Annotated in this window: 50 protein-coding genes, 21 tRNA genes, 1 rRNA gene, 1 riboswitch and 1 other annotated feature; of the genes, 52 read left to right on the top strand and 20 right to left on the bottom strand. The window is 42.0% G+C overall.

Annotated elements, in window-relative coordinates; genetic code table 11:
* The 22 genes from rrf to ACFWE9_RS09225 all read left to right on the top strand — a co-directional run.
* Nucleotides 1-104: ribosomal RNA gene (gene rrf, locus ACFWE9_RS09330) — 5S ribosomal RNA — on the top strand; the annotation flags it as partial.
* Nucleotides 105-114: 10 nt separating this feature from the next.
* A tRNA-Val gene (locus ACFWE9_RS09325) sits at nt 115-190 on the top strand.
* Between the two features lie 10 nt (nt 191-200).
* Nucleotides 201-276 (top strand) — tRNA-Thr (locus ACFWE9_RS09320).
* 21 nt (nt 277-297) lie between these two features.
* Nucleotides 298-373 (top strand) — tRNA-Lys (locus ACFWE9_RS09315).
* Between the two features lie 8 nt (nt 374-381).
* Nucleotides 382-463 (top strand) — tRNA-Leu (locus tag ACFWE9_RS09310).
* Nucleotides 464-471: 8 nt separating this feature from the next.
* A tRNA-Gly gene (locus ACFWE9_RS09305) sits at nt 472-546 on the top strand.
* Between the two features lie 12 nt (nt 547-558).
* Nucleotides 559-647: transfer RNA gene (locus ACFWE9_RS09300), tRNA-Leu, on the top strand.
* Nucleotides 648-656: 9 nt separating this feature from the next.
* Nucleotides 657-733, top strand: a tRNA-Arg gene (locus ACFWE9_RS09295).
* A gap of 11 nt (nt 734-744) precedes the next feature.
* A tRNA-Pro gene (locus tag ACFWE9_RS09290) sits at nt 745-821 on the top strand.
* A gap of 17 nt (nt 822-838) precedes the next feature.
* Nucleotides 839-914: transfer RNA gene (locus ACFWE9_RS09285), tRNA-Ala, on the top strand.
* Between the two features lie 28 nt (nt 915-942).
* Nucleotides 943-1,019 (top strand) — tRNA-Met (locus ACFWE9_RS09280).
* Between the two features lie 10 nt (nt 1,020-1,029).
* A tRNA-Ile gene (locus ACFWE9_RS09275) sits at nt 1,030-1,106 on the top strand.
* A 22-nt stretch (nt 1,107-1,128) separates the two neighbouring features.
* A tRNA-Ser gene (locus ACFWE9_RS09270) sits at nt 1,129-1,221 on the top strand.
* 105 nt (nt 1,222-1,326) lie between these two features.
* A tRNA-Met gene (locus ACFWE9_RS09265) sits at nt 1,327-1,400 on the top strand.
* 6 nt (nt 1,401-1,406) lie between these two features.
* Nucleotides 1,407-1,482 (top strand) — tRNA-Asp (locus tag ACFWE9_RS09260).
* A gap of 21 nt (nt 1,483-1,503) precedes the next feature.
* Nucleotides 1,504-1,579, top strand: a tRNA-Phe gene (locus tag ACFWE9_RS09255).
* 16 nt (nt 1,580-1,595) lie between these two features.
* A tRNA-His gene (locus ACFWE9_RS09250) sits at nt 1,596-1,671 on the top strand.
* A 4-nt stretch (nt 1,672-1,675) separates the two neighbouring features.
* Nucleotides 1,676-1,749: transfer RNA gene (locus ACFWE9_RS09245), tRNA-Gly, on the top strand.
* 5 nt (nt 1,750-1,754) lie between these two features.
* Nucleotides 1,755-1,831, top strand: a tRNA-Ile gene (locus ACFWE9_RS09240).
* Between the two features lie 12 nt (nt 1,832-1,843).
* Nucleotides 1,844-1,918, top strand: a tRNA-Asn gene (locus ACFWE9_RS09235).
* 1 nt (nt 1,919) lies between these two features.
* Nucleotides 1,920-2,010 (top strand) — tRNA-Ser (locus ACFWE9_RS09230).
* Nucleotides 2,011-2,013: 3 nt separating this feature from the next.
* Nucleotides 2,014-2,085, top strand: a tRNA-Glu gene (locus ACFWE9_RS09225).
* Nucleotides 2,086-2,126: 41 nt separating this feature from the next.
* On the opposite strand, the gene ACFWE9_RS09220 is transcribed toward ACFWE9_RS09225, so the two are convergent.
* Both ACFWE9_RS09220 and ACFWE9_RS09215 read right to left on the bottom strand, forming a co-directional pair.
* Nucleotides 2,127-2,876, bottom strand: coding sequence for a TraR/DksA C4-type zinc finger protein (locus tag ACFWE9_RS09220; RefSeq protein WP_230158746.1), 750 nt, complete (start codon nt 2,874-2,876; stop codon nt 2,127-2,129).
* Between the two features lie 140 nt (nt 2,877-3,016).
* Nucleotides 3,017-3,937, bottom strand: coding sequence for a 1,4-dihydroxy-2-naphthoate polyprenyltransferase (locus ACFWE9_RS09215; RefSeq protein WP_230158747.1), 921 nt, complete (start codon nt 3,935-3,937; stop codon nt 3,017-3,019).
* A gap of 299 nt (nt 3,938-4,236) precedes the next feature.
* Here ACFWE9_RS09215 and ACFWE9_RS09210 point away from each other — a divergent pair, with 299 nt between their 5' ends.
* From ACFWE9_RS09210 to ACFWE9_RS09180, 7 genes are all read left to right on the top strand, one after another.
* Nucleotides 4,237-5,646: an isochorismate synthase gene (locus ACFWE9_RS09210; RefSeq protein WP_230158748.1), complete on the top strand. Its 1,410-nt coding sequence runs from the start codon at nt 4,237-4,239 to the stop codon at nt 5,644-5,646.
* Nucleotides 5,639-7,390, top strand: coding sequence for a 2-succinyl-5-enolpyruvyl-6-hydroxy-3-cyclohexene-1-carboxylic-acid synthase (gene menD, locus ACFWE9_RS09205; protein WP_230158749.1), 1,752 nt, complete (start codon nt 5,639-5,641; stop codon nt 7,388-7,390). The genes ACFWE9_RS09210 and menD overlap by 8 nt, the downstream gene beginning before the upstream one ends.
* A complete protein-coding gene (gene menH, locus ACFWE9_RS09200) occupies nt 7,387-8,208 on the top strand; it encodes a 2-succinyl-6-hydroxy-2,4-cyclohexadiene-1-carboxylate synthase (protein ID WP_230158750.1) in 822 nt (273 codons plus the stop codon). Before menD ends, menH begins: the two co-directional genes overlap by 4 nt.
* Nucleotides 8,209-9,027, top strand: a complete 819-nt coding sequence (gene menB / locus ACFWE9_RS09195) for a 1,4-dihydroxy-2-naphthoyl-CoA synthase (RefSeq protein ID WP_230158751.1) — start codon at nt 8,209-8,211, stop codon at nt 9,025-9,027. It abuts the gene before it with no gap.
* Between the two features lie 85 nt (nt 9,028-9,112).
* A complete protein-coding gene (locus tag ACFWE9_RS09190) occupies nt 9,113-10,594 on the top strand; it encodes an o-succinylbenzoate--CoA ligase (RefSeq protein ID WP_230158752.1) in 1,482 nt (493 codons plus the stop codon).
* Nucleotides 10,591-11,694 carry an o-succinylbenzoate synthase gene (menC, locus tag ACFWE9_RS09185; RefSeq protein ID WP_230158753.1) on the top strand — a complete coding sequence of 368 codons (1,104 nt, stop codon included), beginning with the start codon at nt 10,591-10,593 and terminating at the stop codon, nt 11,692-11,694. The genes ACFWE9_RS09190 and menC overlap by 4 nt, the downstream gene beginning before the upstream one ends.
* Nucleotides 11,695-12,035: 341 nt before the next feature.
* Nucleotides 12,036-12,182 (top strand): hypothetical protein, encoded by a 147-nt coding sequence (locus ACFWE9_RS09180; RefSeq protein ID WP_230158754.1) that lies wholly within the window; start codon nt 12,036-12,038, stop codon nt 12,180-12,182.
* Nucleotides 12,183-12,233: 51 nt separating this feature from the next.
* On the opposite strand, the gene ACFWE9_RS09175 is transcribed toward ACFWE9_RS09180, so the two are convergent.
* Nucleotides 12,234-12,929, bottom strand: a complete 696-nt coding sequence (locus tag ACFWE9_RS09175; RefSeq protein ID WP_230158755.1) for a response regulator — start codon at nt 12,927-12,929, stop codon at nt 12,234-12,236.
* Entirely contained in the window at nt 12,922-14,532 is a 1,611-nt protein-coding gene (locus ACFWE9_RS09170) for an ATP-binding protein (RefSeq protein ID WP_230158756.1), read from the bottom strand. Before ACFWE9_RS09170 ends, ACFWE9_RS09175 begins: the two co-directional genes overlap by 8 nt.
* A 141-nt stretch (nt 14,533-14,673) precedes the next feature.
* Here ACFWE9_RS09170 and ACFWE9_RS09165 point away from each other — a divergent pair, with 141 nt between their 5' ends.
* The gene (locus ACFWE9_RS09165) at nt 14,674-15,738 is read left to right on the top strand and encodes a DctP family TRAP transporter solute-binding subunit (RefSeq protein ID WP_230158757.1); all 1,065 of its coding nucleotides are present in this window, start codon (nt 14,674-14,676) and stop codon (nt 15,736-15,738) included.
* A 60-nt stretch (nt 15,739-15,798) separates the two neighbouring features.
* Here the strand turns inward: ACFWE9_RS09165 and ACFWE9_RS09160 are convergent, their stop codons facing one another.
* From ACFWE9_RS09160 to yidD, 3 genes are all read right to left on the bottom strand, one after another.
* Nucleotides 15,799-16,155 carry a hypothetical protein gene (locus tag ACFWE9_RS09160; RefSeq protein WP_230158758.1) on the bottom strand — a complete coding sequence of 119 codons (357 nt, stop codon included), beginning with the start codon at nt 16,153-16,155 and terminating at the stop codon, nt 15,799-15,801.
* Nucleotides 16,156-16,371: 216 nt separating this feature from the next.
* Nucleotides 16,372-17,307 (bottom strand): metal ABC transporter solute-binding protein, Zn/Mn family, encoded by a 936-nt coding sequence (locus ACFWE9_RS09155; protein WP_230158759.1) that lies wholly within the window; start codon nt 17,305-17,307, stop codon nt 16,372-16,374.
* Between the two features lie 124 nt (nt 17,308-17,431).
* Nucleotides 17,432-17,653, bottom strand: a complete 222-nt coding sequence (gene yidD / locus ACFWE9_RS09150; protein WP_377356544.1) for a membrane protein insertion efficiency factor YidD — start codon at nt 17,651-17,653, stop codon at nt 17,432-17,434.
* Nucleotides 17,654-17,847: 194 nt separating this feature from the next.
* Here yidD and ACFWE9_RS09145 point away from each other — a divergent pair, with 194 nt between their 5' ends.
* The gene (locus ACFWE9_RS09145; protein ID WP_116821104.1) at nt 17,848-18,321 is read left to right on the top strand and encodes an S-ribosylhomocysteine lyase; all 474 of its coding nucleotides are present in this window, start codon (nt 17,848-17,850) and stop codon (nt 18,319-18,321) included.
* A gap of 46 nt (nt 18,322-18,367) precedes the next feature.
* Here ACFWE9_RS09145 and ytzI read toward each other — a convergent pair whose 3' ends face one another.
* Entirely contained in the window at nt 18,368-18,523 is a 156-nt protein-coding gene (gene ytzI / locus ACFWE9_RS09140; protein ID WP_230158760.1) for a YtzI protein, read from the bottom strand.
* Nucleotides 18,524-18,647: 124 nt separating this feature from the next.
* Here ytzI and ACFWE9_RS09135 point away from each other — a divergent pair, with 124 nt between their 5' ends.
* Nucleotides 18,648-19,088, top strand: coding sequence for a Dps family protein (locus ACFWE9_RS09135; RefSeq protein ID WP_230158761.1), 441 nt, complete (start codon nt 18,648-18,650; stop codon nt 19,086-19,088).
* A gap of 108 nt (nt 19,089-19,196) precedes the next feature.
* Here the strand turns inward: ACFWE9_RS09135 and ACFWE9_RS09130 are convergent, their stop codons facing one another.
* Nucleotides 19,197-19,463, bottom strand: coding sequence for a DUF6154 family protein (locus ACFWE9_RS09130; protein WP_377356534.1), 267 nt, complete (start codon nt 19,461-19,463; stop codon nt 19,197-19,199).
* Nucleotides 19,464-19,689: 226 nt separating this feature from the next.
* Here ACFWE9_RS09130 and ACFWE9_RS09125 point away from each other — a divergent pair, with 226 nt between their 5' ends.
* The gene (locus ACFWE9_RS09125) at nt 19,690-20,040 is read left to right on the top strand and encodes a hydrolase (RefSeq protein WP_230158763.1); all 351 of its coding nucleotides are present in this window, start codon (nt 19,690-19,692) and stop codon (nt 20,038-20,040) included.
* Nucleotides 20,041-20,111: 71 nt separating this feature from the next.
* A complete protein-coding gene (gene ytkD, locus ACFWE9_RS09120) occupies nt 20,112-20,633 on the top strand; it encodes an RNA deprotection pyrophosphohydrolase (protein WP_377356532.1) in 522 nt (173 codons plus the stop codon).
* Between the two features lie 158 nt (nt 20,634-20,791).
* Here the strand turns inward: ytkD and ACFWE9_RS09115 are convergent, their stop codons facing one another.
* From ACFWE9_RS09115 to ACFWE9_RS09105, 3 genes are read right to left on the bottom strand one after another with little or no spacing between them, the layout of a single operon-like run.
* Entirely contained in the window at nt 20,792-21,583 is a 792-nt protein-coding gene (locus tag ACFWE9_RS09115) for an ABC transporter permease (RefSeq protein WP_230158764.1), read from the bottom strand.
* A complete protein-coding gene (locus tag ACFWE9_RS09110; RefSeq protein ID WP_230158765.1) occupies nt 21,573-22,343 on the bottom strand; it encodes an ABC transporter ATP-binding protein in 771 nt (256 codons plus the stop codon). The genes ACFWE9_RS09115 and ACFWE9_RS09110 overlap by 11 nt, the downstream gene beginning before the upstream one ends.
* 26 nt (nt 22,344-22,369) lie before the next feature.
* Nucleotides 22,370-23,326 carry an ABC transporter substrate-binding protein gene (locus ACFWE9_RS09105; protein WP_230158958.1) on the bottom strand — a complete coding sequence of 319 codons (957 nt, stop codon included), beginning with the start codon at nt 23,324-23,326 and terminating at the stop codon, nt 22,370-22,372.
* A 180-nt stretch (nt 23,327-23,506) separates the two neighbouring features.
* Between ACFWE9_RS09105 and ACFWE9_RS09100 the strand changes: the two genes are divergently transcribed.
* The 4 genes from ACFWE9_RS09100 to ACFWE9_RS09085 all read left to right on the top strand — a co-directional run bounded on the left by ACFWE9_RS09100 (nt 23,507) and on the right by ACFWE9_RS09085 (nt 26,025).
* Nucleotides 23,507-24,298 (top strand): alpha/beta hydrolase family protein, encoded by a 792-nt coding sequence (locus tag ACFWE9_RS09100; protein WP_377356529.1) that lies wholly within the window; start codon nt 23,507-23,509, stop codon nt 24,296-24,298.
* 47 nt (nt 24,299-24,345) lie between these two features.
* Nucleotides 24,346-24,588, top strand: coding sequence for a DUF2584 domain-containing protein (locus ACFWE9_RS09095; RefSeq protein WP_230158767.1), 243 nt, complete (start codon nt 24,346-24,348; stop codon nt 24,586-24,588).
* Nucleotides 24,589-24,749: 161 nt separating this feature from the next.
* Nucleotides 24,750-25,214, top strand: coding sequence for a 2-thiouracil desulfurase family protein (locus ACFWE9_RS09090; RefSeq protein ID WP_230158768.1), 465 nt, complete (start codon nt 24,750-24,752; stop codon nt 25,212-25,214).
* Nucleotides 25,215-25,254: 40 nt separating this feature from the next.
* Nucleotides 25,255-26,025 (top strand): sulfite exporter TauE/SafE family protein, encoded by a 771-nt coding sequence (locus ACFWE9_RS09085; RefSeq protein WP_230158769.1) that lies wholly within the window; start codon nt 25,255-25,257, stop codon nt 26,023-26,025.
* Nucleotides 26,026-26,136: 111 nt separating this feature from the next.
* On the opposite strand, the gene ACFWE9_RS09080 is transcribed toward ACFWE9_RS09085, so the two are convergent.
* Nucleotides 26,137-26,544 (bottom strand): VOC family protein, encoded by a 408-nt coding sequence (locus tag ACFWE9_RS09080; RefSeq protein ID WP_230158770.1) that lies wholly within the window; start codon nt 26,542-26,544, stop codon nt 26,137-26,139.
* A 239-nt stretch (nt 26,545-26,783) separates the two neighbouring features.
* Between ACFWE9_RS09080 and ACFWE9_RS09075 the strand changes: the two genes are divergently transcribed.
* The 3 genes from ACFWE9_RS09075 to ACFWE9_RS09065 are packed head-to-tail and all read left to right on the top strand — an operon-like array spanning nt 26,784 to nt 28,650.
* On the top strand, nt 26,784-27,002 hold the full coding sequence (locus ACFWE9_RS09075; protein ID WP_230158771.1) for a TetR/AcrR family transcriptional regulator: 219 nt from the start codon (nt 26,784-26,786) through the stop codon (nt 27,000-27,002).
* A 45-nt stretch (nt 27,003-27,047) separates the two neighbouring features.
* Complete coding sequence (locus ACFWE9_RS09070) at nt 27,048-27,284, top strand: hypothetical protein (protein ID WP_230158772.1); 237 nt, start codon at nt 27,048-27,050, stop codon at nt 27,282-27,284.
* A gap of 25 nt (nt 27,285-27,309) precedes the next feature.
* Nucleotides 27,310-28,650, top strand: a complete 1,341-nt coding sequence (locus tag ACFWE9_RS09065) for an MATE family efflux transporter (RefSeq protein ID WP_230158773.1) — start codon at nt 27,310-27,312, stop codon at nt 28,648-28,650.
* A 230-nt stretch (nt 28,651-28,880) separates the two neighbouring features.
* On the opposite strand, the gene wecB is transcribed toward ACFWE9_RS09065, so the two are convergent.
* Complete coding sequence (gene wecB / locus ACFWE9_RS09060; RefSeq protein ID WP_377356525.1) at nt 28,881-30,023, bottom strand: non-hydrolyzing UDP-N-acetylglucosamine 2-epimerase; 1,143 nt, start codon at nt 30,021-30,023, stop codon at nt 28,881-28,883.
* Between the two features lie 190 nt (nt 30,024-30,213).
* Between wecB and ACFWE9_RS09055 the strand changes: the two genes are divergently transcribed.
* From ACFWE9_RS09055 to ACFWE9_RS09045, 3 genes are read left to right on the top strand one after another with little or no spacing between them, the layout of a single operon-like run.
* Entirely contained in the window at nt 30,214-31,419 is a 1,206-nt protein-coding gene (locus ACFWE9_RS09055) for a glycosyltransferase family 4 protein (RefSeq protein ID WP_230158775.1), read from the top strand.
* An 18-nt stretch (nt 31,420-31,437) separates the two neighbouring features.
* Nucleotides 31,438-32,754 (top strand): glycosyltransferase, encoded by a 1,317-nt coding sequence (locus ACFWE9_RS09050; protein ID WP_230158776.1) that lies wholly within the window; start codon nt 31,438-31,440, stop codon nt 32,752-32,754.
* A 41-nt stretch (nt 32,755-32,795) separates the two neighbouring features.
* A complete protein-coding gene (locus tag ACFWE9_RS09045; protein WP_230158777.1) occupies nt 32,796-34,097 on the top strand; it encodes a nucleotide sugar dehydrogenase in 1,302 nt (433 codons plus the stop codon).
* Nucleotides 34,098-34,382: 285 nt separating this feature from the next.
* On the opposite strand, the gene pckA is transcribed toward ACFWE9_RS09045, so the two are convergent.
* Nucleotides 34,383-35,969, bottom strand: coding sequence for a phosphoenolpyruvate carboxykinase (ATP) (gene pckA, locus ACFWE9_RS09040; RefSeq protein WP_230158778.1), 1,587 nt, complete (start codon nt 35,967-35,969; stop codon nt 34,383-34,385).
* Between the two features lie 416 nt (nt 35,970-36,385).
* Nucleotides 36,386-36,549: riboswitch (SAM riboswitch) on the top strand.
* 163 nt (nt 36,550-36,712) lie between these two features.
* On the opposite strand from pckA, the gene metK reads away from it, so the two are divergent.
* Together metK and ACFWE9_RS09030 are read left to right on the top strand one after the other, a co-directional pair.
* On the top strand, nt 36,713-37,906 hold the full coding sequence (gene metK, locus ACFWE9_RS09035) for a methionine adenosyltransferase (protein WP_230158779.1): 1,194 nt from the start codon (nt 36,713-36,715) through the stop codon (nt 37,904-37,906).
* A 149-nt stretch (nt 37,907-38,055) separates the two neighbouring features.
* Nucleotides 38,056-38,286 carry a hypothetical protein gene (locus ACFWE9_RS09030; RefSeq protein ID WP_377356522.1) on the top strand — a complete coding sequence of 77 codons (231 nt, stop codon included), beginning with the start codon at nt 38,056-38,058 and terminating at the stop codon, nt 38,284-38,286.
* A 44-nt stretch (nt 38,287-38,330) separates the two neighbouring features.
* Here ACFWE9_RS09030 and ACFWE9_RS09025 read toward each other — a convergent pair whose 3' ends face one another.
* The gene (locus ACFWE9_RS09025) at nt 38,331-38,849 is read right to left on the bottom strand and encodes a gamma carbonic anhydrase (protein ID WP_230158959.1); all 519 of its coding nucleotides are present in this window, start codon (nt 38,847-38,849) and stop codon (nt 38,331-38,333) included.
* A gap of 211 nt (nt 38,850-39,060) precedes the next feature.
* Here ACFWE9_RS09025 and ACFWE9_RS09020 point away from each other — a divergent pair, with 211 nt between their 5' ends.
* Entirely contained in the window at nt 39,061-39,864 is an 804-nt protein-coding gene (locus tag ACFWE9_RS09020) for an alpha/beta hydrolase (RefSeq protein WP_230158781.1), read from the top strand.
* A gap of 72 nt (nt 39,865-39,936) precedes the next feature.
* On the opposite strand, the gene ACFWE9_RS09015 is transcribed toward ACFWE9_RS09020, so the two are convergent.
* The 3 genes from ACFWE9_RS09015 to mnmL form a co-directional block, all read right to left on the bottom strand.
* Nucleotides 39,937-40,332: a hypothetical protein gene (locus ACFWE9_RS09015; RefSeq protein ID WP_230158782.1), complete on the bottom strand. Its 396-nt coding sequence runs from the start codon at nt 40,330-40,332 to the stop codon at nt 39,937-39,939.
* Between the two features lie 138 nt (nt 40,333-40,470).
* Nucleotides 40,471-41,043: a tRNA 5-(aminomethyl)-2-thiouridylate-methyltransferase MnmM gene (gene mnmM / locus ACFWE9_RS09010; protein WP_230158783.1), complete on the bottom strand. Its 573-nt coding sequence runs from the start codon at nt 41,041-41,043 to the stop codon at nt 40,471-40,473.
* 1 nt (nt 41,044) lies between these two features.
* A complete protein-coding gene (mnmL, locus tag ACFWE9_RS09005; RefSeq protein WP_230158784.1) occupies nt 41,045-42,001 on the bottom strand; it encodes a tRNA modification radical SAM protein MnmL/YtqA in 957 nt (318 codons plus the stop codon).
* 169 nt (nt 42,002-42,170) lie between these two features.
* Here mnmL and ACFWE9_RS09000 point away from each other — a divergent pair, with 169 nt between their 5' ends.
* From ACFWE9_RS09000 to ACFWE9_RS08980, 5 genes are all read left to right on the top strand, one after another.
* Entirely contained in the window at nt 42,171-42,677 is a 507-nt protein-coding gene (locus tag ACFWE9_RS09000) for an SMI1/KNR4 family protein (RefSeq protein WP_230158785.1), read from the top strand.
* Nucleotides 42,678-42,773: 96 nt separating this feature from the next.
* Nucleotides 42,774-43,037: a DUF2524 family protein gene (locus ACFWE9_RS08995; RefSeq protein ID WP_230158786.1), complete on the top strand. Its 264-nt coding sequence runs from the start codon at nt 42,774-42,776 to the stop codon at nt 43,035-43,037.
* Between the two features lie 154 nt (nt 43,038-43,191).
* Nucleotides 43,192-43,423 (top strand) — a binding site (T-box leader).
* Nucleotides 43,424-43,476: 53 nt separating this feature from the next.
* Nucleotides 43,477-45,891 carry a leucine--tRNA ligase gene (leuS, locus tag ACFWE9_RS08990; protein ID WP_377356518.1) on the top strand — a complete coding sequence of 805 codons (2,415 nt, stop codon included), beginning with the start codon at nt 43,477-43,479 and terminating at the stop codon, nt 45,889-45,891.
* A 335-nt stretch (nt 45,892-46,226) separates the two neighbouring features.
* Nucleotides 46,227-49,148 (top strand): S8 family peptidase, encoded by a 2,922-nt coding sequence (locus tag ACFWE9_RS08985; RefSeq protein ID WP_230158788.1) that lies wholly within the window; start codon nt 46,227-46,229, stop codon nt 49,146-49,148.
* 147 nt (nt 49,149-49,295) lie between these two features.
* Nucleotides 49,296-49,814 carry a hypothetical protein gene (locus tag ACFWE9_RS08980; RefSeq protein ID WP_230158789.1) on the top strand — a complete coding sequence of 173 codons (519 nt, stop codon included), beginning with the start codon at nt 49,296-49,298 and terminating at the stop codon, nt 49,812-49,814.
* A gap of 504 nt (nt 49,815-50,318) precedes the next feature.
* Here the strand turns inward: ACFWE9_RS08980 and ACFWE9_RS08975 are convergent.
* On the bottom strand, nt 50,319-50,918 hold the full coding sequence (locus tag ACFWE9_RS08975) for a hypothetical protein (RefSeq protein ID WP_377356516.1): 600 nt from the start codon (nt 50,916-50,918) through the stop codon (nt 50,319-50,321).
* Nucleotides 50,919-50,977 lie beyond the last annotated feature (59 nt).

Raw genomic sequence — 50,977 nt, 5'->3', positions numbered from 1 at the left:
AGCGAAGAGGTCACACCCGTTCCCATTCCGAACACGGCAGTTAAGCTCTTCAGCGCCGATGGTAGTTGGGGGTTTCCCCCTGTGAGAGTAGGACGTCGCCAAGCAGTTATATATGGAGGATTAGCTCAGCTGGGAGAGCATCTGCCTTACAAGCAGAGGGTCGGCGGTTCGATCCCGTCATCCTCCACCATTTTACACCTGCCGGTGTAGCTCAACTGGTAGAGCAACTGACTTGTAATCAGTAGGTTGGGGGTTCAAGTCCTCTTGCCGGCACCATCTTTTAGGTAGTACAAGCACGAGCCATTAGCTCAGTTGGTAGAGCATCTGACTTTTAATCAGAGGGTCGAAGGTTCGAATCCTTCATGGCTCACCATTTTATATGCGGGTGTGGCGGAATTGGCAGACGCACCAGACTTAGGATCTGGCGCCGCAAGGCGTGGGGGTTCAAGTCCCTTCACCCGCATCTTACATGCGGAAGTAGTTCAGTGGTAGAATACAACCTTGCCAAGGTTGGGGTCGCGGGTTCGAATCCCGTCTTCCGCTCCACTTTTCGTATGTGCCGGGGTGGCGGAACTGGCAGACGCACAGGACTTAAAATCCTGCGGTAGGTGACTACCGTACCGGTTCGATTCCGGTCCTCGGCACCATTATAATGTGCGCCCGTAGCTCAATTGGATAGAGCATCTGACTACGAATCAGAAGGTTGTAGGTTCGACTCCCGCCGGGCGCACCATGTTTTTTTTGCGGGAAGTAGCTCAGCTTGGTAGAGCACTTGGTTTGGGACCAAGGGGTCGCAGGTTCGAATCCTGTCTTCCCGACCACGTGATTTTTAATGAATGGGGCCTTAGCTCAGCTGGGAGAGCGCCTGCCTTGCACGCAGGAGGTCAGCGGTTCGATCCCGCTAGGCTCCACCATTTTTCACTCAAACACTTATATTATTTTGGCGGTGTAGCTCAGCTGGCTAGAGCGTACGGTTCATACCCGTGAGGTCGGGGGTTCGATCCCCTCCGCCGCTACCAATAAATATAAGGACCTTTAGCTCAGCTGGTTAGAGCAGACGGCTCATAACCGTCCGGTCGTAGGTTCGAGTCCTACAAGGTCCACCATATGCATTTTTTTACAAGCCGTGGAGGTATACCCAAGTTCGGCTGAAGGGATCGGTCTTGAAAACCGACAGGGGAGTCAAATCCCGCGGGGGTTCGAATCCCTCTACCTCCTCCATTTTTTCAAAAAAGCAGCAAGTTGTTTTGAAACAACCTTACATAGAGGAAGCGGAATAAACAAGTATACACGAAAACTTGATGCAAATCGTTTCATTATTACCGTCGCGGGGTGGAGCAGTCCGGTAGCTCGTCGGGCTCATAACCCGAAGGTCGCAGGTTCAAATCCTGTCCCCGCAATTATTAGGTCCCGTGGTGTAGCGGTTAACATGCCTGCCTGTCACGCAGGAGATCGCGGGTTCGATTCCCGTCGGGACCGCCATTTTCAATTTAATACATACGTGGCTCAGTAGCTCAGTCGGTAGAGCAAAGGACTGAAAATCCTTGTGTCGGCGGTTCGATTCCGTCCTGAGCCACCATATTTTTCAAATTACGGCGGTTGTGGCGAAGTGGTTAACGCACCTGATTGTGGTTCAGGCATTCGTGGGTTCGATTCCCATCAGTCGCCCCATTTCGCGGGTGTAGTTTAGTGGTAAAACCTCAGCCTTCCAAGCTGATGATGAGGGTTCGATTCCCTTCACCCGCTCCAAATATGGGCCTATAGCTCAGCTGGTTAGAGCGCACGCCTGATAAGCGTGAGGTCGATGGTTCGAGTCCATTTAGGCCCACCATATTCATATTGTTCCGCAGTAGCTCAGTGGTAGAGCATTCGGCTGTTAACCGAACGGTCGTAGGTTCGAGTCCTACCTGCGGAGCCATGGGGAAGTACTCAAGAGGCTGAAGAGGCGCCCCTGCTAAGGGTGTAGGTCGCGCGAGCGGCGCGAGGGTTCAAATCCCTCCTTCTCCGCCATTTGGCCCGTTGGTCAAGCGGTTAAGACACCGCCCTTTCACGGCGGTAACACGGGTTCGAATCCCGTACGGGTCATAACAAAAAAGGAAGCATACATCAATGTATGCTTCTTTTTTTCATTTCTTTTCCTTGATATAACTATCTTTTTGTTTATAGGGGATGTCTCCTAGCTGGGAATCTACATTTTCTTCTGTCAGTGCATCTTCATATTCCCTTTGCTTTTTGTTCGGAATATCTACTCTATTTTTTCCTTCGATATCATTTGCGGCAAATCCTTCATATTCTTCAGGAAATCCATTCGTTTCATCTTCGGTTTTATAAAGATCATTATAATTGTCATGATCGCCTGTGTAATCAGAAGGCGTTTCGGATGTACCGAATTTGGCAACTTCACCAAAGCTATCTTCTTTATCGACCAAATCTTTTCCATGACGATTTTCAAAATGATCTCCCTTGGATGGGATCAGTATGTCCTCTTCAACTGGACGATCTTGTACAGTTCTTCGTTCTGGGGCATGCTCGACACAGTATAGAGTGCTTGGGATTGCTTCAAGTCTTTCAACAGGGATTTCTGTATGGCAGGTTTTACAATGTCCATATGACCCTTCTTCTATAGCATTCAATGCTTCTTCGATTTTATCCATTTCAATTTGTGCATGCTCATCCAGTGCTTGATTCCGTTCCATCTCGAATAGTTCAGTTCCAAGGTCAGCCGGATGATTATCATAAGATGATAATTCCCCTACGGATTCCGTCTGGCTTTTATTCAGAACCGATTGTTCATCATTTTGTATTCTATTTCTGAGTTCATCTTTTTCTTTAAGCAGTTCATGTTTTAACATTTGCGTTTGCTGTATTGTTGCCATATCCATTTCACTCCTTCTATAGTCGTTAACACATTTAATATGGGTAAGAGGGTCGTATTATCTATTACCCGAATCGGAGTAAGGGAAAACAAATGGAGGATTGAAAAAGGACTGAGCGGAATGAGCTCAGTCCTTGAAGATTATATAAGATAGCTGATGAATAATCCTATGACCATAAGTAAGCCAAAGAAGGTGTTTGTTTGGGCCGTGGCTTTCATTGCTGGTACCATCGTGATCGGCTGTGTTTTACCGACGAAGCCTTTGATTGCTGCCATGGCTTTTGGAATGCTTAGGAATGCCAGTAGAACCCACGCTGTTACACTTCCAGTAAGGACTAGCCCAACAAGCCATAGGTAAGAGAAGGCAAACATGATAGCCATGAATGTAAGGGCATTTTTCCTGCCCATCACCACCGGCATCGTTTTGCGGCCATGTGCCTTATCTCCATCATGGTCACGGAGGTTATTGGATAGGTTGATCAGCCCGACTAATATTCCACTTGGTATGGCAATTAAGATAGCAGTTGAAGAAACATAACCGGTTTGAATGAAAAAGGCGATCAAAATGATCAAAAAGCCCATGAACAATCCTGAAAAAAGTTCCCCGAAAGGTGTATATGAGATAGGCAGGGGGCCACCTGTATAAAGATAACCGACAAGCATGCAGACGAGTCCTACTGCAGCAAGCCACCAAGATGATGCAGCGCAGATATAGATTCCAAGTATCAGTGCGATGGCGTACATGCCAAGAGCTAGGGTCATGATGAGTTTAGGGGTCATCCCATGGCGGACGATTCCGCCGCCAATTCCGACGGATTCCTTCGTATCTAAGCCTCTTTTAAAATCATAGTATTCATTGAATAAGTTTGTTGCAGCTTGAATCAGGATACTTGCAACCATCATGGCTGCGAAGAGCAGCCAATTTACGCCATCTTCCAAAAGCGCAATCACAGTTCCAAGTAAGACTGGGACAAAAGCAGCGGTTAGTGTATGTGGACGAATTAACTCCCACCAAATCTTCCAGGTCCGTTTAAGGGGAATTTCGTCGTATTCTGTTTGCATTATTTCTCTCCTCAAAATCATTATTGGTTGTCTCAAAAGTATAACAAATATTGAAATGTTGCACAAAAGGTTATCCTAATAAGTGTAGGAAAAGTCGGGAATGGTGTCAATTGGATTTCCAGGTTAATTCACTTCCAAAAACAAGGATATTTCTCTTCATTCGCTAAGATTCATATAATAAGGAAAAAAGCAGGAATGAATCGTTCGGTAAAGGGGCGTTTTATTGACATTGGGTTGAAGGGAGGTGTATCTTTAAATAGGTAAAAAAGCTTTTAAAATGTACATTTGGGGGGATTTTTTTGGCTATCTCAGAAGAAACTGAACAGTTTCAGGGGCTGGCTTCAGCTATACAACAGGCGAAGGACTTGAATGATCAAGTTCTATTCAGTCATATTAAGAAAGTTAATTGCACGAACCCCCTTTCATTTTATCAAGCTGGAAGAGAACGGTATGCGGGTGAACGCTTTTTCTGGGAGGACCCTGCAAAGGAAATAACCATCACTGGTTTAGGCAATGTTAAGAAAATCAAAGCGGCATCAAATGCCGAACGTTATAGAGAAGTCGAAAAGAGCTGGATCAAACTGCAGAATACTGCTGTCAAAACAGGGGTGACCGATGTAGAAGCGACCGGTCCTTTACTGTTTGGGGGCTTTTCTTTTGATTATGAATCTAACAGTACGCTCCTTTGGAATCAATTTGGGGATAACCTGTTTTATATACCTGCCTTCATGCTTTCAATAGTGGGGAAACAAGCTTACTTAACGACAAACTTACTTTGTTCACCTGATGATTCAGAAAAACTCTTCATAGATATGATAAATGAACGGGAAGCTTTCCTTTTTGAAAGCTTGGATGGCACTGGATTGGGTTCCAATTCCCTGCTTAAGCAGAGGGAGGTCGACCCTGAGGGATGGAAGCATACGGTCGCAGAGGCCGTAGAGGAAATCAAGACGACAGATCTCGACAAGATTGTTTTGGCAAGGGAGCTACGACTTGAGTTCGAGCGTTCCATTGATTCTGGGAAAGTGCTTGAGCAATTGATTGCTGAACAGCCATTAAGCTATATTTTCAGTTTGGAGGCGGGCGGTGACTGTTTTGTCGGTGCCACTCCTGAACGATTAATTAAGAAAAAGGGAAATGAAGTTTTTTCAACCTGTCTTGCTGGATCGATGGGACGAGGGAAAGATGAGCAAGAAGATGTTAGTCTTGGTGAAGAATTGCTTCATGACCAAAAGAATTTGCAGGAGCACCAATATGTCGTGTCGATGATATCAAAGGCCTTCGATGCTGTATGTGAAAAGGTAATGGTTCCAGCCGAACCGGAACTTATGAAAAACCGCCATATTCAGCATTTGTATACACCGGTACATGGTCTATCCAAAGAAGGTGTCACTATTTTTCAATTCGTGGAAAATCTCCATCCAACACCGGCTATGGGGGGACTTCCAAAAGAAAAGGCTGTTGTCCGAATTCGGGAAATGGAAGGTCTTGAACGCGGCTTTTATGCGGGCCCTTTAGGCTGGGTGGATACGTATGGGAACGGAGAATTTGCTGTAGGGATACGTTCTGCTCTAATACAGAATAATGAGGCATCGCTTTTTGCGGGATGCGGTGTAGTGGAGGATTCAACTCCCGAAAGTGAATTCCGGGAAACGGGAATTAAATTCAATCCGATGTTAAGTGCTTTAGGAGGAAACCTTAATGAATGACCGAGATGCATTGACAGCGTATGCTGCTTCATTTGTCGATGAGCTGGCACAAAATGAGATGAAACATGTGGTCGTGAGCCCAGGGTCACGATCTACGCCTCTCGCTTTGTTGCTCGTAGAACATCCTGATATCAAGATTCATATTAATGTGGATGAGCGATCGGCCGCTTTTTTTGCCCTTGGTCTCGCCAAGGCCTTAAAAGAACCTGTCGGACTTCTTTGTACGTCCGGTACAGCGGCTGCGAACTTTTATCCAGCCGTCATTGAAGCTTTCTATTCAAGGGTGCCACTTATTGTACTTACAGCCGATCGTCCGCATGAGTTGCGTGATGTCGGTGCCCCACAGGCAATCGATCAGATTCATCTGTACGGAAGGCAAGTTAAATGGTTTGTCGAAATGGCACTTCCTGAAAGTACAGATGAGATGATGCGGTATGCGAGAACGATCGGTGCAAGGGCAGTAGCTACTGCGGCCACTGAACCTGCTGGACCTGTACATTTGAATTTTCCGCTTCGTGAACCACTGATTCCGAATCTGGAGGAAGCAAAGGCATATAGGCAAAATAAATTGGCACCTGCCGTGTTGATCGATAGTGGAGAACGTTCACTGTCCGCATCACAAATAGAAGCTGTGACAGCTACATTGTCACAAGCGAAGCAAGGCATCATAGTGTGTGGGGAATTACCGCAACCAGAGATGAAGGAAGCCATCGTCGCATTAGCGGCTAAACTTGGTTTTCCGTTACTGGCTGACCCCCTTTCCCAGCTAAGAAGCGGGAGTCACGACAAAGCCATCATTATTGATACATACGATACGTTTCTACGCGATGAAGCCGCGAAGGCTGCTTTCAAGCCAGACGTGATCTTGCGTTTCGGGGCAATGCCTGTTTCTAAACCTTTATTGTTATTCATGAAAAAACAAAAACAAGCCATCACTTTGGTCGTCGATGGCGGAGCGGGGTGGCGCGAACCAGCCGGCTTGGCAACGAACATGATTTACTGCGATGAGAAAGATTTCTGTAAACGTGTTGGTGAAAAAATTACGGATGCCGCTGATGATGAATGGCTTGGATTATGGCAAACAGTCAACGGAGCGACAAAGAATGCGTTAGCCTCCATTCGAGATGAAGAGGAGTTAAGTGAAGGCAAACTGTTCTCCCTCCTACAGGATATGATGCCAATGGAATCCACATTATTTGTCGGTAATAGTATGCCGATACGTGATTTGGATACGTTCTTTTTGAATAATGGAAAAGGAATCAAAACCTTTGGAAATCGTGGAGCGAATGGCATTGATGGTGTCGTTTCCACTGCGCTTGGGGTAAGTACGGTATCGAAAAATACAGTGCTGGCAATCGGGGATTTAAGCTTTTTCCATGATATGAATGGCCTACTTGCGGCAAAACTTCAAAAACAAAATATCACGATATTGCTGATTAATAATGATGGAGGCGGAATATTCTCCTTCTTGCCGCAGTCAAATGACAGAGAACATTTCGAAACTCTATTCGGCACGCCTCATGGGCTTGATTTTTCCCATACTGCCCAGCTTTATGGCGGTAAATACAACAAAGTGCAAAATTGGGATGAGTTAAAGAAGGTATTTATAGAGTCGTTTGAAATCCAAGGTTTGAAAATAATCGAAGTACCAACAGAAAGAGAATCCAATGTCCAGATGCATCGAAATTTGTGGAGTTTTGTTTCCCAGGAAATAAAAATGGTATTAGATAGGGAAATATCATGAATATTGTCTGCAAGGATGTCACTTATGCTGTTGAAATAACGGGAAATGGAGAACCGCTTGTACTTTTACATGGATTTACGGGAAATCGGGATACGTGGAAATTCCTCATTCCGTTTTTACATGAGAGATATACCATGATCATGGTCGATATTATTGGCCATGGCATGTCTGCGGCACCAGCGGATTTTCATCGATATGAGATGGAACGTGTGGCTGAAGATCTCAAGTATATTTTGGAGAAGCTGCATTTCCCGAAAACCCATATCCTTGGATACTCCATGGGGGGAAGGCTTGCATTGGGTTTTGCCTGTTTGTATCCTGAGTTTGTCGATACATTGATTTTGGAAAGCGCTTCACCCGGTCTTTTAACAGAAGAGGAACGGGAAATCCGAAGGCAAAATGATAGGAAGCTTGCCGAACGGATTCTTGAAAATGGCATGGAAGCATTTGTTGATCAATGGGAAAACATCCCGCTGTTTGAAAGCCAAAAAAGGCTATCATCCAAAACAAGGTTGTCCATAAGGGAGCAGCGGTTAGCCAATGTCCCTACTGGTCTTTCAAATAGCCTTCTTGGTATGGGGACTGGCAGTCAAGCTTCTTACTGGGATGAACTCGATACCCTTGATTTTCCTGTGCTCCTTATAACAGGTGAACTCGACCCAAAGTTTTGTGAAATAGCGGATATGATGAATAAAAAGCTAAAGCGGGCTGAATGGAAAATAATAAGTGATGCCGGGCATGCGATTCATGTGGAAGATGGAGAAAAGTTTGGTAAAATAATAAGTGAGTTTTTAAAACGAAATCAAGGAGGAATTTAGATGACGATACAATGGGAAACTATACGTGAGTATGATGAAATTTTATATGAAAAATATAATGGGATCGCGAAAGTGTCCATCAACCGACCACATGTACATAATGCATTCACGCCAAAAACGACTGCTGAAATGATTGATGCATTCGCAAGAGCGCGTGATGATTCGAGCATAGGTGTCATTATTTTAACGGGTGTAGGCGGCAAAGCATTCTGTTCAGGCGGAGACCAAAAAGTACGCGGAAATGGCGGATATGTTGGTGAAGATAACATTCCACGTCTTAACGTTCTTGATTTGCAACGCTTGATTCGCGTGATTCCAAAACCTGTCGTAGCTATGGTTGCAGGTTATGCAATTGGTGGCGGTAATGTCCTGAATGTGGTATGCGACTTGACGATTGCTGCTGACAATGCGATTTTCGGACAAACTGGACCGAATGTGGGGAGCTTTGATGCAGGATATGGTTCTGGCTACTTAGCGCGTATCGTGGGCCATAAGAAGGCACGTGAGATCTGGTACCTATGCCGTCAATACAATGCTCAGGAAGCGTTGGATATGGGATTGGTCAACACGGTTGTACCATTAGACCAATTAGAAGCGGAAACAGTTAAATGGTGTGAAGAAATGCTTGAGAAGAGCCCAACGGCACTTCGTTTCTTGAAAGCGGCAATGAATGCTGACACTGATGGCCTTGCAGGTCTTCAACAATTGGCTGGCGACGCTACACTTTTATACTATACAACAGAAGAAGCAAAAGAAGGCCGCGATGCATTCAAGGAAAAACGCAATCCGGACTTTGGGCAATTCCCTCGTTTCCCTTAATGGAACGTGTGAATCGATGAGACTGCAGCTTGGCGGATAATCGCCGGGCTGTTTTCTATATCTAAATATAGGAGGGTAAGCAACCATGGCAGAAGAAAAGTTGCCGAACTGGCTGAAAAATCGGGCGCATCTTTCACCGGATCGTCCGGCAATCGAGTTTGAAGGTCATACGTATAGCTTTCTTGAACTACATACATTAACAGAGAAGATGGCTGGAAAGCTAGCGATTAAAGGTCTGAAGGCTGGCGATTCATGCGCGGTTTTACTCCGTAACCATATTGATGGTGTGGTCTTGATCCATGCACTATTTTATCTCGGTGTGAAAATTGTGATGCTGAATAATAAATTAACGGCAAAAGAGCTGTCCTGGCAGATTGAGGACAGTGAGACGGGCTTTTTGGTTTCAGAAGGTTCCTTCTCCGACAAACTCTCCGATGTTGCCGAGATACTTCCGGATTTACACCCTCTTTTAATGGAAGAATTGCCTGAAGGAGGAGCGGCAGAGATTTTGCAGGAGTTTTATCTTGATGATACGGCTACGATCATGTATACATCGGGTACGACAGGAAATCCGAAAGGCGTGATCCAAACATTCGGCAACCATTGGTGGAGTGCCGTCGGGTCGGTTTTAAACCTTGGATTGCATGAGGATGATTCTTGGTATTGTGCCGTTCCGATCTTTCATATTAGCGGACTATCCATCTTGATGAAAAATGTGATTTATGGCATGAAGGTCGTTTTGGCAGAGAGGTTTGATGAAAGGGAAGCAAACCAGAGCATTCAGGAGAATGGCGTGACGATCATCTCGGTCGTGACGGCGATGCTTAACAGGCTGTTGCGTGATTTGAAGGAGACAAGCTATCCCGATGCCTTTCGCTGTATGCTGTTAGGCGGCGGCCCTGCTCCCGTTCATTTACTTGAAGTTTGTAAGGAGAAAGGGATTCCCGTCTATCAGACGTATGGGATGACCGAAACGTCTTCACAGATTGTGACACTGGCACCGGAGTATAGCATGACAAAAATCGGATCAGCGGGAAAACCATTGTTCCCTTCGCAGTTACGGATAGAGCTGGACGGCAATATTTGTGAACCCGGTGCAGCGGGGGAAATCGTGGTTTCGGGTCCGAATGTGACAAAAGGCTATTTCAATCGTATGGACGCTACACAGCAGGCGATTGCAGATGGATGGCTTTATACCGGGGATCTTGGTTTTCTAGATGAGGAAGGCTTTTTATATGTGCTTGACCGACGCTCGGATCTGATCATATCCGGCGGAGAAAATGTTTATCCGGCGGAGATTGAAAGTGTCCTTAGTAAGCATCCTGATGTTTTCGAAGCGGGAGTGACGGGGACTGAAGATGAAAAATGGGGACAGGTACCACTTGCTTTTGTCGTCTTGCATCAAGGAGCGGATCAAAAAGAGAACGACCTGCTGGAGTATTGCAGGGAATTCTTGGCACCCTATAAAATCCCCAGGAACGTGATTTTTTGCGAGGAACTTCCCAGGAATGGTGCAAGCAAGCTGCTGAGAAGGGAACTGAAGAAGAGAATGGGGGACTGGCAATGAAGTTATCCTCCATTTCCCTAAAGGTCATTAAGGCCCCCTTGAAGCGGCCATTTAAGACGCATCTCGAAACGGTAAGTGAACGGGAAGTGATAATTGTCGAGGCCAAGGATAAAGATGGATTGATTGGATACGGAGAAGCCGTTCCTTTTTCAAGTCCTTGGTATACCGAGGAAACGATCAAAACCTGCTTTCATATGTTGGGTGATTTCTTAATACCGTTGACATTGGCCAGTCAGTTTGGACATCCTGATGAGCTGCCAGGCTTATGGAGCGGAATCAGACGGAATGCAATGGCGAAGTCGGCTCTAGAACAGGCAATTCTTGATCTATATGCGAAGCAGAAGGATGTCTATCTCGGACGGCTGTTTGGCGGCGAACGAAGTGAAGTGGCCGCTGGTGTAGTTGTTGCTTCCAATGATATAGAAGATGCGATGCACCAAATCGAGGATTTTTCCGGATTCGGTTATCAGCGTTATAAAATAAAAATCAATCCTCAAAATGATTTGGAGTTTTTAGCGGAAATACGTCGGGCCTATCCCGATATCCCACTAATGGCAGATGCCAATTCAGCGTACACTCTTGATGACATCCCACATCTGCAGAAGCTTGATGTGTTTAAGTTGATGATGATTGAGCAGCCGCTAGGTCATGACGACATTGTTGAACATTCCATTTTGCAAAAACAATTGCAGACACCTATTTGCCTAGATGAAAGCATCAATTCATATCATGACGCCAAAAGTGCGATGTCACTCAGGAGCTGTGGGGTTATCAACATTAAGATGGCAAAAGTCGGCGGCTGGACGGAAGCGGTCAAAGTCCATGATCTATGTGTGGAAAATGGCGTGCCCGTTTGGTGCGGGGGGATGATTGAATTTGGCATATCACGTGCCCATAATATCGCTCTTGCCACTTTAAAAGGGTTCACGATTCCCGGGGATATATCATCCTCATCCCGCTATTGGGAAGGGGATATAATCAATCCGGAAGTCATTGTCGAAGATGGCATGATCCAGGTTCCAAAAAAAGCCGGAATCGGTTTTTCCATCAATGAAAAGCGGCTAAAAGATTTGACTACATATAGTAAAATTTACAAATGAAAACATCAAAAGAGGTGCATATCCCACCTCTTTTTAAATGTAATGATATTCCTCTGACAGCTTTATCTGCTGCATGCCTTTTAAATCTTCGGTATATATTTCTTCACCCATTTAGTGCTTTTTAGACGGATAACCCACCCTTTTAGTAAATGATTTTAATAGGATACTAACAAATATTTTACATTGGCCCTCTAATGCTTTTATAAAATGTCATTTCCTTTAAATGGCGCGATGATGAATATTTTTTTTGGAAAATGGGGCTTTGTCTATTTTTTCTATAATGGATTATTTTGTATAATGAGATGAAAGTATAAAAACTAAGTAAAAGGGAGGGAGAGTATATGAAAAAACCGTACCTTATCGCAGAAATCCTATTAAGAAGGGGTATGCCCGACTATGTCATTAAAGAACTGACGGCATTGGAGGAGTGTGAACTGTTTCTTTTGAAGAGAAAATGGGGTCAATATAATCGAAAGACGGGTGCTTAATTGAAAACTAAAAGGGAACCGCTTTTACGTTCTGACCGGTCCCCATGTGCTTTACTGTTTTTTTAGCCGGTACCTATTGACCGGACGGCCAATGCTTCCATATTGGACGTCAAGCTGAAGGACATCTTCGTCGTGTAAGTATTCAAGATAGCGCCGGGCTGTAACTCTGGCAATTCCAATTCCATCGGCCACCTCTTCTGCGGATAAGGCTCCAGGCATCGTTTTTATGAATTTCGTCACTTGCTCAAGCGTCGCACCATTCAATCCTTTAGGAACATCGTATTTCGGACTGGTTTCAGAAGGTGTTTTATTTTGAAAGAGAATTCGGTCGAGTTGATTTTGAGAGATTTGATGGTCCGGTTCAACCTCCATCCGAAAAGCAAAATATTGTTCAAGCGTATGCTTTAGCCTTTCAAATTTAAATGGCTTGATTAAATAGTCAAAAGCCCCGTTTTGTATCATTTTTCGGATCGTTTTCTGGTCATTGGCTGCCGAAATGATGATGACATCCACATCCATTTGTTCTTTTCTTATTTGATAGAGTGTATCAACCCCGTTTAAAGCAGGCATGAAGATGTCCAAAATGACAAGATCGGGTTTAGACTGCCTGATTTTTTCCAGACCCTCAAGTCCATTGGAAGCTGTATCAAAGACTTTAAAAGAAGGCAGGCGCTCGATGAATTGTTTGTTAACCTCTTGGACCATTGGGTCGTCTTCAATTAAAAGTACACGAATTTCATTAGTCATTTTGGTTCTCCTCTATATCATGCATGGGAAAGGAAAGAAAAAAGCTTGTCCCTTCGTTATGCCGTGTCGTGAATTTCATTTCGCCGTTCGCTTTTTTTACAATTTGATTTATTAAATAAAGGCCAATTCCTGATCCTTCCGCACCTTTTGTTGTAAAACCATATTCGAATATATCTTCATGAATGTCCTCGGGAATACCGGGTCCGTTATCCTCGAGGACGATTTGACAATGTCGTTCATCCTGGTAGATGGATAGATAAACCTGTTTTATGTCCTCTTCGCAATGTTTTAGCGCGGCGAAAGAATTTTCGATCAAGTTTCCGATTATCAAAACAAAATCGTGATGATCCATATCAGTTGGAAAGTGGTCCAATTTCATGTGCTTATCCATTATGAGTTCGATTCCGAGTTCCCGTCCCAAAGAGATCTTGCTTAATATAAGCCCCACAATATTATCATCGTGAATATGCTTCGTTAAAAACCTGGTCAATTCCTCTTGCTCTTCCGTGATTTGAAAAATGTAATGCAGTGCTTCGTCAAGATTCCCCAGCTGGATCAATCCTGCTATCGTATGAAGTTTGTTCATATGCTCATGGTTTTGAACGCGCAGGGCTTCAACGAATGCTTTGACACTGGTCAACTCTTCAGCAAGCTTCGTCACATCGGTGCGATCCTGGAAAATGGCCACGGCACCAATCGTTTTATCCGCAATCTTTATCGGTACCCGGTTGCTTACAATATTCCTGTTTTGAACCGAGATTTCCTGATTGAAGATGGGGGATGTCCGGTCGAGCACTTCCGGGAGACGGGTATCATGTATAATATCATTGATATTCTTGCCTATTACCGCACCGTTAATTTTGAATATTTGCTTAGCCTTTTCATTGAAAATCGTGATGGTCTGATTATTATCTATGGCAATGACCCCTTCATGCATGGCATTGAAGGCAGCGGTCCTTTCGACTAACATCCGTGTAATTTCATGTGGTTCAAGTTGGAAGGTCTCTTTTTTTATCTGCCTGGCCATGAGCCATGAACCACATGCACCGAATAGAAGTGTAAGAAAAAGGATAATCGCGATTTCGCCTCTCAAATCCTTGATTAATTCCGGGATTGTCGGCAAGATATTCCCAACCAGAACAACGCCGATTTGCTCGTTTTCCTTATCAAGAATCGGGACAAAGGCACGTATGGAAATGCCTAGTTCGCCAGCCGCCTTTGAAATGTACTCGTGTTCAGCAAAGGCAGCGCTTTCGTCGTTGCTGTTCGATGGGGTCCCCAATTGACTGAACACTGGATGTGAATAGCGTATATGCTGATTGTTGAGCACAACTATATAATCTGCTTGATGGAATTTCCTTAAGTTTTCAATCATCGGGTTCAGTTGCTTCCAGCCTTCGGGCTCGCGAACAAATTTTTGAACTTCAGGGAGCTCGGCAATGGTGTGGGCAGTGATCATGGAGCGTTTGCCGATTTCGTCTTCCCTGACTGAAACGATATTTCCAAATATAAAAATCCCGCCTATAAGTATCGAAAAAGCGACGATTACGAATGATAGCAGGGTGATTTTGAATTGAATGGGCATATGAAAGGATTTATCCATTATTTTTCCTCCATTACTTCTATACTTTATAGTAACAGAATTTCTATCTCTTTTCGCTGTTTTTCGCGCATTGTATTACGACAGTAAAATGGCTGTGATAGAATAGAAATAATATGAAGTGAGCGGTAAGGAGTTGTCGATATGCGTGCATTATGGGGGTATTTCATTTTAATTGGCATGGGGCTTTTGATAGCCGTCTATATATCGTTTCAATCGTTCTTTACCAGCTTCGGTTTCAATTTGCCGAAGGATGAGGAGCAGGTGGGGATGGAGGATCAGATCGTAATTAAGTTCAGTCATGTCGTCGCAGAAAATACACCTAAAGGGCTGGCTGCGAACCGATTCGCCAAACTTGTGGATGAATATACAGATCATCGTGTCAAAATTGAAGTTTATCCTAATCAATCCTTATATAGTGATCATGAAGAAATCGATGCGTTACACGAAAACAAGGTACAGATGATTGCTCCAACTACATCCAAAATTACGAACATATCAAAAAAATGGATGCTTTTGGACCTTCCTTACGTTTTTCCTACCGACGCTGCCTTGCAGGAAGCTTTGAATGGAGAAGTGGGAGAAGAGCTGCTTACGCATTTAAATACCATGGATATCGAGGGTCTCGCATTCTGGTCGAATAACTACAAGCAGATTACAAGTAATAAACCGATACGGCATCCAAGTGATTTTGCAGGAAAGAATTTTAGAATCATGCCAAGTGCAGTCCTGGAAAGCCAATTCACGCATTTTGGGGCAACCACATCGGAGCTGGAATTTAATGATACGTTTAAAAGTCTTGAAATCAATAAGACGGACAGCCAGGAAAATACGATCTCGAATATCTATTCCAAGAAATTATATGAGGTGCAAAAATATTTAACGATCAGTGATCACGGGTATCTAGGGTATGTCGTCATGATAAACAAGCCGTTTTGGGACAAGCTTCCACTGGATATTCAGCAGGAAATCCAACGAGCAATGGACGATACAACCAAATGGCTATGGATCAAATCAAATGAATTGAATCAGGAGCAACTTCGGGAAATCAAGCAAAAATCTAACATCGACATTTATACATTGTCAGATGAAGAAAAGAAAGAGTGGATGGATGAGATGACGGTCATCTATCCAGAATTCGAGGCTACGATTGGAACGGAATTGATGAGGAAAATGGAGAAAATTCGCGAGAAGTATTTAAAAGAATAACGAACGTAAGGGAATCCCCATTGAAAGGGGTTCCCTTTTTCTTTATCGTTCCCGATAGAATTACTCGTCTTGATTTTGTAAAAAATCAATCATTTCTTCATAATCATATGTTTTTAACACCAAACCATTTTCATCGAACACGATGAATGCAGGTTCTTTCTTTAATTCAAGTTTTGGATAGTGCTCATTCAATGACTTGTAAGATGCTTCATTTGTAATTGGGCTCACATTGGTTATATTACTCTCTTCTAGTAAATCAAATGTAATTTCTTTACCAACGGCTTGGAGCGAATACTTATGACCCTCACTAGGCAAAAGATTCGGATGAATTCTAGCGAAATCATCTTTTTCATCCGTGCACGCAACTAGCATTGATAGGAGTAGAAGCACTAAACTTCCATTTATGATCTTTTTCATATTCTCCCCTCTCTATACTTAATTTGATTATTTCATAAATTGTAATAATTAAAGCTTATCACAGGTTACTTAAGAACAAGAGGCTATCAGCAATCAATTTGCTTTGTCAAGAACCGAAACTCCAAATTGCTGAAAGCTGACAAAACGAAAATGAACTCTTTAAAGTGCCGGGGTACAAAAAAGAAGCGGATTCAGAGGGATCCGCTTCTTTTTCGTCTATTTCAATGCAGTTTGCAGTGTCTTGATATTTTTTTCCATTAAACTGAAGTAATCTTCACCGGCTTCAATGTCTTTATCCGTCAATACGGAAAGGTTATGGAGCGTAAGTGATTTTGCTCCCATTTCCTTTTGAATGATCTCTGTTAATTTTGAACTGATATTCTGCTCAAAGATGACATAGTTCAAGTTTTCTTTATTAGCCATGGTAACGATTTTTTCCAGATCCTTTTGAGAAGGCTCGTTTGAAGACGTTAGCCCTGTGACACCAATCTGTTCAAGTCCATATCGTTCCTCCCAATAACCATAAGCGGAATGCGAAACGATGATCTTATTGGTACGGCCAGATTCGATTGTCGTCGCGAATTTTTTATCGAGTGCCTTCAGCTTTTCGGAAAGTTCGTTGAATCGGCTGTTGAAATATTCTTCCTGTTCAGGCATTTTTTTCGTTAATTCTTCCTTGATGCTTTTAGCCATTTCAATGGAATAGATGGGATCCAACCACAAATGGGGATTAACGCCACCATGATCATGACCGTCTTCTTCATGTGCATGTTCGTGTTCATTTTCATCTAGATGAACCGTTTCACCTACAGCGACTGTGGTGACGCCCTCTTTGCTTAAAATCGGTTTAGCTTTGGTTACGAAGCCTTCAAGATGATAACCAATATAGAAAAATAGGTCTGACTCAGCCATTTTTACAATATCCTTTTGAGAGGGATCAAACGAGTGTTCATCCGTTCCGGGGGGATATACCGTTTCGACGTTTACGTACTCCCCGCCAATAGCTTCCGTGAAGTATTGTAAAGGGTAAACCGTCGTGTAGACGTTTAAAATGTTTTTATCAGTATGGTTAGTTTCTCCCTTTAAATTGCCACAGCCTGAAAGAAATAGCGCTGTAACTAGAAAAAGGGAGAGTAGTACTCTTTTTTTCATGTATAACTCTCCTTATTAGATAATTCGTATTGATTACGATTTGAGTTTTATATGTTAAAAACGAAATGATTCCGATTTGACTTCTGTATAATACAAAAGATTACACAAGAAAGCAAGGTTTTTTCTAATGATTTTCACCTTTTTTCTTTTTTTCTGGAACAAGGTCAATGCCTCCTGGATGAAATGGATGACATTTAAGAATCCGGACGATGGCTAACCAGCTTCCTTTTATCGGACCGAACCGATTTATCGCTTCTAATCCATAATGGGAACAAGTCGGATAAAAACGGCAGGTGGGTGGTTTTAATGGAGAAATGGCAACTTGGTAAAAACGGATGATTCCCATTAATATTTTTTTCAAAATGTTTTCATCCCTTTTCGAGTAAATTCACTACCTCCAATTATAGCATATTTTCTAAATTTCCAATAAGGTAAACATATTGGAAATCCGAGCTGAATAATAAGAATTAATTTTAAAGGATGAAATATATTGTTATTCAAGGTAAAATGGAGATGACATACTATTAAGGAGTGAATTAAATGCCTTCAGTTGAAAGCTTTGAATTAGATCATAACGCTGTTAAAGCCCCATATGTTAGACATTGCGGTGTCCATAAGGTAGGAACAGATGGTGTTGTTAATAAATTTGATATCCGTTTTTGCCAGCCGAATAAACAAGCGATGAAGCCTGATACGATCCACACATTGGAACATTTGCTAGCATTCAATATCCGTAAGCATTCTGAACGATACGATCATTTTGATATTATCGATATTTCGCCTATGGGATGTCAAACAGGTTATTACCTTGTGGTCAGCGGTGAGCCGACAGTAACGGAAATAATCGATGTTCTTGAAGATACATTCAAGGATGCCGTTACAATTACAGAAATTCCTGCAGCAAATGAAAAACAATGCGGGCAAGCAAAATTGCATGACCTTGAAGGAGCAAAGAAATTAATGAATTTCTGGCTTTCACAAGATAAAGAAGATCTTCATAAAGTTTTCGGTTAATAAAAAAATGAAAAAGTTCCTGTCATTAAATTGACAGGAACTTTTTTCATTTTTCGGGCTCTTCATTTTTTGCGTCATCTTCAGGCAAAGGATCAATAGGATCCACTGTATGCTTGTAGCTGTAACCTTTTCCAATCGTTAGAACGGATAATGCCAATACAATCAGAATCACGATGATGGAGATCACTAAAACCGTAACCATACTTTACAGCTCCTATCGGTTCCATTTTAGTTTCATTTTAGCATAAGAACAGGATCAGAAAATGTTTCAATTTTTGAATAGAGGGAATCATAAAGGTATAACCAACTTACGGAGGTAGATATTTATGGCCCAGAAAAAATTAGGAACTTTAGTGAATAAGGAAATTGCAAACTTCAGTGTTCTTTATACGAAAATTCATAATTACCACTGGTTCGTGAATGGACCTCACTTCTTTGAACTTCACCAAAAATTGGAAGAGTTATATGTAGAAGTGACATCCAATTATGACGAATTGGCCGAACGACTATTGGCCATTGGTGAAAAACCGGTTGCTACCCTTAAAGAGTACATGGTATTAACTACGATTGAAGAAGCAACAGGTAACGAAAATACTGAAGATATGGTTCAAAGCGTCATCAACGACTTCGAGAAGCTATCTGAAGAGTTCTTAGAAATCATTGCAGTGGCTGAAGAAGAAGATCCGGTTACAGCTGATATGCTGACAGGCATGAAGAAAAGCTTAAACAAACATGCTTGGATGCTGCGTGCGTACTTAGGACATTAAGGTTAAGGGAAAAGCTCTGCTTCGGTAGGGCTTTTTTTTTATGGACGAAGAAAATTAAAACAACAAAAAAGGCATCCATCAAAGGAGGGACACCTGACAAAGTATGTATTAATGAATATTCCTAGGCGGAAAATGTGTAGGTTTCGTGTCGTTCATGCTACTTTGTGCGAACTTCCCTTTTAATGTTTCAATAATGTAAAGGCCCATTAGATTAGTTAGTTCTTGATCATCCATCTCTTGAAGCAATTCGAAAATTTCCTTACGGTCCAGTTGTTCCAGAACCGCAAAAGTAAGCATATCAATATCCTCTTCATCGCCAGTCAACTTATTACGGTACATATTGTATAATTCTTCAATTAACTTCAAAACTTTCACCTCACATTTCTTAGAAATCCGTTATCTCCTTATATGTAGGTTATCAAAAAAACCTCTGGGTGCATATAAAAATTTGAAGGATGCTTGGGCTTATTATATGTTTTACCCTTTGAAAGATACTTTAATCTATTATTTAACAACTTTGTCCTTCTATAAACAAAATTTTCCATTGTATGAAGTGGGGAATTACGTGAAAAAATAAGCGTAGGATATTTGGAAAGGGTGGATGAATGTGTCTGAAAAAAGGAAAAAGTATTACATTTGGCTTCCGAATGGGCAGATAACACAAGATAGAGAAAGTTCTCCGTGGAATTTCGAGATTGAGGCCACCGATAACGAAGTCCTCCAGTTACGTGAGTTATTTGATTATAATTATTCAATAGGGGAAGAAAACTTTTACCGGGCACATGTCCCATACCTTCAATATCATTTTGACCGCGAAAATGATAAACAAGATATCACACTCCAAAAAATTTACGAAATGATTTATCAACTTGGTACTGAAGAAGGAAGACAGCATATAGAAAGTATGGGGATTTTACAGGCAAAACCAACAGACGATGGCCTCGAGTATTGAGGGGCCATCGTTTTTTCGATGTGATGAAGATTCTTGCTAGATAGTAGGTTATTTTATCCATATAATGAGTAATGAGTCCAATAAATTTAATGATTATTTCTTATATGGAGAGAAGGGGAAAAATGAACCGGTTTTTTGATAAGAATGGATATATGGTGGAATTCTCCGAGGATCCCGTTTTTGGGGAGTCCTGGCATGTTTTTGTGCTCAGCAGGTATAAGAGAAGGTGGGTATTGACTAAACACAGAGAGCGGGGATTGGAATTCCCGGGAGGTAAGCGAGAAGCAGGAGAGTCGATTGAAGAAGCAGCTATAAGGGAAGTGTATGAAGAAACGGGGGGATTGGTTGGGCAACTGCGATTTTTGGGACAATATAAAGTACATGATCCGATAAAACCAATCATTAAATCGATATACTTTGCTAATTTACGTGAGGTGGAAAAGAAAGAAGATTACCTGGAAACCGACGGTCCGATCTTCTTGGATATATTGCCTGAGGTACTTGGCGATGAGTTTAGTTTCATCATGAAAGATAAAATCGTGCCGTTGAGCATATCAAGGCTGGATGATGGCTTTTTGCTGAGAAACGAGTGAATTGCCGGAACTCACGAGTAAATGGACGAAATTTACGAGTAAATGACTAAAATTCACGAGTAAATTGCCGGAACCCACGAGTAAACGCGAGAAACCCGCGGGTAATGCCACAAATTTGGCAATGAAAATGAAACTGCCGAGGGTTATCGGCAGTTAGGTTAGTCTTTGATTAGTTTTCGCTCGAGCAGTTCTACAAGTTGATACATGATGGTAGCAAAGACGGCGATGATCATCAAGGCAAGCATGACGAGGGTGAAGTTGAAGACTTGAAAGCCATAAATGATTAGGTAGCCTAGTCCTTTTGCCGAGACAAGGAATTCTCCGACGATTACGCCGACCCAGGACAGGCCGACATTCACTTTCAATGTCGAGATGATGGTTGGGAAGCAGGCTGGTAATATGGCTTCCCGGAAGGACTGAGCCCTTGTGGCACCGAATGTCTGCAACACCTTCAGGTAGTTCGGATCAACTTCTCGGAATGCGGTGTAGACGACGATGGTGGTGATGATGATGGAGATGATCGCCCCCATCGATATGATGGATGGAAAGCCAGGGCCGAATGCTACGATGATGATGGGCCCGAGTGCTACTTTCGGCATGGCATTTAAAATGACGAGATATGGGTCAAGTGTCCTTGATAATCTTGGTGACCACCATAGCAGGGATGCGAGGACTGTTCCAAGAAGTGTCCCGATGATAAAGCCTAAAACGGTCTCGAATAGCGTCACGCCCGAATGCGAAAGCAGTGTTCCATCGCCCAATTTCTGTATGAAAAGATGCCACACTTTAGATGGGGAGCTGAAGATGAGCGGGTCGATCCATTTCATCCGTGAAAAAAGCTCCCAACTGCTGAAAAAAACAATGAAAATCAGGATCTGATAAAAACGGATGAGCCTGTTTTCCTTTTTTAAAGAGGTTTTATATTGGTTATGAAGTTGTTCAATATTCAAGGCTCTCAAGCTCCTTCCAGATCGTTTGGAATAGTATCTGATACTGTGGATGGTTGCGTGCATGGAAAGGCGTCAGCTCGCGCAGTTCATCGGGCACCTCGAATGTCTTGTGCAAGCTTCCGGGGTTCGCGGAAAACAAATGAATGCGGTCGCTCATTGCAATGGCTTCACCGATATCATGGGTGACGAGCACGGCTGTCTTTCCGAAGGATTTCAGGGTTTCAAAAACAAGGTCTTCCAACTTCAGCTTCGTTTGGTAATCAAGAGCCGAGAAGGGTTCATCAAGCAAAAGGATTTTGGGGTCGACCGCTAGTGTCCGTGCCAATGCAGCCCTTTGCCTCATTCCTCCTGAGAGTTCGCGCGGATATAATTTTCCGGTGCCTCCCAATCCAACATCACTTAAAAGTTTCAGCGTTTTTATTCTCTCAAGACCTTCATCCTTATTAATCAGTTTCAATCCTAATAAAACATTTTCTTCTATCGTCTTCCATGGAAATAGATAATCCTGCTGCAGCATATAGCCGATTGAAAGATCACTATCAGCATTCAGCGGTTTGTCTTCTAGCAGGATCTTTCCAGAAGTGGGCGGAAATAACCCGGCGATGATGGAAAGCAGAGTGGTCTTTCCGCAGCCGCTCGGACCTAGAAAAGAGACGAATTCACCTTTTTCAATGTCGAGGGAAATGTCCGCGAGTGCGGTCGCTGCCGTCTGATTTGAAAAATAAGTATGGTGAATGTCTTGGATTTTTAAAAAGCTCATCTGACATCCTCCTTACCTTAGCTAAGCTATTTTGCAACTTTTTCAGCAAATTCCGTATTGACCAGTTCATCATGGCTTATTCGTGAAGGAAGCTCGCCGGCTTCATCCATGATGTTTTGCAGGTTGTTCCATTCTTCTTCATCAAGAATAGGGTCGGTGGCAAAGGATCCTTGTTCTTTGTAACGGTTGATAACTGTTTCCATCGTATCAATATTGGTATCCTCAAAATACGGCTGAATGACTTCGGCAATTTCGGCAGCGTCATTTTCCTGAACCCAATCCTGTGCTTTTTTCAATGCTTTTGTGAATTTCTCGACGGTCTCTTTGTCCTCTTTCAAATAGCTTTCTTTAGCCATATACACTGTATAGGGAAGATGCCCGGACTCGGTGCCGAAAGAAGCGACGATATAGCCTTTTCCTTCTTTTTCAAATACACTGGCCGTTGGTTCGAACAATTGAACAAAATCCCCGGTCCCGGAAGCGAAGGCAGTTGCGACATTCGCAAAATCAATATTCTGTATGAGGTTCAAATCATTATGCGGGTCTATGTTATGTTTTTTCAATACGAACTCGCCGGCCATCTGCGGCATACCGCCTTTTCGTTGGCCTAGGAATGTAGAGTTTTTCAGCATATCCCAATTGAAGTTGTCAATTTTTTCACGTGAAACAAGAAACGTTCCATCCGTCTGTGTTAATTGAGCGAAGTTGATGACAGGATCGTTCGGACCTTGAGCTTGAACATAGATTGATGTTTCAGAGCCAACAAGAGCAATATCCGCTCCATCGGAAAGGAGTGTGGTCATCGTCTTGTCGCCGCCTGCCGTCGTTTTCAAATCAATGGTTAGGCCCTCCTCTTTAAAAAATCCCTTTTCAATCGCTACATATTGCGGTGTATAGAAAAGGGAGCGGGTTACTTCGGCCACCCTGACCTTCGTTGTTTCCTTGTTCTTGTTGCCGCATGCTCCGAGCGGGATAACCAGCATGCACAGAAGTAAGAATACGACACCTGCTTTACACCATTTTTTCAAAATTCCTTCCTCCTTGATATATAGGTATTTTGCCTACATTATCGTATGAACGGAAGTGAAAAATGTGAATGCCTATCAGGGGATAAAAACAAGCGGATGTTTTACAATAAGATTAAGGAGAAAGGAGAGTGGAAATTGGAGAACGGAACGATTATTTCAAAACGGCGGTTTCCATCACCGCATCCACAAATCCATCTTTATTCAGTTACATACATATCACAAGGCTTGAAGGTAAAGGGGTTACTGGCTGAACCGGTCGATGGTGAAGTTCATGATGCCTTCTTATATTTACGCGGCGGGATAAAAAATGTCGGAAAGGTGAGGCCCGCAAGGATTGTGCAGTATGCTGTTGAGGGATTCATCGTTTTTGCCCCTTTTTATCGTGGGAATCAAGGCGGAGAGGGAGATGAGGACTTTGGAGGCGAAGATCGGTTCGATGCGATATCAGGGTTCAATCTTCTTGAACAGCACCCTCGAGTGAACAAGGAGCACATTCATATCCTTGGATTTTCCCGTGGCGGCATCATGGCGCTTTGGACGGGGATATACTGTAAGAATGCAGCGTCGATTGTAACTTGGGGAGGTGTATCAGATATGTTTTTAACATATGTCGAACGGGTCGATATGCGTCGGATGATGAAACGGGTAATCGGCGGCACACCTAAAAAATGCCCTGATCAATATGAATACCGTACGCCATTGTTTGCAATTGAAGATTTAAATGTACCGGTTCTGATCATTCATGGTGAAAAAGATGATAATGTTGCGATTGAACACGCATACCGGTTGGAGAAAAGGTTGAAAATGCATGGCAAAGAGGTGGAAAGCTGGTATTTTCCCCAATTCACACATTACTTCCCACCAGCCGTCAACAGAAAAGTAGTTGAAGATTTAACATCTTGGATGAAAAATAAAACCGAAAAATGATAGAATGAAGTATATTATAAGTATATTGGCAAGAGGAGGAGATACACATGGGCATGCCTATGGAACTCAACACCATGATCGTTACAAAAGGAAACGAAACTCGTGAACAAGAAAATATCTTTAGACTGACAAAGGAGGGTTACCGGTTATATCCTATCGATATTCCAATCGATGTCCGTAAAACGATTCAATCTGACTCAAGCGGAACTGCCGTTATCCAAAAAGTCGAATGGACGAGCGAAAAAACCATCATTACGTACCAATTACTATCATTGAACTCAACTAACTAAATAGATAAGCGAGCGCTTGCCGGGAATAGCCGCTGCAAGCGCTTTTTTTTATTTGGTTTATGGAATTCGACCTCACGAAATTTTAGCTGAAATTCATTTCTCTAAATAAATGATAATCAACTAATGGTAAAATTGTGTACAAGGATGTTTGGGGTGATTTGATGATTTTGGTGAGTTCTTGTTTAGCGGGACTTGAGGTGAGATACGACGGTACAAACAGCTTGGATGATAGAATTCTGGAATTGTTGGAAGAGAGAAAGGCAATATCTGTATGTCCTGAGTTGCTTGGAGGTTTTTCGACACCTCGGGAGCCAGCGGAGATTATTGGCGGTGACGGTGTGGATGTCCTTGATGGAAAAGCGAGGGTAATCGAAAAGTCGGGACGGGATGTTACGGAATTGTACATAAGAGGAGCCCATCTTACATTACGGAAAGCCCAGGAAGTTGACGCGACGCTTGTCATTTTAAAAGAAAATAGTCCATCCTGTGGAAGTGCGATGATCTATAACGGTGAATTCAATGGGGAGAAGAGAGCTGGGAATGGCGTGACTGCGGCTTTACTTACACGGCATGGGTTCACGGTAACTTCAGAGGAAAGGTTATTGAATTATCTAGATGAAAGATGAGTAATGCATTTTAAGTGTGCTTTTGAAAGAAGGGGAATACATGGAGGATATCAATCTCTATACTTTGCTATTTTTAATACTAGCCGGTTTTATTGCTGCGTTTATCGATTCCGTTGTGGGCGGGGGCGGGTTAATAGCCATACCAGCTTTATTGTTCACGGGGATTTCACCTTCAGCTGCTTTAGCGACTAATAAGCTGGCGGGTACGATGGGGTCTTTAACCAGTACGATTTCATTCATTCGGGCTGGAAAAGTTAATTTCAATTTCGTCATTAAGCTGTTTCCGATTACCGTGATTGGAGCGGCATTGGGAGCCTATGTTGTACATTTTGTTTCCGCAGAGATACTGAAGCCTCTCATTTTGATTCTATTGGTCATTGTCGCGATCTATACGATGGTAAAAAAGGATTGGGGGAAAGAGGCAAAGTATAAGGGACTGAAGAGGAAGAAAATGCTTCTGCTGATTGTCATAATATTTTCCATAGGTTTTTATGATGGTTTTCTTGGACCAGGCACAGGTTCTTTTTTATTATTTTCCTTTTTGATTATCGGGTTTGACTTTGTCCAAGCCGCTGGGAATGCAAGGATTTTGAACTTTGGCAGCAATATAGCCGCACTTATCATTTTCTTATCCATGGGGACCGTCAATTTTGCCTATGGAATTCCGATGGGTCTTGCAATGGTATTGGGGGCATTGGTCGGAACGAACTTCGCCATTAAGAAAGGTTCTTCCTATGTACGTATATTATTCATTTGCGTCACTGTTTTATTGATTGGCAAGAATGTCTTGAATTATTTTCATGTACTTTGAAGGAAGGGGTTCATCGACTATTGAAGGTGCATGATTGTTCTCGGCGATGCCTCAGAAAATCCGTATAAAAGATGGCCGAAATACAAATCGTATTTGCGGCCATTTTTGAATTCATTTTGTGAAATTCAAGTCCCATTGAACACCAAATTGATCCTTAACCTTGGCATACTTAGCTCCCCAAAAGGTATCTTGCAGTTCCATCAACGATGATCCCTTTTCACACATGACATCGTATAGTTGCTGGATTTCCGCTTCGCTTTCACACTCGAGAACCAGTGAAACATTATTCCCGAATTCAAGGGGATTTCCCGGAAACGTATCAGATACCATGATCAACAATTCGTTTTTTTGGATTTTGGCATGCAGAATAAGGTCATTGGCCTCTTCAGGAGTCGGGAAATCAGCTTCTCCGTATGTTTGTAGGTCGGAAACCTCTGCTTGAAATACCTCTTTATAGAAAGATAATGCGTCCTTTGCTTGTCTATCAAATATTAAATAAGGGGTAGCCTGTTGCTTCATATGAATCCTCCTTTTTTTGTCATCACTATCATTTCGCCATGCGGATATTATCCTCCTTTATTCATTGGGAATAACATTCGAGTGTTTTTTCTATAAAAAACTTGCCTAACGAACGTTCGTTAGTTTATGATGAGCATATCGTAAATAGAAAAAGAATATTCGGCAATGAAAGGTGAACATTATTATGAAAAGCGATGAAATGAAAAAAGCAGCACTTTAATATTTAACGATTCATGGTTATGAGGGGATATCACTTTCCCAAAATTGCGGAAGAAGCGATTTATTCTCACTTTAAAGGGAAAGATGATCTGTTTTTATCTGTCCATAAAGACGCAAAGGAAATGAAGCTTTCGGCTTACGTAGAGTATTTCACTATCATGCAAAGAAGTGATCCGGAAAAGCCGTTATACGGATTTTTGGAAGAAATGATCAAGATGTTCAAGAGGTCGAGAGTTTAAAGTTCTGGCTTCACATGGGATTCTTTCCACCAACACACTTATACAATGAAATTCAAAAAAGAGACGGATGACCTTCTGGTTCAACAGGAAACCTTGAAAAGTTCTTCGAAACATGGATATCAGAGGGGGGTAATTTCAGGGGATGCGAGAACCCTGACATTGGCTTATTCCGGCGTCATCGTGGCCATTATGGTTGAACTGGTTTATGGCGATAATCCTGAGCGGGTTGCAGAAAAACCTGCGTCGTCATGGACCATTTTTTGGAGAGGGATTTCAAGGTAAGGTCGAATAGCAGGAGATGGTATATATGTCATTAAGAGAAAAACAACAACAAAATCTACTGGAGATGGAATCGACGGGGAGGGTCTTTCTGCGGTATCTGATCCCTTCAATGATTGGAATGGTATTGATGGCTTTGAACTTTGTTGTCGATGGTGTGATGGTCGGCAATAAACTTGGTTCCGTTGCCCTTGCAGGAGTTAATATTGCAGGTCCCATATATACAATCTTTGTAGCGATGTCGATTTGGATCGGAGTAGGCGGCGCGACGCTTTATTCACAAAGCATGGGGGCGAAGGATTATGATCGTGCGCGCTTTATTTTCACCCATTCCATCATTCTCATCACGATATTCACGGTAATCATTGGTCTGATAGCCTATGCATTTCACCATCAGCTTGTATATGCACTAGGAGCCAATGAGGCAACGGCTCCCTTTGCAACGGACTATATGAATGTATTCTTGATGCTGGGGTTTGTATTCACACTGGAAAACACCTTAAGCATTTTCGTTAGGAACAATGGGAATCCGAATCTGGCCATGGCTTCACTAATCGTTACAGCACTTTCCAATTTCGTTTTGAACTTCATAATCCTTTACGTTCTTGAATTAGGGGTGCGAGAGACTGCTTATGGAACGATTATTGCAGCTGCGTTAGGAATACTGATTCTCAGCATGCACTTTTTCACGAAGAAGAACACGCTTCGTCTCGTCAAGTTCCGTTTTGAAAAATCCCTTTTCATGATGACGATGATGATCGGCTTTCCGAGTTTCTTAGCGGAAATAGGTGTATCCGTCTTTACTATCGCTCATAATAATGCGTTCTCCCGCCTTGCAGGCACAGACGGTTTAGCTGCATTTTCGATTGTGAACTATGCCCATAGTGTCATGCTGTTGATGTTTCTCGGCATAGGGTCGGCGATCCAGCCTCTCGTAAGCTATTATCATGGTGCAAAAGATGAAAAGAGGAAGCGCGAAACGGTTCGCATTGCCATTTTCACTGCAATAGGTGCAGGCATATCCATTACCCTCCTGGGACAGGTAGCGGCACCTATCATCGTGAATTTATTCGGTGATTTTTCAAGTGATGTAAAAGGACTTGCAACAATTGGGATTAGGATCTTTTTTAGCGGCTATCTCCTAATGGGTGTCAACTTCGTCATGATGACCTATTTCCAATCCATAGGGAAAGTGAAGATGGCTGCTTGGATCACGATTGGACGCGAATTCATTTTCATGCTTATATTCTTGCTGACATTGCCGCTAATATTCGGGACGAATGCAGCATGGCTGGCCATTCCATTATCAGAGGCGGTCATATTCTTAACCGTTCTTCTTTATATGAAAAGGAAAGCCCAAATCAATTAAATAAGATGAAGACCACCAATTTTGGTGGTCTTTTTTTTGCAAGGAAATCCTTTATTGAACGGTCTCAAGGGTTGATCATTATAGGGGTATGTATATATGGTCATGAAATAAAAAAAGGATGACCCCTGTTCAATACAGAGGTCATCATCATAAAACAGGCTAGTTTTTTTTACCTGTCCTTTACAAGGAGTAGCAGACTTTTTTCATTTTCTTGAAAAACCCTCCCTTTCTCATAAAGAAAGAGGAGATTTCATTTCACAATGCTTTAAGAGGATTTCGACGATCCGTTTTGATGCAAATCCATCTCCGTATGGGTTGGAGGCTGTCGCCATTTTTCTATAAGCATCTTCATTCGTAAGCAAATTATTGGTCAATTGGTAAATGCGTTCCTCCTCAATCCCTGCCAATAAAAGAGTGCCGGCCTCGATTCCTTCAGGGCGTTCGGTCGTATCGCGCAACACTAGAACGGGAACACCGAGTGACGGGGCTTCTTCCTGTACTCCTCCGGAATCTGTCAAGATTAGATGGGATCGAGCCGCGAAATTATGGAAATCAATCACCTCTAGGGGTTCGATTAAATGCAGACGATCCGTATTTTGGAAAATCTCATAAGCGATTTCGCGAACGACTGGATTTTTATGAATAGGAAAAACAACTTGGATATCCCCGTGCTCGTCCAGAAGGCGTTTCACGGAACGGAATATTCCTTCCATTGGTTTTCCGATATTTTCACGACGATGTACGGTCATCAATAGCATCCTATCACCATTCAACCCATTGAGGATTGGATGCATGTAGTCTTCCTGTATCGTTGTTTTCAAAGCATCGATGACAGTATTGCCAGTAATATGGATGAAATCATTGTTTTTATTTTCCGAGAGGAGATTTTCAGACGCCTGCTTTGTCGGGGCAAAGTGCAAGTCAGCCAGGACTCCAGTCAACTGTCGATTCATCTCTTCAGGGAACGGTGAATGCTTATTCCAAGTACGGAGACCAGCTTCAACGTGACCAATCTGTATCTTATTATAGAAAGCAGCCAAACTTGCGATGAAAGTCGTCGTTGTATCTCCATGAACGAGGACGATATCCGGTTTGATCGTTTTCATTAGTGCACTCAACTTTTCAATGCCTCGAGTTGTAATTTCTTCTAATGTTTGTCTGTCCTTCATCATATCCAAATCATGATCAGGTTTTATTTGAAAGCGTTGCAAGACTTGATCGAGCATTTCCCTATGCTGGGCAGTGACCACTACGATCGTTTCAATTTCTTCTTGATGCTTTTTCAGTTCCAATACGACTGGTGCCATTTTGATCGCCTCTGGTCTTGTCCCAAATACGGTCATGACTTTTAAACGTTGTTTAGTCATGCTCATTGCCTCCCCTTCTATATGTCCTCACCATTATAACGAGAAGTTCATGGGAAAAATAAAATTGAAACGAAAATTAACAGAATATTTACAACGTTAATAAGGTCTTTATATTTCTTTAACCTTTAATTAATATCGGGCATTTACAATATAAAGCAGGAGCACAGCATACGAAGAATAGAGGTGATAGGCGAACATGAAAAGCGTCCTGATGATCGTACAGAACTTTTATCCGGAAATCGGAAGTGCGGGAAATAGAATGAAAAATATATATCTCCATTTGAAAAAGAACGGATTTGAGGTAACGGTCATCACATTGAAGCCGAGTTATCCTAATCAAAGTTTATATCAAGATACAAAGTTTTGGGATGAAGAAAGCATTGAAGAAGACGTCATCAGGATAAAACCTGATAAAGTGAAGCGCTATACAAGCAATATGGGAAGGCGCTTGCTTCATTATTTTGAAGCGATGTGGCTTTTCATTTATACGATCATCCGTCTCGAAAAAAAGTATGATTATGTATTTGCCACGACCCCGCCGATTTTCCCGACATTGGCCGCGCTGATCGCCAAGAAAAAGATGAAGGCGAAACTCATTACAGATGTCAGGGATCTATGGCCGGAATCGTTGATAGGAGTTGGAGTATTCACTAATAAATGGGTTTTGAAAATCGCTTTCTTCCTGGAAAAGAAACTCTATCAGCATTCAGATTACATTATCATCAATAGTCCTGGCTTCAGGGATTATATCGTTGCAAAGGGAGTCAAGGAAGATAACATTCAATTCATTCCCAATTCGCTTACAGCGGACGAGCTGACTTTGAAGAATTTGCTTTCGCCCGTATCGGAAAAAATAATCAAAGTCGTTTATACAGGAAATATTGGACTTGCTCAAGATTTGAAAAAATTGATAGACGTAGCCGAAAACCTACGTGAACATAAGCGAATCGAGTTTTCGATTATCGGATATGGATACCGGATATCCGATGTAGAGAAGGAAATCGGCTCTAAAGGTTTGACCAATATTAAGGTCATTAATGCGATGAATAGAAGGGTGACTCTACATGAAGTATCCACCTCCCATATTGCGTATGTAAGCTTGGTTGAAAAAGATGTATTCAATAAGGTACTGCCTGGAAAGATCATCGATTATATGTGTGTCGGAAAGCCCATTGTCGCTGATGTTTCAGGAAGGGCCAAGCAAATAATCACGGAAGCAGAATGCGGGGTTGTAGCGCATAGCAGAAGTGTTGATGAAATCAGTCAGCATATTTTGACGATGGCCCTTGATCCAACCCTTCGTGAAGAACTAGGAGAAAATGGTTACCGGTATGCGAAACAACATTTCCTATGGTCTAAAAATATTAAAGGTCTCATCAATGTGATGGAAGCGTCGGGCTGAAAAGAAGTGGAGGACAACATGACGAAGAAGGTATGTATGTTTGTATGGAATCACTTTACGAACGATGCAAGGGTTCTAAGAGAGTGCACTGCACTTACTGAAGTGGGTTATGAAGTTGATTTAATTGCCATTCATAATTGGAAGATCAAGGATTTACCCAAAAAGGAGAAACATCGAAATGGTTTTACTGTCACTAGGGTGAATAACCGCTGGGAGGCACTTAATAGGATTCTCAGGGTCGTAAGCAAATTGAAGAAAAAGAAGTTTGAAATCGTCCTATTGACCTTATTGGTTTGGAACACGTTGATGGACTTTAACTTGATCACTAGCTGGGTAGGGTCGGGAATCCTGTTCGGTTCACTTGCACTACTTGCCATTGGCTCCCTGATCATGACTAAAACGAAGCTGCCGACCTTATTAACAAGAAGCTATATTTTTGGTCAAATGATCTATCATGGCCGGAAAAAGAAATATGATTTTTATCATTCGAATGACTTGAATACGCTAATGCAGGGCCTGATCAGCAGTAAATGGCTGCGAAGAAAAAAACTGATTTATGATTCGCATGAAGTACAAACGAGCAGAACGGGATATAATAGCCGAATTTACGGGATGATGGAGAAGTCCCTATTATATTTTGTCGATGAAATGATTGCCGAAAACCATACGAGAGCTAAGTATAACGAAGACTTATATGGACTTTATCCCAATGTGGTCCATAACTACCCGATTCCAACCAATCCGGAGGAAAGTACGGCAGTGAATTTGCATGAGCTGCTCGATTTGCCACAGGATGAACCGATATTGTTATACCAAGGCGGTGTTCAAATGGGCAGGGGGTTAGAGCAATTGGTTGATGCTGTACCGATGATCGAGGCTGGGACGGTCGTTTTTATAGGAGATGGAAGAATTAAGGATGATTTGATGAAGAAAGTAAGTGACATGAATTTGGAGCATCGGGTGAAGTTCTTGTCGAAGGTTCCTGTTGATGAGTTGCTCCATTATACAAAAAATGCATATTTAGGTTTTCAGGTATTGAATAATGTTTGCTTTAATCATTACTCCGCTTCTTCCAATAAATTGTTTGAATACATGATGAGCGGTGTACCTGTCGTAGCATGCAGCTTTCCAGAAATTCAAAAGGTGGTCGATACGGAACAGATTGGCGTTTGTGTCGATTCGCATGATCCCAAGTCAATTGCAGAAGGTGTCAATTACCTATTGAAACATCCTGAAAAAAGGGCGGAAATGAGCAGTAACTGCTTGAATGCACGACAAAAATACAATTGGAAACAAGAGAAAGAAATCTTTATCGATATTTATCAATCTGCCTAACAAAACGAGAGTGGCAGAAAAATATGATAGGAGTGGTTAATATGAAACTTTGTACAATGGGACTTGGTTATATAGGGCTTCCAACTTCTTTAATGTTTGCGAAACACGGTGTCGATGTTGTCGGTGTGGATATCCAGCCTGAAGTTATTTCAAATTTGAATAGTGGTAAGCTCCATATCGAAGAACCTGGACTTGAGCAGGTATTGCAGGAAGTACTTGATTCCAATAAGTTCCGAGCTGCTTTAAGCCCGGAAAATGCAGATGTTTTCATTATTGCGGTCCCAACTCCAAATAAAGAGGACATGCATCAATCATGTGATTTAACTTATGTCTTGGAAGCGACATCCACCATTCTTCCTTTTATCAAAAAGGGAAATATCATCATTATCGAATCGACGATAGCGCCAAGAAGCATGGATGATCATATCAAACCCATGATTGAAATGACTGGATTCACGATCGGTAAAGACATCTTCCTCGTTCATTGCCCGGAACGTGTATTACCAGGAAGGATTCTTGAAGAGTTAGTTCATAATAATCGTATCGTCGGAGGAATCACGGAAACATGTTCTTATAAAGGAAGCCTTGTTTATAAAACATTCGTTCAAGGGGAGATCATTCAAACCGATGCGAAAACGGCGGAAATGTCCAAGCTGATGGAAAATACTTTCCGGGATGTGAATATCGCCCTTGCAAATGAGCTGGCGAAGGTCTGCTTCCAGCTGGACATCAATGTTTTAGATGTCATATCGATGGCAAATAAGCACCCACGTGTAAATCTTCACCAACCGGGACCAGGAGTCGGCGGACATTGTTTAGCGGTCGATCCCTATTTCATCGTTGCAAAGTCACCAGAGTATGCGAGAATCATTAAATTGGCCCGTGATACGAACGTATCGATGCCTTATTACATTGTCAATAGCGTAAGGATGATGCTCGAGGGAATCCACCATCCAAAGGTAGCGGTTTTCGGTCTATCATATAAAGGAAACGTAGATGATATTCGTGAAAGTCCCGCCATTGATGTCGTCAATATCTTGATGGGGATGGAAAATGTGGATGTAGCCTTGCATGACCCGCATGTTCAATCTGGAAAGATGCCAGTCGTTTCCGTGGAAGACGCTGTAACCGATGCGGACTTGATCCTTGTCCTGACTGACCATGATGAATTTAAAATGATGGATTATGATAAGCTATCGAATCTTATGGCCAATAAAATGATTTTGGATACACGGAATTGCATTGATACAACTAAAATCGGTATTCCGGTTGCCAACTTGGGCAATATCTATCAATACAAAACGAACACCATGAAAAAAGCTAGGAATAAAGCGATCATTTAAATCCAAATGGTAATAGGGTAGGAATGAGGAGGGTGCTGACTTAAAGTCAGTGCCTTTTTTGATGCTGTATGGGAATGGATTTCTGAGTCGAAGTCAGGAGGGATATCGCAATAAAAAAATCTGACCGTTGATTTCCGCTCCAGGCACTCGCTTTCAGCGGGCGGTCTGGGAGACTCCTGCGGGGTCTCCCTTAGACGCGTATTCCCGCAGGAGTCTCGTACCTAACCTTTTTGCTACAAACTGTAAAGGACCAAGCATGAGCTTGGTCCTTTTGTATTCAATATATTAAGCAATCGGTCCGCCAAGTTCTTCGATTTCACTTGGAACGCTTCCAAATTTCTTGAAGTTTGCACGGAATTGAGCGGCAAGGGCTGTTGCTGATTGTTTATAAGCAGCAGGGTCTGCCCAAGTTTTGATTGGTTGAAGCACTTCATCAGGAACACCAGGAACATGAAGTGGAATATCCAGACCGAAGATATCATCTTTGACCGTTTCGATGTTCGATAATTCACCTTCAAGTGCCGCTTGTACCATTGCACGAGTGTAAGCAAGTTTCATACGGCTACCAGTTCCGTATGCTCCGCCGGTCCAGCCAGTGTTGACAAGGTATACTTTTGAATTGTGCTCGTCAATTTTATCACCAAGCATTTCAGCATAGCGTTGAGCAGGTAGCGGTAAGAATGGTGAACCGAAGCAAGTCGAGAATGTAGCTTCCGGTGAAGTTACCCCTCTTTCAGTACCAGCCAATTTACTAGTGTATCCACTTAGGAAATGGAACATTGCTTGTTCTTTGGAAAGCTTGCTGATTGGAGGCAGTACGCCTGAAGCATCAGCTGTTAAGAAAATGATCGTATTAGGGTGTCCTGCGATACTTGGGCTCACGATGTTATCAATCGCTTGCATTTGGTATGCAGCACGAGTGTTTTCGGTTAATGAACTATCATCGTAGTTTGCCTCACGTGTTTCAGGATCCACAACTACGTTTTCCAATACGGCACCGAAACGGATGGCATCGAAAATTTGCGGTTCTTTTTCGCGAGAAAGGTTGATCGTTTTTGCATAGCAGCCGCCTTCGATGTTGAATACACCATTAGAAGACCAGCCGTGCTCGTCATCACCAATCAGTTTACGATTAGTGTCTGCAGATAAAGTTGTTTTACCAGTACCAGACAATCCGAAGAATAAAGCGACATCCCCTTCACGTCCTACGTTAGCAGAGCAATGCATTGGAAGGATTCCTGCCTCTGGAAGTAGGTAGTTCATGATTGAGAAGATCGATTTTTTCATTTCTCCGGCATATTCCGTTCCGCCGATCAGGATGGTACGGCGTTCAAATGAAACGATGATGAAAGTTTCGGATTTCGTTCCGTCCACTTCTGGGTCCGCTTTGAAATTAGGTGCCGAAAGAATTGTGAATTCTGCTTCGTGACCTCTTAGTTCCTCTTCGTTTGGACGGATGAACAAAGTATGGGCGAAAAGATTATGCCAAGCATATTCATTAACAACGCGAATTGGAAGACGTGATGATTCATCTGCACCAGCGAAACCTTTGAAAACAAAAAGCTCTTCTTTTGCTTTTAGGTAATCAACTACTTTATTATATAGTTTATTGAACACATCTTCAGAAATTGGCTGGTTCACTGAACCCCAATCGACTTTATCTTTAACGGATGCTTCTTCCACGATATATTTATCTTTAGGTGACCGACCAGTATATTTGCCTGTTTCAGCTTTTACTGCGCCGGTTGATGTTAATACTCCTTCATGTCTGCTTAATACTTTTTCGACCAATTGAGGTACTGAAAGTTGAGTGTACACATTGTTTCCTGTTAATAATTGGTGTAACTCATTAGAAACATCTACAGAATTCATATATGAGGTACCTTCCTTTGTTTAAGTTTTTATATTACAATTAGTATAACACATTCATTTAAATAGTCTATACTATTTATTTTGTTTTGTGATAAATTTCAGCTGGTTCCGTTCATCATTTTAAACCGGGAAAATCGGCAGGAACCGAGTCAATATTATCGCATATACTCTAAAGTAAGTAAATTTTCCTTTAATTAAATAGGAAGTAATTAAGCATAGTATTTCATATAATACGGAAGTTATGAATTAATGGGAATTTTCAACATTTATATTGGCATTTTTTAAATTAAAACCCTTTAAGGACGTTGATTCAGCACGTTTTTTACGTGAACACTGTTTGGGAGGGAATTGTTCTTTTAAGAAAAAGCATTGACAAATTCCGACCAAATACGATATTATCTTAAATTGTACGGATTCTCTTATCCCGAGTTGGTGGAGGGACAGGCCCTTTGAAACCCAGCAACCTGCCATATTGAACTTGACTCCAAGACCAAACGCCGAAAATAAAGCGATGGTTCTTCAAGGAATAGTGGTGATGGTGCTAACCTGAGCAAGGTAAAAAACCCTTGAACGATAAGAGTGAAAGGATAGAAGACAGAATGTTAAACCTTTCCTCATTTGCCAGGGAAGGTTTTTGTGTTTTTTAAAGTAATTCTGTGTCTATAGTTGAAACTAATGAGGGAAACGAGTTCCGTAAAAAATCAGGCTTATGCCTACAACATACTAACTTCCAAGGAGGAAATATGATGTCAAAGAAACGTCTATTTACTTCTGAATCTGTTACAGAGGGCCATCCGGACAAGATTTGTGATCAGATTTCAGATTCCATTTTAGATGCTATCCTTGCTAAGGATGCAAATGCACGTGTTGCGTGTGAAACAAGTGTAACAACAGGTCTTGTACTTGTTGCTGGTGAAATTACAACATCCGCTTACGTGGATATTCCGCGTATCGTTCGTGATACGATTGCAGGAATTGGCTATACACGTGCGAAATACGGTTTCGATGCTGAAACTTGTGCTGTATTGAGTTCCATCGATGAGCAGTCTGCCGATATCGCAGCTGGCGTCGATAAAGCTCTTGAAGCTCGTGAAGGAAACATGTCAGAGGAAGAAATCGATGCAATCGGTGCAGGGGACCAAGGTCTAATGTTCGGATTCGCTTGTAATGAAACGGAGGAGCTTATGCCGCTTCCGATTTCATTGGCACATAAACTTTCATTCCGCTTGGCTCAAGTTCGTAAAGACGAAACGCTTGCTTACTTACGCCCTGATGGTAAAACACAGGTAACTGTGGAGTATGATGAGAACAACCGTCCTGTGCGTGTAGATACAATCGTCATTTCTACACAACATGATGCAGAAATTACGCTTGAGCAAATTCAAGCGGATTTAAAAGAACATGTCATTAAAGCAGTTGTTCCAGCTGAATTGATCGATACTGAAACGAAGTACTTCATCAACCCGACTGGTCGTTTCGTAATTGGCGGACCTCAAGGGGATGCTGGTCTTACTGGACGTAAAATCATCGTTGATACGTACGGCGGATATGCTCGTCACGGCGGCGGTGCATTCTCTGGTAAGGATGCTACGAAAGTTGACCGTTCTGCGGCATATGCTGCTCGTTACGTTGCGAAAAACATCGTGGCAGCTGGCCTTGCTGACAAAGCGGAAGTACAATTGGCTTACGCAATTGGTGTTGCAGAGCCTGTATCCATTTCGATTGATACATTCGGAACTGGTACAGTTAGCGAAGAAGTTCTTGTTGACCTAGTTCGCGCTAACTTCGACCTTCGTCCAGCTGGAATCATCAAAATGCTCGATCTTCGTCGCCCAATCTACAAACAAACTGCTGCTTACGGACACTTTGGCCGTACAGATGTGGATCTACCATGGGAACGCACAGATAAAGCAGAAACGTTAAAAGCACAAGCATAATCCATAAAAGTAAAGGTGCCTCGCATTAGCGGGGCACCTTTTTTTATGGATTAATTTCGCTTGCAGAGGGAATAATTCAAGAAATCCCATTTTGAGATTTGAGTTTTTTCTTATGAGTATGTCGTTACCGTGAATTTGGGTGTTTACTCGTGAGTTTTGGGTGTTTACTCGAGAGTTTGGAGTGTTTACTCGTGAGTTTGGAGCAAATACTCGTGAATTTGGAGCGTTTACTCGTGAATTTGGTGCAAATACTCGTGAGTATGGAGCGTTTACTCGTGAGTTTGGAGCAAATACTCGTGAATTTGGAGCGTTTACTCGTGAATTTGGAGCGTTTACTCGTGAGTTTCGAGCAAATACTCGTGAGTATGTCGTTACCATGAATCTCAGCTTTATACTCGTAAGTTTCGGGCCGATATTCGTGAACTTATTTTATTCGCTCTGCATTTTTATAGTATTGTCCTTTTTCGGCATATTCGCGTACGATACGTTCCATATCCTGACGGTCTTCCTCATTGATTTCGCGAATCACTTTTGCTGGGCGTCCGAATGCTAACATGTTTGGCGGAATGACTTTTCCTTGGGGAACGAGACTGCCTGCACCGATAAAAGCTCCTTCGCCGATTTCGGCTGCATCAAGTACAATCGATCCCATGCCGATTAAAGCGCCTTTACGAATTTTACAGCTATGTAAAATGACCTGATGGCCAATGGTTACTTCATCCTCGATGATCAATGGATTATTCGGGCTTTGGTGCAGGACGCTGTTATCCTGTATACTGACTTTTTTTCCAATGATGGTTGGGGCTACATCACCACGAATGACGGAATTGAACCAAATCGACGATTCGTCACCAATTTTCACATCACCCGTCACGACAGCATTTTCTGCAATATAAGCGCTTTCAGCAATTTCGGGTTCTTTGCCTTTAAACGGATAAATAATCATTTTCAATCATTTCCTTTCCGAAGTGAATGTTTTTATGTATTATTTTAATATACCGTATGCAAATACACTTGGCTATTTATAATACGAATGTACAACTTGTTAGATTTCTTTTTTGTCGAAAAACATGAATATGGTTATAATTTATATATATTATTTTTAACTATCAAGGAACGGAAACAACAAGTGAAAAGTGAAAGGGGGATTTCGAATGTGGAAATGGGAGACTGAAGGAGACGCAAAAGGCGTCATTGTCATCATTCATGGGGCAATGGAACATCATGGCCGTTATAAGTGGGTAACACAAATGTGGCTTTCAGCGGGATACCATGTCGTGATGGGCGACCTTCCTGGGCAGGGAATGACAACTCGCGCCTACCGGGGACATATCGATTCCTTTGATGAATATTTAGACGAAGTGAAAAGCTGGATAGAAGTAGCCTACGAATATTCACTGCCGGTCTTTTTACTTGGACACAGCATGGGTGGTTTAATTTCGATACGTCTTCTTCAGGAAGAGGAATGGGACATTGCAGGGGTGATTTTATCTTCACCATGTCTAGGTCTCATGACGAAGCCGCCGAAGTTCCTGACTACCATCTCGCATGGTTTGAACCTCGTGATGCCTATGTTCAGGGTAGATTCCGGATTAACACCTGAAATGGCAACGAGAAGTTCAGAAATTCGTGAATCCGATAGAAACGATACATTATACATCACTAAGGTTTCAGTTCGCTGGTATCGTGAACTTGCACAGGCAATGAAGGATGCTTTTGAAGAGATACCTGAATTTCAGGATGTGCCGCTATTGGTCATGCAGGGCGGAGATGACCGAATCGTGAATAAAAAGGCGGTACGTGAGTGGTTTAATTATAACTTGGCCAGTGAAAAGCAGTATAAGGAATGGCCAAAACTCTATCATGAAATCTTCAACGAACCAGAGCGTGATGATGTATTTCAATATGCTCTGAGTTTTGTTGAAAACCGTTTAAAGATATTAGGGTATGTCGTCTGAATCAGTACATACTGTCAGGATATATAATGAAAAGCTGCCGAAGTTAGACCTCGGCAGCTTTTTTTATTTGGATCAGCCTGCGTTTTTAAGCAACTCGTTCGACTTGATGACCGGTGCCCAGAAAGAAACCGGGTACATAAATTGGTTCAAGTGTGTAAGTTCTTTTTTATTGGATAATGCAGTGGATAGGAGATAAATGGATTTGAAGGTTAAGTCATTGGCGAATAGGTCCAAAAGCGTCGCTTTCATATTCATGATCGCTTCATGGTTTTGTGTGGAAATCATTAAATCGAGCTGTGGCAGGAACTTATCAAAAAGTTGATCGAATTGTTTGAGGTCCTCCATGTTTTTTTGTTTTTCTGTCAACGAGTTAAGCGAGCTGACAAAATCCCCGTATTGTACACTTGAATCCCTTTTGATTTTTTCAGTCAATATATCTGTCAGTAATGAAGTAGGCAAATGTTCCATTTTCTGCACCCTCTTATCTATTTTCTATCAATTATAATCATTATAGACGCAAAATTCAAAAAGTTATGATTGGTAATTCTGCTGTATGCGAGTGTGAATTGAAAAAACACCGTTCGGATAGAACGGTGTCAAAAGTTATCATTTCTTTTCAATTGCGACAATGAATGGCGGATTATTGGCTTGGTTGATGAAGCCGTATTTCAGGATATGTGCTTTTTGTTGAGGGAAGTCCTGTACATAATCCATCAATGCATCACGTTCTGCCGATCCTCCTGGATGACCATGGTAGATGACGAGGATGATGATCCCTTCTGGTGCCAACATCTCGAAAAGCTGTTCAATGGCCGATATCGTCGAATCGGCTTGGGTGATGATGGATTTATCTCCGCCAGGAAGGTAGCCTAGGTTGAATATGGCCCCTGTGATTTTTCCAAAATGTTCTTTCTTGATGTATTTGCTCATTTGTTCATGCCCGTCGTGAATGAGAGTGCAATGCTCAAGTAAATGTTCTTCTTTCAGTTTGGCACCTGTTATTTGGATGGCTTCTTTCTGAATGTCAAAACTATAGACATGTCCGTTTTTACCTGTAAGCCCTGCAAGAAAGGTCGTATCAAAACCGTTGCCCATCGTGCCATCAACGGTTATGTCCCCAGGGTGGACCGCTTTTTCAAGCAGAATTCTTGCGAATGGCAAAATGCGGTCAAGCTTCATCTTATTGTACCTCCGTATGGTGATTTTTCCCCTGCCAGCTGTTGCGGCGTTTCAATTCGTCATCAATGGCATTCAAGACATCCCATTTATTGATGCTCCACATTGGACCAATCATTAAATCGATCGGACCATCACCTGTTATGCGATGAACGATCATTTCTTTTGGAATGATTTCCAACTGGTCACAGACCAGGCTGACATAATCATCACGGTCCAGGAATTCAAGCAAGCCTTTTTCATATTGTTTGACCATCGGTGTCCCTTTTAAGAGATGAAGTAAATGGATTTTTATGCCCTGTACATCGAGTTTGGCTACTTCTCGGGCTGTTTCCATCATCATATCGTAATCTTCCTGAGGAAGGCCATTGATGATATGGGAACATACGCGAATGCCATGTTTGCGCAGTTTATCGACGCCTTCTTTGTAGCAATCGAAGTCATGGGCACGATTGATCATCGTCGCGGTCTTTTCGTGCACCGTCTGGAGACCAAGTTCCACCCATAGGTATGTGCGTTCATTCAATTCTGCCAAATACTCGACTACATCATCGGGCAGGCAATCAGGGCGTGTAGCTATGGAGAGTCCAACGACACCCTCCTGGGTCAGAACACTTTCGTATTTCTCGCGAAGCTCTGCCACGGGTGCATGCGTATTTGTGAACGCTTGAAAATAGGCCATATACTTTCCGTCTTTCCACTTATGATGCATCCGTTCGCTGATTTTTTTAAACTGGACTTCGAGCGGCTCCACCCGATTGCCTGCAAAGTCACCCGAGCCTGAGGCACTGCAGAAGGTACAGCCGCCATGTGCGACGGTGCCATCACGGTTCGGACAGTCAAAACCGCCATCCAGGGCAACTTTAAAAACCTTATGTCCAAAATGTTTTCTCAAGTGGTAATTCCATGTGTGATATCTTTTGTTATCCGTTGCATATATAAACGGGTTTGCTTGATTCAAATCAGCAACCTCCTAAGTATAATAAAGCGCATCATATATTATACAACATTCTGGCAGCTAGGTCTTTTTTCGAAAAAAAAGCGTATACTGTATACTTGAAGGGTAAAGGTTTAGCTGCTAAGGCCAGTATATCTAGTGAATGACTATATCCAATCGGGAGCTGATGGACATGACCGGTCAAGTTGAAGAAGCGATTAAACAAATGAAAAAGAGATTAGCCGAAAATAATCAGGTGATCGAAGTAAATGAAGATGGGTTTATATACAAAGCCACTTGCACCTTCAATTCCCCTGCTTCGGATGAACAAATTCATTCCTTTGAAGAAAAAACCGGACTGCTTCTGCCCGATGATTATAAAGAGTTTTTGAAAATAACGAACGGATGCCGTCTGTTCGAAACACGAGAATCAGGTGGGGAAAATGATTTATACAGCCTGGATGACATAATTAATTACACATATGAAGAATCCTATGAAGGACGCTATAAAGTGGCCTGCATTTATCAAGATAATATCGTGATCGATGGGGAAGCCGTTGCTAAAGGCGATAAGGAGTACTTAATGGTAAAAGGCCATATCGATGATTTTGAAGAAGGCGAGAAACTCCATATGGGTTTTGCCGAATGGATCGAGCAATTCATTTCACATCAAGGGGAAAAGTTTTGGGATAAAGGATGAATTCCTCAAAAAAAATGATAATCCACTCGTTAATTGCTCAAACTAATCAAGATGATCCCGAATCATCCAAATGAGACGCGAAGGAGAGGGTTTGAAATGGCAACCAGACAATCCGTCGATCATTTTTTAGAGCAATGTGAAGGAGCTCTCCATTTTGCAGAGTATGAATTTAACGAAGCCTCACGGCAGGAGCATTATGATGATGAACAATTTCAAAATTCGCAGAGGTATATCGAAGAGGCATTGACGGATATGGAACGATTATATAACAGTGCTAATGCCCAACAACGGGATATGCTTTCTCGGATGCAGCAGCAGTTGAATGATTTGAAAAATGAAATGATTTTACTGCGACATTAAAGGGAAGCAAGGGAGCTATGCATGCATAGCTCCCTTTTTTGCACGAATTTTCTTGAATTCGCATATATAATGAAAAACCTGTCGATAATGTTTATGTACGGCTATTGCAATTATCGGTGAAATTGACTAGAATGAAATATAATGCAATATTCTCATAAAGACTATGATGAGGAATAGTAGCGGTTTAAACCAGTAAAGAGAGTTGACGGATGGTGCAAGTCAACCTGGGATGGTCGTGAACTCGCCTTGGAGTCCCGGGTGTGAAGGTAAAAAGTAATGCCTGGCGTTTAAATCCATGTTACGGATGTTTTAAGCTGGGCGGATTTTAGCTATCGCCAATGTGGGTGGTACCGCGGGAAGATATACATAATCCTCTCGTCCCTATTTTGGGATGAGGGGTTTTTTATTGTTTTTTATACGGAAATTAGGAGGAAATCAAATGAGTTTTGACCATAGAAGCATAGAAACAAAATGGCAAAAGTATTGGGAATGCAATAAAACATTCAAAACGGGTGAAGAAAGCGGTAAACGTAAATTCTACGCACTGGATATGTTCCCATATCCTTCAGGGGCCGGTCTTCATGTTGGGCACCCGGAAGGTTATACGGCAAGCGATATCCTAGCACGGATGAAACGGGCGCAGGGGTATAATGTATTGCACCCGATCGGCTGGGACGCTTTTGGACTTCCGGCAGAGCAATATGCGATCGATACGGGAAATGATCCAGCTGAATTCACGGAGCACAACATCAACACGTTCCGCCGCCAAATCAAAGCCCTTGGTTTTTCTTATGACTGGGATCGCGAAATAAACACGACAGATCCAGACTATTACAAATGGACGCAATGGATCTTCTTGAAATTATATGAAAAGGGCCTTGCATATATTGATGAAGTGGCCGTTAACTGGTGTCCGGCACTTGGGACGGTATTGGCGAACGAAGAAGTCATCGATGGAAAAAGTGAGCGTGGAAGCCATCCGGTTGAACGCCGCCCGATGAAACAATGGATGCTTCGAATCACAGCTTATGCAGACCGTTTGATCGACGATTTGAATGATGTGGATTGGCCTGAAAACATCAAGGATATGCAACGTAACTGGATTGGCCGTTCAGAGGGAGCGGAGGTTACTTTCCATATCGATGGTCACCAAGATACGTTCACGGTGTTCACGACCCGCCCGGATACATTATTCGGTGCAACATATGCCGTATTGGCACCTGAACATCAGTTTGTCGATAAAATTACGACGGCTGATCAAAGGGCGGCAGTTGAAGCTTATTTAGATGAAGTGAAACATAAAAGCGACTTGGAAAGAACAGACTTGGCAAAGGATAAATCAGGCGTGTTCACAGGGGCTTATGCGATTAACCCGGTAAACGGTGAAAAAATGCCGATCTGGATTGCTGATTATGTGTTGATCAGCTACGGAACTGGTGCCATCATGGCCGTTCCTGCGCATGATGAGCGCGATTATGAGTTTGCAGTCAAGTTCGACTTGCCGATCAAGGAAGTCGTAGCTGGCGGAGATGTGAAAAGTGAGGCATATACAGGCGATGGTCTTCATGTGAATTCTGAATTCCTTGATGGGTTGAATAAAGAAGAAGGCATTTCAACCATGATTAAATGGCTCGAAGAAAAAGAAATCGGTACGAAGAAAATCACATACCGTCTTCGCGACTGGTTATTCAGCCGTCAACGTTACTGGGGCGAACCGATTCCAATCATCCATTGGGAAGATGGCACCATGTCTGCAGTGAAGGAAGAAGAACTTCCATTGATTTTACCGAAAGCGACGGATATCAAGCCTTCAGGTACAGGTGAATCGCCACTTGCGAACATTGCGGAATGGGTAAACGTAACGGATGAAAACGGACGAAAAGGGCGCCGTGAGACAAATACCATGCCACAATGGGCTGGAAGCAGCTGGTATTTCCTTCGTTATATTGATCCGGATAACAAGGAAGCACTTGCAGATCCTGAAAAATTAAAAGAATGGATGCCGGTCGACATTTATATTGGTGGAGCTGAGCATGCGGTGCTTCACTTGCTGTACGCACGTTTCTGGCATAAATTCTTGTACGATATCGGTGTCGTTCCAACGAAGGAACCATTCCAAAACCTATTTAACCAAGGGATGATCCTTGGCGAAAATAATGAAAAAATGAGTAAATCCAAAGGGAATGTAGTGAACCCTGATGACATCGTTGAAAGCCATGGTGCCGATACACTTCGCATGTACGAAATGTTCATGGGACCATTGGATGCATCGATTGCCTGGTCTACTAACGGATTGGATGGTTCGCGCCGGTTCCTGGACCGTATCTGGCGTTTATTAGTAAACGAAGAAGGTACGATCACAGATAAGATGACCGAAACGGATGATACAGGTAAGCTAGAAAAAGTCTATCATCAAACGGTTAAAAAAGTGACCGAGAACTATGAAGAATTGAAATTCAATACGGCGATTTCACAATTGATGGTATTCATCAATGATGCCTATAAAGCAGATTCGCTTCCTAAAGTATATATTGAGGGCTTCATCAAATTGCTTGCACCTGTTGCACCGCATATCGCCGAGGAACTTTGGTCTAAACTAGGTCATTCAGAGGGCATCACGTACGGAACTTGGCCGGCTTTCGACGAAGCGAAGTTGGTGGACAACGAAGTAGAAATAGTCATCCAAATCAACGGAAAAGTAAAAGCGAAATTAATGGTGCCGACAGACACTACGAAAGAAAAACTGCAAGAAATTGCGATGGGTGATGATGCCATCAAAGAACAAATCGATGGGAAAACCATCCGTAAAGTCATTGCCGTACCAGGCAAATTAGTCAATATCGTCGCAAACTGAATCGAATGAGAGCTGTTCCGCATGTTTTCATGCAGGGACAGCTTTTTTTTTGCTTCGGCATTGGATGAATGTAGAGAGTAGGTCATGGTAGTATTTTCACTAATTTAAATCCATTAGCGGTGAATCTATCAATAGGCATCGACAGGTATTATGGGATGTCCATTAGACCTTAAATATCTTGCTTAATTGGTACATGCGAATCATTTTTCGGCTAGATGTTCAATTGTATCAAGCATTTTCTATATAAAAAGGGAAATATTAGTTGGATAAAATTTTACAGTGTGATAGTTTGGTATAGTACTATTATTTTTTAACCAATTATTGGAGGGGAAACTGTGAAATTTAAGAATGTAAGTAGATTTATGGCGTTTTTACTTATTTTTGCACTGATTGTCAGTTTGATGGTTCCACAAAACGCTCAAGCTGCAACAGTAACACCTATTGAAAATGTTAAAACCATTAAAAATGGGGACACTTTGGACGGAAAGTTTGAAAAACCCGATGTTCAATGGTACCAAATCACCCCGTCAGAAGAGGAAATACAAAAATTCTCCCATATTGAGTTCGAGGTCAATTCTGATAAAATCTTGAATATTTCCGTTTATCAAGATAAAGAAAAAGCCGAAAAAGATGAGGGCATTTATTTTGGCTCTTCTTATCCGGATGAAAAAGCCGTAATCGATTTCCCCTATGCATGGGAAGGTACGTATTATGTTAAAGTTGAATATTTTGGCGAAATGGATGATGAGGGGAATCCTATACCAGATGCTAAAAATGAATCGGAATACTCCATCAATGCTCATTCAGTAGCACTGCCGCCATCTGCTGGGGATGAAGAGATGGATCTTGAATCATGTCCGGTCGAAGTTAGTGTAAATGATAAGAAAACGGGAGAATCGATGTTGAAAACACTCCGCGTGTTTAGAGATGAAGTTCTCACGAAGTCGTCTGAGGGACGAACCCTTTCTTCTTTATACTATAAGGCTTCCCCCTTCCTGGCACTTCATCTTGCCGGTAATAAAACGGCACGGGAAGCTGTTTATAATCACTTAGTCGAGATTAAGCCCCTTATTGAGGATCTTAATGAAAATGGAGCAAGCAGTACAGCGGTCATTAGCAACAAACAGCAAGAAGCGATTAAAGCTTTGTTCACTAAGTCGGCAGGTGTCGCTCCAGCTGGATTGAAAAAGGATATGGAAGACATGGCAAAGAAAATCAATCTTGATAAGCTTGCAGGTGAGAGAATCGTAGATATCGCAAGCAAAGCAGGAATGGAACTGCCAGCTTCAAAAAATACAAAAAGCAAATATATCGTCAAACTTAAACCTGGGAAGTCATTAAGCTCGCTCCAATCCAAGGTCAGCGGAAAAGGATATGGAACATTGTCGACACCTAAGAAACAAGAGGTTCTGTATGATGATATGTATGTCGTAGAGTTAAAGAATCAAGCTAAAATGAGCACAGCAGCTCTATCGAGTATCGAAAAACTTCCAGAAGTGGAATATATCGAACCGGTAAAAACGTATAAAGCACTTTCAGCCGATATTCAGTCACCGTATCAATGGTCTTTAAATAATGCCGGTGGAGAAGAAGGCATTAAGGGGGCAGACATCGATAACGAAAAACTGCAGGCCCTTATTAAGAAACGTAATTTAAAGGAAACATTAGTAGCGGTTATCGACACAGGTGTCGATGATTCACTGGCGGATTTGAAAGATACGGTTCGCATGGACTTAGGCAAGAATTTCATTGATAAGAAAGTAGATGCAATCGATGACAATGGCCATGGTACACATGTATCCGGAATTATCGCTGCCAAAGCAGATAATGGTTATTCCATGCAAGGAATCAATCCAATAGCTAAAATCATGCCTGTGAAGGTCTTGGATTCTTCAGGATATGGAGACAATGAGAAAATTGCACTAGGCATTAAATATGCCGTGGATCATGGTGCAAAGGTAATAAACCTTAGCTTGGGCGGAGAATATAGCAGAACGATTGAATACGCCTTGAAACATGCCGCCGCCAAGAATGTAATGGTTGTCGTAGCAAGTGGTAATGATGGGATGGATGGTCTATCTTATCCTGCTTCATCTAAATACGCGATATCCGTCGGTGCAACCAATGCCCTTGATTTAGTATCCGATTATTCCAATTATGGATCGAAATTGGACATGGTCGCTCCAGGGACAGGCATTCCGAGCATTGTACCTAATGGGAATGTTACTTACATGGATGGAACATCAATGGCAGCCCCGCATGTTGCGGCAGCTACAGCCTTGTTGTTGTCAGGGAATCCCGGGTTGAAAGTGAATGAAGTAAGGGAAATCCTTCATCAGACATCGGAATATGTCGCGTTTGAAGAAGAAGATAATGTAGACCCTTATGAGGATTATCAACCTGAAGATGGCGAGATTATAATCCCAGAAGAAGAACTGCCTGTCGGAAAAGATTTGGTATCTGGATTTGGAAGACTGAATGCTTACAGTGCACTTAGTGCAGTGGATTTACAAGCTAAAGTCAATCTTGTGATGGATACGCAAACAAAACTGACTGGTTCAGCTAAAAAAGGTTCAGTAATCGAAGTGAAAAGCGGAAACAAAACGCTCGGTAAAGGCACGGCGGCAGCTAACGGAACGTTCACCGTTACTATTCCGGTCCAAAAAGCGGAGCAACTGCTTACTGTGAATATCTCTGATTCTTCAAAACTAGCAATAACTTCATTTAAAGTATATGTGAAGAAGGGTCAAACGCCCAATAAGCCAACTGTTAAAGCGGTAAGTGACAAAGATACGTATGCAACGGGTCAATCACAAGCAGACATGAAAATCACAATCAAAAATAGCGCAAAAAAAGTGATTGGTTCAGGTAACACGGACAGCAAAGGGAATTTCAAAGTGAAAATCAGCAAGCAAAAGGCTGGTACTAAACTTTCAGTCACAGCTACAGACTTAGCTAAACGTGAAAGCAAGGCGGCAACCGTAACTGTTCTCGATAAAACCGCTCCAGGAGCACCGAAAGTGAATGAAGTAAATGACAAAGCAACAAAAGTAACTGGTAAAGCCGAATTGGGTTCATCAGTTACAGTGAAGTACAACAATAAAAACATCGGAACGGCAAAAGCTGATAAGAAGGGGAACTTCTCCATCAAAATCAGCAAGAAAAAAGCGGGATCCGTATTATATGTCTCAGCAAAAGACAAAGCGGGCAATACAGGAAAAGCAACAAAAGTAACCGTTAAGAAATCTAAAAAGTAAGTGGTGAAGGCCGTTTAACTTAATTGTTAAGCGGTCTTTTTTTGTCCATTAGCTTAGAAGGGTATAAATAATGCAAGCTACATTGACTAGAACGTGCTGAGCCCTTCGTGTTTCACTTGCAAAACTTTCGTTTAGGAGTATCGATAATTGGAAAAAATAAAAGAAGTAAACGTTGTTTTCTTATTTACCATAATCATATTGGCAGTATTCAGTTTTGTTGTAGGGTTTCAGTTTTATGAATATAAAACAAAAACGACTGATCTATCAAAAGAAAATATAGATCATATTTATCTATTGGAAACTATGGATAAATATCGAAAGAACCATTTCTTTTCTATCGCTAAAGATGTTAGCCATCCTGGCTATAAAATGTATAACATTGATAAAAACATAAATAAACGTATTACTGTAGATAAGAGTAAAAAAAATAAACGTATATATAGAATTGAAACTTTCGATTCTAGCTCCAAGACTTCCAAAAATGTTTCAATTGGTACATCTGTAAAGGATTTTATTAATATCTATGGGGAAAACTATATAGAGCGTTCAAGTGATCAAACTGACAAAATAATTGAATATATTGATCGGGATAATGATATATTCATTTCATTTTTTATCTATAATGATCAAGTAGATGGAATTAATTTAGAAGTGAAGGACTTTTAACATGTTAAGAGAGGGGAATCCCTTTCTCTTTTTTATTTAGTAAGGTTTCTCAATCTAATTATTTAAAATGAATTTCCCTATACTTTAGGACGGAATTTACGTGGGGCCTTATATCCGCTGTTTATTTGATGTCCGAGAGAGCTGGCAATGACTACTGCTGCAAAGAGAAGGATGATTTTCTTCAATTCAATAATCTTCTTTCTCTTTTTTTCATTTTAAAAGGTTACACCGATATTTCTCTTCCTTCAATAGGCTTGTTACAGGTGTTGAAAAAACGTCACAAACATATCTGCTACTTCATTAAAATGAACGCATACCCCTCATCAGGGAAAAGCAGCCATGTTCTAAGAGCAATGGCTGCTTTTGTGGTTATCATCCATGCAAGATAAACCTTATCTGGAATCCTCATTACCCCACCTATCAATATCGTATGATAAGCCGGCTAAGATTTCTTGATAGATTAGCATTAAAGTCCCCCGCAGGCTCCTTTCTTACACCGTTCGCTCATTTTGTAAATTCACTTCTCAAAAGGTAGACAACATCGTATTCCCTTAATTCGTCGATATGTCTATCCATATCATTGTAAAAATCAGTGGAAAGTGAATGTATGCCTTCATCTCCGCTTGAATAACAAATGCTCGCCAATACAGGCTTGTTTGTGGTATGTATATCGATCTTACCTGTACTGCCCGATACGCTTGCAGCCATCTTCTCAATCTTTTCAGGGTACGTCGCTGTAGTCGTACCATCAGCATTTTGAATGCTGATATTGAACATCGATTGGTCTTGTTCCTCATCCGTTTTGGATGTGGTGAAGATGATCGTCCCATTTTTTTCAATCCCAGTTGTCATTCGGCCTTTTTCATCTTCGACTAGTTTGCCAAATTCATATTTTTCGACCCAGACGGACATCTCCTTGTATGTATCATCTACATTGAAATCGATAAGAAAGGAATGTTCAGCTGTATTCTCCAAGATGGCCTTTTCCCTTGCTGTCAGCTCAGGAACTGAAAGGTTATTCTCGGATTTTGGATCATTAGCCTTACAGGCGACTAAAGAAAGTGAGAGTAGGGATAGGATGATGGACAAAAAGATCTTTTTCATGATTTTCACCTCTTGAATACTTTTAACCTAATTAAAACCAATTCTTATATATTATAACC

This window comes from Peribacillus sp. NPDC060253 (assembly GCF_042727425.1).
Classification (GTDB): Bacteria; Bacillota; Bacilli; order Bacillales; family DSM-1321; genus Peribacillus.
The sequence above is the reverse complement of the archived record's forward strand: the minus strand, read 5'-3'. Positions and strand labels throughout refer to the sequence as shown.

Coding starts and splice junctions, on each gene's coding strand:
- pckA (WP_230158778.1), bottom strand. CDS start 35,969: ATGAATTCTGTAGATGTTTCTAATGAGTTACACCAATTATTAACAGGA.
- ACFWE9_RS09065 (WP_230158773.1), top strand. CDS start 27,310: ATGTCATTAAGAGAAAAACAACAACAAAATCTACTGGAGATGGAATCG.
- ACFWE9_RS09125 (WP_230158763.1), top strand. CDS start 19,690: ATGAATGTGTCTGAAAAAAGGAAAAAGTATTACATTTGGCTTCCGAAT.
- ACFWE9_RS09160 (WP_230158758.1), bottom strand. CDS start 16,155: ATGAAAAAGATCATAAATGGAAGTTTAGTGCTTCTACTCCTATCAATG.
- ACFWE9_RS09110 (WP_230158765.1), bottom strand. CDS start 22,343: ATGAGCTTTTTAAAAATCCAAGACATTCACCATACTTATTTTTCAAAT.
- ytkD (WP_377356532.1), top strand. CDS start 20,112: ATGAGTCCAATAAATTTAATGATTATTTCTTATATGGAGAGAAGGGGA.
- ACFWE9_RS09050 (WP_230158776.1), top strand. CDS start 31,438: ATGACGAAGAAGGTATGTATGTTTGTATGGAATCACTTTACGAACGAT.
- menH (WP_230158750.1), top strand. CDS start 7,387: ATGAATATTGTCTGCAAGGATGTCACTTATGCTGTTGAAATAACGGGA.
- ACFWE9_RS09020 (WP_230158781.1), top strand. CDS start 39,061: ATGTGGAAATGGGAGACTGAAGGAGACGCAAAAGGCGTCATTGTCATC.
- ACFWE9_RS09085 (WP_230158769.1), top strand. CDS start 25,255: ATGGAGGATATCAATCTCTATACTTTGCTATTTTTAATACTAGCCGGT.
- ACFWE9_RS09190 (WP_230158752.1), top strand. CDS start 9,113: ATGGCAGAAGAAAAGTTGCCGAACTGGCTGAAAAATCGGGCGCATCTT.
- ACFWE9_RS09055 (WP_230158775.1), top strand. CDS start 30,214: ATGAAAAGCGTCCTGATGATCGTACAGAACTTTTATCCGGAAATCGGA.
- wecB (WP_377356525.1), bottom strand. CDS start 30,023: ATGAGCATGACTAAACAACGTTTAAAAGTCATGACCGTATTTGGGACA.
- ACFWE9_RS09095 (WP_230158767.1), top strand. CDS start 24,346: ATGGGCATGCCTATGGAACTCAACACCATGATCGTTACAAAAGGAAAC.
- ytzI (WP_230158760.1), bottom strand. CDS start 18,523: ATGGTTACGGTTTTAGTGATCTCCATCATCGTGATTCTGATTGTATTG.
- menD (WP_230158749.1), top strand. CDS start 5,639: ATGAATGACCGAGATGCATTGACAGCGTATGCTGCTTCATTTGTCGAT.
- ACFWE9_RS09175 (WP_230158755.1), bottom strand. CDS start 12,929: ATGACTAATGAAATTCGTGTACTTTTAATTGAAGACGACCCAATGGTC.
- ACFWE9_RS09145 (WP_116821104.1), top strand. CDS start 17,848: ATGCCTTCAGTTGAAAGCTTTGAATTAGATCATAACGCTGTTAAAGCC.
- ACFWE9_RS09045 (WP_230158777.1), top strand. CDS start 32,796: ATGAAACTTTGTACAATGGGACTTGGTTATATAGGGCTTCCAACTTCT.
- metK (WP_230158779.1), top strand. CDS start 36,713: ATGATGTCAAAGAAACGTCTATTTACTTCTGAATCTGTTACAGAGGGC.
- ACFWE9_RS09075 (WP_230158771.1), top strand. CDS start 26,784: ATGAGGGGATATCACTTTCCCAAAATTGCGGAAGAAGCGATTTATTCT.
- leuS (WP_377356518.1), top strand. CDS start 43,477: ATGAGTTTTGACCATAGAAGCATAGAAACAAAATGGCAAAAGTATTGG.
- menC (WP_230158753.1), top strand. CDS start 10,591: ATGAAGTTATCCTCCATTTCCCTAAAGGTCATTAAGGCCCCCTTGAAG.
- ACFWE9_RS09015 (WP_230158782.1), bottom strand. CDS start 40,332: ATGGAACATTTGCCTACTTCATTACTGACAGATATATTGACTGAAAAA.
- ACFWE9_RS09090 (WP_230158768.1), top strand. CDS start 24,750: ATGATTTTGGTGAGTTCTTGTTTAGCGGGACTTGAGGTGAGATACGAC.
- ACFWE9_RS09170 (WP_230158756.1), bottom strand. CDS start 14,532: ATGGATAAATCCTTTCATATGCCCATTCAATTCAAAATCACCCTGCTA.
- ACFWE9_RS08975 (WP_377356516.1), bottom strand. CDS start 50,918: ATGAAAAAGATCTTTTTGTCCATCATCCTATCCCTACTCTCACTTTCT.
- menB (WP_230158751.1), top strand. CDS start 8,209: ATGACGATACAATGGGAAACTATACGTGAGTATGATGAAATTTTATAT.
- ACFWE9_RS09165 (WP_230158757.1), top strand. CDS start 14,674: ATGCGTGCATTATGGGGGTATTTCATTTTAATTGGCATGGGGCTTTTG.
- ACFWE9_RS09215 (WP_230158747.1), bottom strand. CDS start 3,937: ATGCAAACAGAATACGACGAAATTCCCCTTAAACGGACCTGGAAGATT.
- ACFWE9_RS09080 (WP_230158770.1), bottom strand. CDS start 26,544: ATGAAGCAACAGGCTACCCCTTATTTAATATTTGATAGACAAGCAAAG.
- ACFWE9_RS09135 (WP_230158761.1), top strand. CDS start 18,648: ATGGCCCAGAAAAAATTAGGAACTTTAGTGAATAAGGAAATTGCAAAC.
- ACFWE9_RS09155 (WP_230158759.1), bottom strand. CDS start 17,307: ATGAAAAAAAGAGTACTACTCTCCCTTTTTCTAGTTACAGCGCTATTT.
- yidD (WP_377356544.1), bottom strand. CDS start 17,653: ATGGGAATCATCCGTTTTTACCAAGTTGCCATTTCTCCATTAAAACCA.
- ACFWE9_RS09220 (WP_230158746.1), bottom strand. CDS start 2,876: ATGGCAACAATACAGCAAACGCAAATGTTAAAACATGAACTGCTTAAA.
- ACFWE9_RS09105 (WP_230158958.1), bottom strand. CDS start 23,326: ATGCTGGTTATCCCGCTCGGAGCATGCGGCAACAAGAACAAGGAAACA.
- ACFWE9_RS09070 (WP_230158772.1), top strand. CDS start 27,048: ATGAAATTCAAAAAAGAGACGGATGACCTTCTGGTTCAACAGGAAACC.
- mnmM (WP_230158783.1), bottom strand. CDS start 41,043: ATGAAGCTTGACCGCATTTTGCCATTCGCAAGAATTCTGCTTGAAAAA.
- ACFWE9_RS08995 (WP_230158786.1), top strand. CDS start 42,774: ATGGCAACCAGACAATCCGTCGATCATTTTTTAGAGCAATGTGAAGGA.
- ACFWE9_RS09000 (WP_230158785.1), top strand. CDS start 42,171: ATGACCGGTCAAGTTGAAGAAGCGATTAAACAAATGAAAAAGAGATTA.
- ACFWE9_RS09180 (WP_230158754.1), top strand. CDS start 12,036: ATGAAAAAACCGTACCTTATCGCAGAAATCCTATTAAGAAGGGGTATG.